This is a genomic window from Streptomyces sp. NPDC043854 (genome assembly GCF_056436005.1).
The window spans coordinates 57,216-113,924 of record NZ_JBWKDK010000018.1; the positions used below are offsets into that span (position 1 = coordinate 57,216).

Sequence of the window (56,709 nt, forward strand, 5' to 3'; positions counted from 1 at the left end):
TGAACCGCTGTGGATCGAGTCGCAATGCAGCCATACCCGGGCCCAGGGGGCCCGCGGTCTCACGAATGACCGGTCCAGACCCACATCAGAAAGGCAGGACACCTCATGTCCGTTCGATCCGTGCTTGCCGTTGCCGTTGCCGCTGCCGTCCTGATCGGCGGTTTCGCGTTCGCCGAACCGGCCGCCGCGGACCCCTCGGTCCAGCCGGTCGCCGCAAGCGTCTACACCGTGAGCATCGGCCGGGTCGGTGCTTCCCTGTCGGCACTGGTCGGCCTCCTCGGCGCGGTGGGCGGTGGCCTGGCCCTGGCCCGCCCCACCAGGCAGGGACACATCGTCACCTGGGCCCGGCGGAACGGAGCTGCCACGGCTCTCGCGGCGGGCCTGATCGCCATGGCCGTCGGCGGGACGGTCGCGGCCACCGCCGACGGCGGTCTCGGCACCGGCAACGGGCTCGGCGGCGCCTACTTCGCCATGCTCCTGGGCCTGAGCGCCGTCACCCTCGGCTGGCTGGCCCGCTCCCGCTCCCGCTCCCGCTCCCGCTCCCGCTCCCGCTCCCGCCGAACCCGCTGATCTCATCGCGCATCCTCGCTGGCCACCGTCGACTACCGTGGCTCCGCATGACCCACACCGAGATCGAGATCACCGCAGAGCTGGTCCGGGATCTGTTACACGACCAGCAACCCGACCTGGCCGGTCTCCCCTTGAAGCTCGGCGCGCGTGGCTGGGACAACCAGTTGTGGCGGCTCGGCGACGACCTCGCCGTCCGGCTGCCCTGGGCGACGCTGTCCGCGGACGCGCTCCTGCGCAAAGAGCACGAGTGGCTTCCCGCTCTCGCCCCGCATCTTCCCTTGCCGGTTCCCGTCCCGCAGCGCCTCAGCGAGCCCTCCGAGCGGTTTCCGCGGCCTTGGATCGTCACCACCTGGGTGCCGGGAACGCCCGCCGACCGCGCCCCCGCCACGCGCGCCGCGGAGGCAGCCGACACCTTGGCCGCCTTCCTGACCGCTCTTCACCGACCCGCCCCCGAAGGGGCGCCGACCGGCCGCGACCGTGGGGGTCCGCTGGCCGACCATGCCGAGCCGTTCGCCCGGGCGCTGGCCTCGGCCACCGAACTGGGGCTGCTCCCCGACCCGGACGCCGTCCGCGCCGTCTTCGAAGACGCCGTCGCCGCGCCCGACTGGACGGGGCCGGCGCTGTGGCTCCACGGCGACCTGCATCCGGCCAACGTCCTCACCGAGGACGGCACTTTCTGCGGCGTGATCGACTTCGGCGACCTCTGCGCGGGCGATCCGGCCTGCGACCTCGCCGCCGCGTGGATACTGCTGCCGGACGGCGCCGCCGACCGCTTCCACGCCGCCTACCAGCCCCTCCCGGACCCGGCGACCCTTCGCCGCGCCCGTGGCTGGGCGGTGTTGAAAGCCCTCGCCTGCATCCTCATCGGAGAGGCGGGCGTCCACGGCCGTCCGGGTGGCAAGCGCACCTGGGGCCCACCCGCCCGCGCCGCGCTGCGACGCCTCACCGCGACGATCCACCGCCCCAGCTCCCCGGCAATGCATCTGGACTGGCCCCAGGACCGGCTCCGCCGCGACACCGACAGGCACCGCCGCGTCACCTGACCGCCACGCCGACCCCGGCACGCGCACGGCGGGAGGCAGCGCCCAGCCGGGCCCAGCCGGGCCGAGCCGGGCGGTCTGGGCGGTCTGGGCATCGCCCTCTCAGGGATGGGAGCCTTGGCGATCCCCTTCCGGCGCAGCCGTGTCGGCGTGTGTGACGCGGAGCTTCGACTGGCCGTGCGGAAGCCGCTCCCAGTCGTCCATGAAGCGGGCCGTGAGGCCGTGCCGAGCGGCCAGCCGGGCCAGCGTCTCGGTCCGGTAGTAGAAGTCCTCGCCCAGCACGTGGTGCTCCCGCGCCTCGGTGCGGTCGTAGGTGAAGTCGAAGAAGCCTCCGGGCGCGAGAACCCGGCCGACGTGCTCGAGGCACTCGTCGATGACCTCCAGCGGCGAGTGCGAGAAGACGCTGTGCGCGTGCACGACCGTGAACGACGCGTCGGGCAGGAAGTCCAGTCTGAGATTGTCGACGGGTGCCAGGTAGGGAAGTTTGCGCTGGAGGCCGTAGCGGACGAGGGTCTTCTGGGCCTCGAAGAGGATGTCGGGTGAGATGTCGATGCCGTAGTAGTGGCCGGCGTCCAGATAGTCGATGAAACGCCACCCGGCCCGCAGGTTGCCGCAGCCGATCTCCAGCAGCCGGTCACCCGGCTGCAGCCCGTGTTCCTTCAGGTAGTCGAACTGCATCTGCCCGATGGCGAGCCAACGGCTGTGCGAAGGCCGGCCGCCGACCGCCGCCTCCGGGCTCCGGGCGGTGTCGGACGCCATCACGGCCCGGTAGTAGGCGACGTGATCGCGGTGGTGGAGGCGCAGCCAGCGGTCCCGGGCCGCCCGGCGCAGGTAGGGCAGCACCTGCCCGGGGTGCCGCAGTGCGTGGCCGACCTTGTGGCCGAGCCGTGCGCGGTTGGTCGACAGGCGGGATACGGTCCTGGGCTGCATGGCGGCCTCCGTGCCATCCGTGGCTCCCCCCGCGGGGATGCTAGCCGTCGCGCACCACGGCCGAGGCGATCGGCGCGGCTCGTCGCGCCGCGCGTACCAAGGATGGTCGACTGCGGCCGTGGCCCGGCCTCCTTGCGGATCCGGGCAGGACGGCTGGCTCGCGGCCGTCCCCGCCCGCACCCACGGGGGCGTCGAGGAAAAAAATCCCTGGCGGCGCTGCGCCCCTGCCCTATGCTTGCCGTTACCGATGCGGGGTGGTGCAGCTCGGTAGCTGGCTGGGCTCATAACCCAGCGGTTCACATCCGCCCCCCGCTACCACGCACCGGCCCCTCGACCCCTGGTCGAGGGGCCGGTCGCACATCCGGCCCGGGACGCTGAGCCAGGGAGCGGCGTTCTTCTCGTCAAGCCGGCCACCATCGCCGGGCCGGGCCCACGGGCCGCCCGGCGGCGCAGCGGGGCGTACGAGACGAGGGCGATCCGGTCGCCCACGGCGCTGGCCCGCAGGCAGCAGAGCGGAGAACCGCCCGCCGGCCCGGGGACCCCCGCACACCGACATCAGTCCAGGCAGAACTCGTTGCCCTCCGGGTCGGTCATGACGATGAAGCCGGCACTCATCGGGGGTGCGGGCTCGTGGCGGCGCACCCGTGTCGCCCCCCGTGCGACCAGCCGGTCGCACTCGGCCTCCAGGGCCGCCATCCGTTCCTCTCCCTCCAGCCCGGGAGCCACGCGGACGTCGAGGTGGACCCGGTTCTTGGCGACCTTGTCCTCCGGCACCTGCTGGAAGAAGAGCCGTGGGCCGTGCCCGTCCGGGTCCTCGACAGCCGCCTTCGTGTTGCGCTGTTCCTCCGGTACGCCGATCTGCGCGAGGAAGTCGTCCCACGCGGCCAGCGGGTCGGCGCCCTCGGGCAGGTCGACTCCAGGCGGGCCGGGGTGGACGTAGCCCAGCAGGTCGCGCCAGAAGGACGACAGCGCCCGCGGGTCGTGGGCGTCGAAGGTGATCTGTACGTGGCGGCTCATCGGGTTGTTCCGTTTCCGTTCGTGGCGATCGCCGCCTCGGACAGGGTGGATCGGTCCGGGGCGGTTTCCATGGCCCCACTCTGACCCCCATATAGGACGGAATCGGTCCGCCATTCCGGCCGTGAGGCACATGGATACGGCAGCCGGCGGTGAGCCGGTTCCCCACCCCCGGTCCGACCCAGGGCTACGACGGCCCCTCCGTGTCGGCCGGTACGCCGGGTGACCCGCGCAGCCCGTGGCCGAGTGCCGTCACGCCAGCAGGTTCACGGCGCGCTGGAACAGGCCGGGGAAGCGGGCCGCGGCCGGGGTGATCAGGGGCGCGAGCTGGGGCTGGTGGCGAGCCCACAGCAGGGACCGCGTCAGCAGCCGATAGCTGCGCGACAGCCGGCACCACGCCCGCTCGTAGTCCTGTGGCCGGCCCTCGCGCAGGCAGCGCACCAGTTCGGCGGCCGCCGTCAGGGCGAGGGTGATGCCCTCACCCGTCAGCGCGTCGACGTAGCCGGCGGCGTCACCCACGAACAGGACCCGCCCGGCGACGCGGCGGCGGGCCTGCTGGCGCAGCGGTCCCGCGCCGCGCACGGGTGTGCGGTCGGCTGCGGCGAGGCGGGACATCAGCAGCGGGAAACGGGACAGCTGGGCGTCGTAGGGGAGCTGATGGGAGGTAAGGACGGCGATCCCGACCTGACGGGGGCCCAGCGGAGTGACGTACGCCTCCGAGTCGGCCGACCAGTGCACCTCCACCAAGTCGGTCCACGGCTCGACGGCGTAGTGGCGCCGCAGTCCGTAACGCGGCGGCTGCCGCCCGGCGGCAGGCCGTACGCTCAGGCCGAGGGCGCGCCGGGTCGGTGAATGCAGTCCGTCCGCCGCGACGACGTAACGGGCGTCCATCCCGTCCGCCCTGACGTGGTCGTCGTACTGGCTCACCCGGCTGATGCGGCGCGGGACGACCGGGACACCGAGCCGGGCGGCCCGGGCGGTGAGCGCCTCGTGCAGCAGGGTGCGGCGTGCGCCGAGGCCGTGCCCGGCCCGGAACACCGCTTCGGCATGACGCTGACCGACGGCGTCCGCATAGCGGATTCCGCGCAGGGGCCGACCGGGGACCTCCGCGCCGAGGGCGCGCAGGGCGCGCACCGCGTCCGGCATCAAACCCTCCCCGCACGCCTTGTCCACGGGCGCGGGGCGCGGTTCGGCGACCACGACGTCGAAGCCGGACAACGCCGCGTGGATCGCGGTGGCCAAACCCGCCGGGCCGCCGCCGATGACGAGGACGTCGATCACGATGCCGCGCCCGCGACGGGGAGGGAGCGCATGGGCGCCAGCGCGTCGTCCTCGCACCGGATGCGCACGGTCAGCAGGAGGGCGTTCAGCAGGGAGAAGCCGAGGGCGGTCAGCCAGGCGGTGTGCACCAGGGGGAGGGCCATGCCTTCGACGACGACCGCCAGGTAGTTGGGGTGGCGCAGGTACCGGTAGGGACCGGAGGTGATCAGCGGAAGCCCGGGGACGATCAGCACCCGGGTGTGCCAGCGGCGTCCGAGCGTGCCGATACACCACCAGCGCAGCCCTTGGGCGGCCAGTACGAGGGCCAGTGCGGGCCAGCCGAGCAGAGGCAGGAAGGGCCGGTGGGCGGCCCATGGCTCGATGAGGCAGCCGAGCAGCAGCGCCGCATGGAGTGCGACCATCGCCGGGTAGTGTCCGGCCCCGTGTTCACGGCCGCCCCGGGCCCTGCTCCAGGCGCCGTTGCGTCGTGCCACGGCGAGTTCGGCGAACCGCTCGGCGACGACGAGCAGGATCAGCACGGTGTACAGCGTGTACGGCGTGTGCTGCGTGTACGGCATCATGGCGGCGCCCTCACCAGGCCAGCAGCACGAGTTCGGAGGCGAAGCCCGGCCCGAAGGCGACCATCAGGCCGTTCGCTCCCGGGGGTGGCGGCTCGGCGCGGGTGTCGCGCAGGATCTGCAGCACCGAGGCGGAGGAGAGGTTTCCCGCGGCGGCCAGGGCACGCCGGGAGGGGGCCAGCGCGGAGTCCGGCAGGCCGAGTTCTTCGGCGAGCGCGTCCAGGATCCTGGGGCCGCCGGGGTGGCAGATCCAGGCCGAGACGTCCCGCGGCTTGAGGTCGTGACCGGCGAGGAAGGACTCGATCTCCTCGGCCACGTGCAGTCGGACGAGTTCGGGGACCTCCCGGCCGAGGACCATGCGAAAGCCCCAGTCGCCCACGTCCCAGCCCAGCAGGTGCCCGGTGCCCGGGTACAGGCGGCTGCGCGTGCCCACGACCACCGGTCCGGACGAGCCGGCCCCCTGCGCCGCCGCAGGGCCGCTGTCCCCGGGGTCGCCGCCGACCGCCACGAGAGCGGCGGCCCCGTCCCCGAACAGGCTGCCCGCCACCAGGTTCGCCATCGAGGTGTCCGTCGGCTGCAGGGTGAGCGAGCACAGCTCGGTGGACAGCAGAAGCGCCGTACGGCCGGGCAGGCCGGCGAGGAAGTCGTGGACACGGGCCAGCCCGGCCGCTCCGGCGGAGCAGCCGAGCCCGAACAGCGGCACCCGCTTGACGTCGGGCCGCAACCCGACCTGCTCGGCCAGGCGCGCCTCCAAGGACGGCGCGGCGATCCCGGTCACGGTCGTCGAGACGACCAGGTCGATCTCCTCGGCCCGCATCCCTGCCTCGCACAGTGCCTGCTCGACCGCCTCGGCCCCCAGGGCGACTGCCAGTTCGACGAACAGGCGGTTGGTCTCGCCGAAGCCGCCCAGCTCCCGGTACCGGCCGAGGGGGAGGGCGAGATGACGCGTTTCCACCTGGGCCGCACCGTGCAGCCGGCGCAGGAGTGCCCTGTCGGCCCCCGACGGCAGACAGGAGGCGAGGACATCGGTGATCTCCTGCTGCATGTAGCGGTGCGGCGGGAACACCGTGCTCACCGCGAGGACACGTGTCATTGCTCCAACATAGGGACAGCGAGAGGTGGGTACCTTCAACCCGGCCCTCGCGGGCGAGTCGTCCGCCTAGCGTGGTGGGGTGCGCGCCACCACCGACGACGCAGCCTCCCCGATCACCGCGCCCACCGGGGGCGGGGGAGGCGCGACAGCCACTGTCCTGGGCCTTCTCAAGGCCTGCCACCCCGTGCCGGCCGCCGCGGTCACCCTCCTCGCAGCCCTGCTCGCCGCTGCCGTGGGGCTCGGCACCGTCACCGGGACGACGGCGGTGGCAGCCGTTGCCGCGGGCCAGCTGTCGATCGGCTGGTGCAACGACCGGATCGACCTGCGGCGCGACCGGGCGGCCGGACGCCGGGACAAACCGCTGGCCACGGGGGCGCTGCGGCCGGCAGCGGTGAGTGCGGCCGCGTGCGTGTCGCTCCTCGCCTGCGTCCCCCTGTCACTGGCCTGCGGCCCCGCGGCGGGCTCGGTCCACCTCGGCTGCGTCGGCGCCGCCTGGTCCTACAACCTGTGGCTCAAGCGCACGGCCGCCTCCTGGCTGCCCTACACGGTGGCCTTCGGACTGCTTCCGGCGTTCCTGACACTGGCCGTGCGGGGCGACTGGCCACCGGTGTGGCTGACCACCGCGGCGGCCCTCATGGGAACGGGCGCCCACTTCGCCAACGCCCTGCCCGACATCGACGACGACGTCGCGGTCGGCGTACGAGGACTTCCGCAGCGGCTGGGGCGGCGCACCGCCCTCGCCCTGTCCGCCGTCCTCGCCTTCGCCTCCTGCGCGGTGCTGACCGCCGGCCCGGCCGGCGGGGTCACTCCCGCCCACGTACTCCTGCTGGGCGTGACGCTGACGCTGTGTGGGCTCGCGGTGGCCGCTCCGCCCGCTGTCGCGTTCGGCCGGACACCCTTTCTGGTCATCATGGCGCTGTCGGGAGCCGACGCCGTACTGCTGGTCCTCGCCGGCCGTGCCCTCTCTACCGGCTGACGTGTCCACGGTCCACACGGAGGCCGCGCGGCAGCCATTCCCCTTGGCTGGTTTCCTGGCGCGAAACGGTTCATCCGGATGACTCGCGCGAGGTTTCGGTCGGGGCGTCAAGTCTGAGCAACTGCCCTGTTTTGTATGTATTTTGATAATAACTTATCTGTCACTGCTAGGCAATGTACTGGTAAAGTGCTGGTTGCGGCTGCGAACCAGACTGCGCCGCAGTGGTGTGGCGTGTGCCCCGAGGACGTGGCGTCGACGTATTCCCGTCGCGCCCAGCCACACCTTTTGACCGACCCGACCCGACCACACCGCGCCCCGGCGGAAGCCGCGCAGGCGCAGGAGGCAGGCCATTATGAAGTCACTGATCGAAAACGCGCGCTCCTTCTCGGCCACACACGCGGCCGACCCCCGGCACGCCGAACTGTTCCAGGCCCTGGAGGCCGGGCAGTCCCCGGAAGTGCTGTTCATCACCTGCTCGGATTCGCGCGTCGTACCGGCTCTGATCACCGGGGCGCGCCCGGGCGAGCTCTTCGAACTGCGTACCGCCGGCAACATCGTCCCGGCCTATCCCGTCGACGGGCGCCCGACCGGTGAGACGGCCACCATCGAGTACGCCGTCCGTGTGCTCGGCGTCCGCGACGTCATCGTCTGCGGGCACTCCCACTGCGGCGCGGTAGGCGCTGTGGTCCGCGGCGAGGACCTCTCCACCGTCCCCGCCGTCCGCGACTGGCTGGACGAGGCCGTGCCCCCGAACGCGCCCGTCCGCTCGCTGGCGGCGAACTCGTCCGACGTCGCGGAGGCGGTGCAGGCCCACGTCCTCGCGCAGTTGGAGACGCTGCGGGGCTACCCCTGCGTGCAGGAGGGCATCGAAGCGGGCGAGCTGGCGCTGCACGCCTGGTACTACGAGGTGCACACCGGCACGGTCAGAGTGCACCGGCGGGATGACGCTGGTCTTCCGGCGTTCCACGTCCTGTGAACCGGCGCAGCATGAATGCAAGGGAACAGTCACTGATGCTTCCGGTCTTCAAGAATCCCGCTGTTCTGCGCCACGACGCGCTCGCCTCGCTCGTGGTGTTCCTCGTTGCCCTGCCGCTGTGCGTCGGCGTGGCCGTGGCTTCGGGGGTGCCCGCCGAACTCGGCCTGATCACCGGCATCGTCGGCGGCCTGGTGGTGGGCTTCCTGCCCGGGAGTGCCCTGCAGGTCAGCGGCCCGGCCGCCGGCCTGACCGTACTCGTCTTCGAGGCCGTCCGGGAGTTCGGTCTCGGCATGCTCGGCGCCATCGTGCTGGCCAGCGGAGTGCTCCAGATCAGCCTCGGCCTGCTGCGGTTCGGCCGCTGGTTCCGGGCGATCTCCGTCGCGGTCGTGCAAGGCATGCTGGCCGGTATCGGACTCGTGCTCATCTTCGGACAGTTGTACACGATGGCCGGCGTCAAGCAGCCGAGCTCGGGTCTGGAGAAGATCTTCGGCATTCCGGGTCTGGTGGGTGACATCGCCACCAGTCGCACCGCGCTGGTCGCCTTCGCGGTCGGTCTGGGCACCATCGCCGTCCTCGTGGGGTGGAAGAAGCTGCCCGCCAAGGTGCAGCTGGTGCCCGCCCCGCTGGCCGCGGTGGCCCTCGCCACCGCTTTCACGGCGATCGGCGGCATGGACGTCGCGAGCGTGGAGGTGCGGGGGCTCGTCGAGGCCATCCAGCCGCCTGCCCTGGGTGATCTCACGTCCTTGGGCAGCGTCGCCGTGCTCGGTACGGTCCTGGGCTTCGCCCTGATCGCCTCGGCGGAATCGTTGTTCAGCGCGGCGGCGGTGGACCGGATGCACGACGGTCCGCGCACGCACTACGACAAGGAGCTCGTCGCCCAAGGCGTGGGCAACACCGTGTGCGGCGCACTCGGGGCCCTGCCGATGACCGCGGTCATCGTCCGCAGCTCCGCCAACGTCCAGGCGGGCGCCAGGACGAAGGCTTCCCGCATCCTGCACGGACTGTGGCTGCTGATGTTCACCGTGCTGCTGCCGGCGGCGATCGGCATCATCCCGCTCGCGGCCCTCGCCGGCGTACTGGTCCACGCGGGCTGCAAACTGATCCCCGTCAAGGAGCTCGTCCCCCTGTGGCGCGAACACCGGGGCGAGTTCGTCATCCTCGCGATCACGGCTGTCGCCATTCTGGCGACCAGCATGTTCGAAGGTGTGGTGCTGGGGCTGATGTTGGCGGTGGCGAAGTCGGCGTGGGAGACCTCCCACGTCCACGTCGAGGTCCGCGAACTCACGGGCGGCAGAATCGTGGCGGCCCTCTCCGGCAACGCCACCTTCCTCCGGCTGCCCCGCATCCTGCAGACCCTGGAGGCACTGCCGAAAGACCAGCCCATCGAGCTCGACCTGACGGACGTCCGGCACTTGGACCACGCCTGCCGGGCCGCCCTGGAGAACTGGGCCGCTCGGCACAACACCACCGGCATCGAGCCGGTGCGGATGACCGGACCCGCCCGAAGGGAGGGCGGCATCACCGCCCCGGCACGGGTGGCGGGGTGACTGCGGTCGGCGGTGCCGCCGACCGGTGAACGAAGGCCCGTATGAGGGGCGGCCCGCAGGCGAGCAGGCCGGGCCGCCCCCGCACGCCCCGCTGGCGTGCCTGGTTGTACGGCTTTGTGCATGTGCCATGGCCGGTCCGCGGGCCGCCTGGGGCATGGGCGCGCGGCAGGCCGTGAAGTGGCGGGAATGTCGACGTGCATGCCCGGGCGGCGGCCCGGCTGGCCGAGGCCGCGGACAAGCAGGCCAAGGCCGCCAAGGACGCGGCACGTCAGCCGAGATGCCGTGGCCGTCCGGCCGACCGGACGGATGTGTGGCACATGCCATTGTCTCGTCCCGTCCACGGGGGTCGCGCCGTGATGGGCAGTCAAGTGATCATGGAGTCGGGTCCGTGCGCTTGCTGATCAACCGCACGAGGGGGGGACCTCCACTCGGGTGTGCCCCCTGTGCCGTTCCCGGCCGGCCCGCCACGACTGACGAAGGACCGTTCCGCATGATTACGACACGCAGACTGCTCCGGGTGGCCGCCAGTCCCGTGCTGGCCGCCGCCCTCCTGGCATCCACCGCCCCGTCCGCCTCGGCGGCCGACCCGCAGCCGCTGTACGGCGAGTTGGCGAACAACGGCACGTTCGCCGCCGGCACCACCGGCTGGTGGTCCTCCGGTGCCTCCATGGCCTCCGCCGGCGGCGCGCTGGTCGCGACCGTCAACGGCGGGACGGGCAACCTGTGGGACGCCATGGTCGGCCAGGACGACATCCGGCTCCGCCCCGGGGCCACGTACACGCTGTCCTTCGACGCCAAGGCCTCCGCGCCGGCGAAGCTGCGCACGACGGCGCAGCTCGGTGACGCGCCCTACACCGCGGCGCTGGACCGGACCGTCGATCTGACAACGGTCTCCAAGCGCTTCACCTGGACGTTCACTTCGGGGATCGACACCACCACCGGAGCCGTCACCTTCCAGTTCGGCGGTCAGCCCGTGAAGACGGACGTCGTCATCGACAACGTCTCGCTGACCACGTCCACGGCCCGCGAGGGCTTCTACGTCGACCCGGCCAACAACGCCGCGACCTGGGTCAAGGACAACCCGGGCGACGCCCGCGCCGCGAAGATCAAGGCAGCCGTCGCGGACCACCAGACGGTGAAGTGGTTCGGGGACTGGGACGCCGACCGCAACCCCGCGACCGGAATACAGGCGGAGGTGTCCGACTACGTCGGCGCCGCCGCGGCACAGGGCCGCGTGCCGGTCCTGGTCGCCTACAACATCCCCGGCCGGGACTGCGGCGGCGCATCCTCCGGCGGCGCCGGCTCCCCGGACCTGTACAAGGCCTGGATCGACAAGTTCGCCCAGGGCGTCGCGGGCCGCCCGGCGATCGTCGTGCTGGAGCCGGACGCGGTGGCCCAGTCCTCCGACGACGCGTGCATGAAGGGCGCCGCCGAGCAGCGCTTCGACATGCTCAGGTACGCCACCCAGCGCCTGCAGCAGCAGGGCAAATTCGTACAGACGTACCTGGACGCCGGCAACGCCACCTGGACGCTCGGTCCGGACCTGAGTGGCACGCAGGGCATCGGCCTCAAGAAGATGGCGTACCTGCTCAGCCGCTCAGGTGTCGCCGCGGCCCGCGGCGTCTCGGTCAACGTGGCCAACTTCGACGACACCGCCATCGCCGACGACTACGCCAAGCGCCTGGCGGCCCAGCTCAAGACCGACTTCGGTGTGACCAGCCGCTGGGTGGTCGACACGGCCCGCAACGGCAACGGCGGCTACCTCGTCCCCGGCTCCCCGAGCAGCGGCCACGTCGGATTCTGCAACCCGCCCAAGCGCAAGCTCGGCGCTACTTCCCGGGCCGGCAGTGCCGGCGGCGCGGAGTACCACCTGTGGATCAAGAACCCGGGTGACTCGGACGGGAACTCCTCCCAGTGCCCGGCAGGCTCCCCGCCGGCCGGCACGTTCTCGCCGACGCTGGCCGAGGCACTGATCGACGGCCGCTGACCGGTCCGGCCGACCACCCGGCCGTATTGCCGCCCTCTCTCTGGTGGTCATGCCGGTGCTGTCCGCCGCACAGCGTCGCGCGGGGTGCGAGCTCGGCTCGGCCAGTGCGGTCGCCGACTCCAAGCAGACCTGCTCTGCACCTATGCGGGCGCTGAATGCCTGGACCGGGGCGCGCACCGAAGACCGCAGGTGGGGGGCAGGTGCGCTGCCCGGCAGCCGCCGGCCCGGTGAAGATCAGCGGCACCGGCCGCGGATAGGCTCGCCCGCATGGTTGTCGCTCGATCCGTTGCCCTCTTCGTCGTCGCCGCCCTGTTCGAGATCGGCGGTGCCTGGCTGGTCTGGCAGGGCATCCGGGAACACAAGGGGTGGATCTGGATCGGTGCCGGCGTCATCGCCCTCGGCCTCTACGGAGTCGTCGCCACCTGGCAGCACGACGAGAACTTCGGCCGCATCCTCGCCGCCTACGGCGGGATCTTCGTCGCAGGGTCCATCGCCTGGGGCATGGTCGCCGACGGCTACCGACCCGACCGCTGGGACGTCATCGGTGCCCTGGTCTGCCTCGCCGGGATGGCCGTGATCATGTACGCGCCCCGCAGCCACTGACCCACTCCCGGTGCGCCCGGCCGGAGGCCGGCCCGGCGTCAGCGCGCTGCACATCCCGCCGCAGGTCAGGCAGCAGAGCTCGTCGGGGCATGCAGCCATGCCCGCAGCGGGCCGTGCTTACCGGGGACGGTGATCTCGCGGAACTCCTCCGCCGGGATGGCTTGGTGCCCGTAACGCACGATCGCTGTGTAGATGGACTCTGATACACACAGCGCGTGGTCGTTCGTGCGTTCCTGCAATGCCGCGCGCAGCATGTCGGCGTCGAGCAGGCGGCAGGTGTTGTTGAGGTCGTTGCCCACCCAGCCGCCGGACTCGTCCACGGCCACGAACCCGGTGTCGAGGACCACGCACAGACGGATCTGAACCGAGTGCGAGGCCAGCCGGTTGATGGTGCGCATTTCGGCGGGAAGGCTGGTGAGCAGGGCGTGGAGCAGCCCGGCCACGGGGACGGTGGGGTCGATCAGCTCCATGACGCAGTCGCCGCGGTCGGCGCGTTGTCGCAAGCTCAAGTCGATCCCGGCGGCGTGCTGAACGTGGTCGATGATGCCGTGGAGCATCCGGCGCAGATACGCTTGCTCGACGTCGTCACGGTTGCTGAAGCGCTCGACGCCGGCAAGTAGCACAGTTCGGGACAAGGCCATCGCCTGGGGCGCCGTGCCAGCAGCGGGCGGCCGAGCGGGGCCGTGCTGTGAGGGCAGCCGGTCAGGTTCGGCCGGCTCCATGGCCTGCTCCGACGGCGGTCCGTTCTCCGCGGCCGGCGGGGCATCCGCTTGCGCGGCCTCATCCCAAAGACGGTGGAACCGCTTTACCTCGGCTGCCGTGTCCGCGTCAGGCGCCCGGTCGGCGAGTTCCACCACCAGCACATGCACAAGTCCCCACGCCGGCAGTCGTGGGTTGGTGAACGCGTCGTGGATCCGGCTCGAACTGGCCACTCCGGCACCCAGCGCACGGGCCAGCTCGCGCACCGACGGCCATCCCGCTCGCCGGTGAATCGAGTGAAGTTCATCGCTGAGCCGCTTGCGCGGTCCAGGAGCGAACGTGGGAGCCGTGAGCTTGGCCATGTGTCAATCCCCGCGGAGTGTCCAGAAGCGTCCAACTACGTCCGACGGGCAAGGTACCGCGTCCGAACTCGTCAGTCCTTGCCTTGAATTGTTTGGAGACGTCAGACCGCGTCAGCGCGGTCCCGGACGGGTTGAGCCTGGGTGGGACCGATTGAAATCGCACCGAGGAGAACAAGGTGATCGACACAGCGCTGACCGCAGTGGCCCAGGGCCTGCTGACCGAGCTCCCCTCCAGCCTGATCACGGCGGCGATCACGGCACTCACCATCTGGGGAGTTCGCAGACGGTCCGGACGAGACAGGTGACCCAGGGGGCACAACTCGCGCCGCGTACGACGGCGGCCCTGCCGCCGGGCCGCTCCTGCTCGCAGCGGCCGAGCGAGCCCCCACTGACCCCGAGACTGCCGAGCTGGTCACGGGGGGCTCACCGCACTCGACCTGGCAATCCGTCAGGCACGCGGTCCCGACAGGGCCCCGCAGGCCCTCGCCCACGTCCTCAGGCGACAAGAGGACAAGGCGCAGACCGATAGGCAGAGTGTCGCACCGGCCGTCGGACAGGAAGTGAACGCGGTCAGCCACCGGGGGCGGCGATCTCTGCGTCGTCAGGCTGCGTCACGCACTGCCGGAAACCTCCACCTCCTGAAGGAAGTCCGCAACCCGACGGTTGAAGACCTGCACGGGGAGGCCGTGCCTCGCCCCGGCCACCACCTCGGTCCGTACGTCCGGGATCAGTCGCCGCGCGCGGGCCTCCGCCCGGCGGGAGTCCATCACGCGGTCGGCACCGCCGAGCAGCACGAGGGTGGGCACCCCGATCGCGCCCAGCTCCTCATCGCTCATGGGCTGCGGCTGCGGCAGCCGGATACGGAAGCCGTTGATCGCCTCCAGGAACAGCCGTATTCCCGCCTCGGCCTCCTCCGGGGCCACGCCCGTTTCACCTATGAGGCGGGTGAACCAGCGGCGCCGGAAGCCCTCGGAGCCGCTCAAGACGCCGGCGATGGCACCCAGCAGGAAGCCCGGCTTGAGCGGGGCGAGGGCCCGGGGCGGTTCGTAGACGGCCACCGACGCCACCCGCTCCGGGACGCGCACCGCGTGCTGGAGCGCCACGTAGCCGCCGTACGAATGCCCGACCAGGTGCACGCGCTCCAGGCCCAGTCCAGCGAGGGCCGCCTCCAGCCAGGCGGCCGTGTCGTCGGCATCGCCAATCGGAAGGCTCTGCACGCTGTACCCGGGCTCGCCCACGCGGTCGACTGCCAGTACGCGTCGGCTTCCCCGGGCCAACGCCGCGACATGGGGCGCCCATGCGGCGGGGGTCGCGCTCTGCCCGTGCAGCAACACGACCGGAGTCCGCTCACCGGCACCATGGATGTGGACCCGTGTCGTTCCGAAGCGGGTCGCGACGTCCAACTCCTCGCGCGGCTCGGGCCAGTACGCCATCGCCCGGTCGTAGGCAGCCAGGACGCGCGTCCGCGCCGCGTCATCGATGAAAGAGCTGATGGGTGCGGTCATGGGTTGCCTCCTCTGGAGCGGCGGACCGTGTGGTCCTCGTCGTGATCTTCGCAGGGGACCATACGGGACAGGTCAGCGGGCCTCCGCCCATCGCAGCGGAACCGGCTGCTCACGGCAGGAGACGCAACCCGCTGTTGCGGGCCGGCATGGTGTACGACACCTCCGACCTGGCCGACAGCTGGCCACTGATGGACCTGGAGATCACCGAGGTCCCGCTCGAACTCGACGTAGATACGAGCCGCTAGTCAGAAGCTGCTTCGAACCGGGCCAGTGCAGTCCAGTCCAACGGTCGCACGATCTCCGCCAACCGGCTGAAGGGGTCCTCGCCGGGTTGTTGGAACCACACCACGGACAGCTCGCTGTGGCCGGGTTCGGTCACGCCGTCGGGGCGCCAGGGCGCGCTCAGCCTCGCATGCACCCTGGCCCGTGGCAGCCAGGTGTCCACCCGCGCGGCGGCATCAGCCCGGATGCCGTCCAGGTCGTGGATGTACATACCCTGCGGATTTGCGAGCTGCTTCTCCAACTGCATGATCCTGAGCCGACGATGCAGGTACGGCGTGCCCTCGATCATCCCTTCGAGGTCGTCCCACATGTGCAGCTGGCGCAACTCGGCGTGGATCTCGCCCACCTGAAACGTACGCAGCTCAAGATTCCCGGTCACAGCCCGCAGCCTAGCGACGGCGCCGACTGCCGGCGAACGCGATCCGCTTGCCCCTCCTCAGGCGGGGTTCTCCCGCAGCCAGGACGGCGTCCCACGCACTGCGTGGCAGGGAGGTCTTCCCCAACGACGACGCGCTCCAGCGGCTGGTCACCCCCGTGCTGTTCGAAATGCACGACGAATGGATCGCCTTCCCGCGCCGCTACCTGCCCGAGGGCAGCATGGACAAGCTCTACCCCGGAGAACATGGCTGGGACGAACTACCGCTCATCACATGACCGTTGGCGTGGTATGTGCTCGGCCGCACGTCGGCGCTTCCAGTACGCGATGGTCAGCACGGCGAGGAGCGGCCCCCACAGGACCAGCGGCGTGTAGCAGATGTGGAACCAGAGCTCCTCCCAGCCGCCGACCGAGCCTGGGAAGTCGTCGGGAAGGGCGTCGCCCCGGATCGTCGTACCCATGACCTGGGTGACGGGGGCGAGGACGGTCCACAAGAAGGTGAGGAGAACGGCCCCGATCGCGGCGGGAACGACCGCCGCCATCGTCGGGACCCGGCGGCCTCGCACGAACGGGAGCCAGCGCGGAAACACCTCGCCCCACCGAGCGATCAGGCCAAACGCGGTGAACGCGAGGGCCTCGGACAGGACCGACAGGAAGACGATGTACAGCCGCTCGCCGATCCCGATCCCCTGGTCGAAAGCGGCCGGGAGCCTCCACAGACTGGACGGCAGGACGGCCAACACCACGGCGCATGCGGTGAGTCGCAGACGCCGGGAGACACCGGCGACGGGCTCGTGGGCGGCCCGCCATGCACGGCGCAATCGTCCGGGGCAGGCTGCGTGTTCGCCGACGCGCGGGAGCGGCTGCATGTGCGGTCCTCTGTCTCGCTGGGCCCAACCGGCCCGTTCGTCCACAAAGATCGCGGCCAGGAGGGTCGCCGCACATCGAGCCGCGGGCTGACTCGGTTCCCCCGTAACGCCGAGGAGCCGTGCTACCGAAGGAGGACGGCAGAGCGGCGCCGAAACCGGGCCCTGGCAAGACATGACACCGACGGCCAGCGCGGCCGCGAGTACCGGTGGCCGCCTCCCGTCTTTGTGCGCGTCTTCGGACCACCCGGTAGCGTTGATTACGTGCGTTCCGCCCACACCGCCGCATCGCCCCGCGGCGGGGCAGCCGTCGATCGGCAGAGGAACGGGATCACATGGCAGAGCACAGCTTCCATATCGGGGCGCCGGCTGCAGGAGCCGCTCTGGCCTTCCTGGCAGCCCTCGGCCCGGCGCCGGCCGCCGCCGCACCACCGCACACCGATGCCACCGGGCCTGGCACCGGGCCCGGCACGGCCGCCGCGTCACGCTTCGTGCCGGGTCCCTGCCCCAGGACACCTGAACCGATCGAAGCGCTGGCCACCGCCCGGTGCGGTGTCCTGGAGGTTCCCGAGAACCGTGCCCGTCCCGGCGGCCGGGCCATCCGGTTGGCCGTGGCGGTCATCCCGTCCGCCTCGGCGGAGCCCGCCCAGGACCCGGTGGTGTTCATGTCGGGCGGCCCCGGGGGCGAGACGTTCGACGACATCCCGTTCCTGGTTTCCTCCGGCCTGAACCGGGAGCGCGAACTGATCGTCATGGCCCAGCGCGGCAATCTCTACGACGAGCCCAACCTTGCCTGCCCGGAGCTGGACCGCCTCTACGCCCGGTCCACGGGGCTCCCCTCCTACGCACCGCAGACGGAAAGGCTCACACTCGACGCGGTGAAGCAGTGCCGGGACCGCCTGACGGCCGACGGAACCGACCTGAGCGCCTACAACAGCACCGAGAACGCCGCCGACTTCGCCGACCTGCGCACGGCGCTGGGCGTCAAGCAGTGGAACGTCTACGGCCATTCCTACGGCAGCAACCTGGCCCTGACCTACCTACGCCTGCACCCCCAGGGGATCCGCGCGGTGGCGCTCGACTCGATCGCCCCCGCACAGTACGTCTCTCTGCCGTTCGCCTGGGCCACCGCCAAGGAGGGGCTCGACAACCTCTACCAGGCCTGCGCGGCCGAGCCCCGCTGCAAAAGCCGGTACCCGGACCTCGAGCGCACCCTGAACGAGCAGGTGCGCAGGCTGGAGGCCCGGCCCCTGACGCTGAACGTCCGGCCGCCGCAGGGCGGAGACCCGGTGAAGGTCGTCCTCGACGGCGGCGCACTGCTGAACCTGCTGGTCGCCAAGGCGATCCCGTTCAAAGACGTTCCGGCGGCGATCGACGAACTCGGCCGTGGACGTCCCGAGCGCTTCGCCCGGGCCCGCGCGGCCGGCTCGGTCCAGGTGGTCGGCCAGACCGCCCACGGTCTGACCCAGTCGGTGGTGTGCGGCGAATGGGTGCCGGATCACTCGCCGTCCGACGTGCTGAAGGCGGGCCGTGAAGCATTCCCCCAATGGCCGGAATCGGTCCAGGCCCAGACGCCTCAACTGGCCTTCCAGGACCAGATGTGCCGCATCTGGAACGTCCCGGACCGCACCGACGTCCAGCGGAAGGCCACGGTCGGCCCGGTGCCGACGCTCTTCATCAACGGAACGTTCGACATGAAGACCAGTCCCAGCTGGGCGCAGAAGACGGCCCGGACGCTGTCCCACTCGACCACCGTGAAGGTGCCCGGGATCGGGCACTGGGTGGTCCCGCAGTCGCCCTGCGCCCAGAAGGTGCTGGCCTCCTTCCTCACCCGCCCGACCGCGCCCGACACCGGCTGCGTGGCGGGGCTCAGGTGGGAACCGTTCACGATCACCCCGAAGTGACCGGGAGGACCGATGGCACGGTCACACACACGACGGTTGCGCACCGGATCGGCCGCAGCGGCGACCGGGATTCTCCTCACCGGTGTGCTCGCGGCACCGGGGCGTGCACAGGAGGAGACGCCCACAGGAGCCACCGGCACGGTCGCCCGCACCGTGGGCGACGCCCGCTTCGAGCCGGGCCCCTGCCCGAGGACGGCGGACCCGGTCGCCGAACTCAAGGGTGCGCGCTGTGGCACGCTGACTGTGCCCGAGAACCGTGCCAAGCCGGACAGCCGGAAGATCACTCTTGGTGTCGCGATCGTGCCCGCTGCGGCCGCCAAGGCGAAGCCCGACCCGATCGTGTGGCTCGCCGGCGGACCCGGCGACGACGCGGTCGGGGAGGCGAAGATGGCGATCGACGGCGGACTGAACCGCGACCGCGACGTGATCTTCATGTCCCAGCGCGGAACGTACTCGGCCGATCCGGCGCTCACCTGCCGCAACATCGACGAGTTCAACGCACGCGTGACCGGCCTCGTCTATGACGCGCCGTCCACCGAGCGCCTGCACGTCGAGGCCACGAAGGCCTGCCGCGAGAAACTGGCGGCGAGCGGGGCCGACCTCGGCGCCTACAACGACATCGAGAGCGCCGCCGACCTCGCGGACCTGCGCACCACGCTGGGCCTCAAGCAGTGGAACGTGTTCGGCATCTCCTACGGCACCCAGGTGGCGCTCGTCTACATGCGCCTGCACCCCGACGGAATCCGGTCGGTCGGCATCGACGGCATCCTGCCGCCGTCCAAGGCAGGGTCGGCCCTGACCTGGAGTGCCGCCAAGCAGGGCTTCGACGGCCTGTTCAAGGCCTGCGCCGAGCAGCCCGCCTGCAACCGCCGCTACCCGAACCTGTCCGCCACCTTCGACCGGCTCGTCCGCGACCTCGAAGCCAAGCCGGTCACCACGACCGTCACGCTCCCCGACAGCCAGAAGCAGGTGAAGGTCGTCCTGGACGGCGGAGCCCTGGTGAACTGGATGACCTCCGCCACCCACGTGGCACCCCAGGTACCCCGCGCCCTCGACGAGTTGGCCCACGGCAAACCCCAGCGGATCGCCCAGCAGTGGGCCGGCGGCAAGTACAGCCCCCAGGCCGTCGGCCGGGTGTCCCACGGGCTCGTGTACGGCGTCTTCTGCAGCGAGTGGACGCCGTACGAGACCCAGGCCGAAGCGCTCCGCGGAGGCCGGGAAACCTTCCCGTCGTTCCCCCACTCGGTACAGGCCCAGGCTCCGCAGCTCACCTTCCTCCGTCCGGACTGCGACGTCTGGAACGTCCCCGCGGCGCCGCGCTCGATCCGGGACGTCACGCGGAGCGACATCCCCACCCTTGCCATCTCGGGCGGCTTCGACGCCCAGACCGGAGCGGCCAACGGCCCGTACGTGGCCCGCACCCTGCCTCGGGCCACCGTCGTCACGGTCCCCTACGAACCCCACGTGGTCTTCGCCACGTCGAAGTGCGCCCAATCCATCACCGTCTCCTTCTTCAACACCCCCACGGCCCCGGACACCGAGTGCCTCAAGGACCTCAAGCCCCCGGAATTCGAGGTCGCCCCGTGACCCAACCTCGCTCCAGGTGAAGAAAGAAGGTGCAGTCCGTGAACCGAACGGCGTCGCTGTGCACCGCGGGGGGCGCCATGGTCCTGGTTGTACTGGCCGGTATGACCCCCCGGGCATACGCGACCGGCGACGACCGCGAGAAGCGCAGTGCAGGGGTTCTCCAGGAACTGGTGCCTTCCCCCGATGCCCCCGGATGTGCCGCAGCAGTCGGCAGACGCGGCAACGTAGTCTGGGAGGCGGGGAGAGGAAAAGCCGATATGGCGACCGGGCGAGAGATCACACCGACGACGGTCTTCGACATGGCATCCAACTCCAAACAATTCACGGCAGACGCCATCCTCCTGCTCGCCGGCCGCCACCGTCTCGCCCTCAACGACCCCCTGTCCACGTTCCTCGACAATGCACCCGGCTGGACTCGAAGCGTCACGCTGGCCGACCTGATGCATCACACGAGCGGCATTCCCGACTACCAGGACCTGCTAGAGGCCAAAGGCGTCAAACTGACGGATCCAGCCGGTCAGCAGGAGGCGATCACTGCCCTCCTCGCCTCACAGCCGGAAGATCCACCAGGCCGGCGTTTCTCCTACTCCAATTCCAACTACATCCTCCTCGCCCATGTCGTCGAAAAGGTCACCGGCACATCATTCCCGACGTTCATCCAACAGGAATTCTTCACCCCGCTGCACCTGCGCATGACTTTGTCCCCGGCGACCGAACTCCCGGGCAAGGCAAAGTCGTACGAAGAGAAGGGCGGTTCCTTCACCCCCAACTCATCCCCCTGGAAACAGTACGGAGACGGGTCCGTCCAAACCACCCCTGGCGAACTCGTCCGGTGGGCCGATAATTACCGCACCGGGCGCATCGGTGGAACACAACTGCTCGCCGGAGTCACGGAGGGAGCGGTAAACACGGGCGGCGCCCTGAGCGCACGCGGCGTCAAAGAAGGGCGATACGGGGCCGGAATCGTCCTTCTCCCCGACCAGAGCCTGGTGCACCGCGGCGACTGGGAGGGGTTCCACAGCACCTTCAAGGTCAGCCCGGACCGCAACACTGCAGTCGCCGTCGTGTGCAACGTGGAGCCCCCCGATAGCCTGCCTGCGGCAAATCAACTGCTGGACATCTGGACCAAATGACGGCGGGGCAGCCCTGCGGCTCCCGGAGCTCCATCACTTCCGGGCAGGGTGTCCGCCTGCGGGCGGTCGACACCGGGTGGCGCGATCAGTCCGGGTGCGCCGGCGCGGCATGCCGATGCGGTGTGCGGCATGGTTCCTCCTCGTCTGCACGGATCACGCGCTGCGCCTGCCCGGTATCGACAGCGGTGCACACGACCGCTCCCGGTCCCCGGCCCCGGCGCCGCCCGGGGATTGAAGTGTCGTGTGCGGGGCAGGCGCCGCGTAGCCGACAGGCAGTCGGAGCCCGGGGAAGGAGAGATCGATCCCGTGAGCATGGTGAGGGAATCCATCGACATCATGCGGTACGGCTGACTGCTCGAAGCCCCCGGGGGTGCCCGTCCACACACGAGAGACCGGAAGGACGGCGTATTCATGCCGGTGCGAATCGGGTACACGATGATGACCGAGCAGGCCGGACCGCGTGAGCTGGTGGCCCATGTGGTGGGAGCGGAGAACGCGGGATTCGACTTCTCGGTGATCTCGGACCACTCCTTCCCGTGGCTGCAATCGCAGGGGCACGCACCGTACGCGTGGAGCGTTCTGGGGGCGGCCGCGCAGGCCACCTCCCGGATACCGCTCATGACGTACGTGACCTGCCCGACGTTCCGGTACCACCCCGCGGTCGTCGCCCAGAAGGCGGCGACAATGCAGCTGCTGTCCCAGGGCAGGTTCCGCCTGGGGCTGGGCACCGGTGAGAACCTCAACGAGCACGTCGTCGGCGCCGGCTGGCCCGCCGCCCACGTACGCCTGGAGATGCTCGAGGAAGCCGTCGACATCATCCGGCGGATGTTCACCGGCGGGTACGTGAGCCACCACGGCGCCCACTACGACGTCGAGAACGCCAAGCTATGGGACTTCCCCGACGAGCCGACCCCGATCGGCATCGCCGTCTCCGGACCCCGCTCCTGTGAGCTCGCCGGCCGACACGGCGACCTTGTGATCGCCACGGAACCGAAGCGGGAGCTGCTGGAGCAATTCGACGCCCACGGCGGAGCGGGAAAGCCGAGCGTCGCCCAAGTACCCGTCAGCTACGACACCGACCGCGAGGCAGCGGTGGCCCGGGCCCACGACCAGTTCCGCTGGGCCCTGGGAGGCTGGAAGGTCAACGCCGAACTCCGCGGGCCCGCGGGCTTCGAGCAGGCCTCGCAGCACACCCGGCCCGAAGATGTCGCCGAGGCCATTGCGTGCGGCGACGACGTGGACCCGTTCGTCGAAGCCGTACGCCCGTACGCGGAGGCGGGGTTCACCGAGGTCGCCCTCGTCCAGATCGGCGGCGACCGGCAGGAACCCTTCCTGGAATGGGCCAAGGCCAAACTCCTGCCCGCGCTCCGAAACCTGTGAGGAGGCCGCCGCCATGAACCGGAACCGCGCTGCTCTCTTCGACATCGACGGCACCCTCACGGACACCAACCACCTCCACGTCACCTCTTGGTGGGAGGCACTCCGTCAGGCCGGGCACCGGGTACCGATGCACCACATCCACCGGGCGATCGGCCTGCCGGGCGAGGACCTTCTCGGCCACCTCCTCGGAGAGGACCGCGAACACAGCGACGACGAGTTGCTGAGCGCCGCCCACGACACCCTGTACGCCACCTACTTCGACCGTCTCCCCGCCTTGGACTCGGCGGCCGACCTCCTGCGAGAGCTGTCGCAGGAGGGATGGAAGGTCCTGCTGGTCACCTCCGCGAAGGCCCGCGAACTGAACGCCCTGCGCAGGGCCATCGACGCCGACGATGCCATCACCGACACCGCGACCTCCGACGACGTGGAGCGGGGCAAGCCCGCGCCCGACCCTCTGCATCACGCCCTCGAAAGGGCGCAGGTCCCGCCCGAGCGCGCGGTCTTCGTCGGCGACACCGTGTGGGACATGAAGGCTGCCGTCCGCGCCGGTGTTGTCGCTGTCGGACTGCTGAGCGGTGGGATTCCGCGCGGCGACCTGGAGGACGCGGGAGCCGTCGCCGTCTACCGGGACCCCGCCGATCTGCTGGCCGGGCTGGGCGACAGCCCGTTCTCCAAGGTGCCGAACGCGTGAAACCGGCAGTGGAAGGGCGTGCGGCGGCTCGCCCATCGCCGGCCGAGTCCGGGCGCCCGTGCCCCCGGCTCGCTGCAGGCGTGCCCTCTGACTCCCCGGACGACTGGTCGGCCGGTGCTTTCCACGCAGTCGCGCTCGAGGCGCGGCACGGCCTCGCGGAATCGCTGCGGATCCGGGAGGGTCCGGGCTTCCCGGTCGGACCACCGGCATCCGAACCCGACGTAGGCGCTCCGCGGGCGGCGTGCTCGGCGGGACGTGGGGCTGAACGGGCGGGAATGGCGGGCGCGGCCGGTGTGGTTCGCGCGCGCCGGCACGGACAGCGGTTGTGATCGACCCATGTCCGGGACCGGCAAGCCCGCCTCCAGCAAGCCCGCCCACGGCACGCCGACGACCAAGGGGACGTCCGGCCACAAGGGGACGTCCACCTACAAGGGGACGTCCACGAGGGCCATCCTTCACCACTACGACCACCTGGGTGACTTCTACCGCCTCTTCCTGGGCGAGGACCTCGTCTACTCCCATGCCATGTGGCAGGAGGGAGACACCCTCGAAACCGCCCAGCGGCGCAAGCTCGACCACCACATCGCCGCAGCCCGGGCCGAGGGCGCCGAGCGGGTGCTGGACGTGGGCTGCGGATACGGGAGCCTGCTGCACCGCATGGTCGAGTGCCACGGCGTCCAGCGCGCCGTCGGTCTGACCCTGAGCCCCGCCGAGGCCGCCCGGGTACGGGAGCAGGGGTGGCCGGGGTGCGAGGTACGGGTGGAGAACTGGTTCGACCACCGTCCGGACGGACCCTACGACGCGGTCATCGTGATCGAGGCCGTGGAGCACTTCGCCGGGGGAACGCTGTGGCGGTCGCGCCGGGTCGCCCGCTACCGGGAGTTCTTCCGGCGCTGCCACCACTGGCTGCGCCCGGCTGGGCGGCTGTCGGTGCAGTCCAATGCCTGGAGCCGGTACGGCTGGCTCGCCTCCGTGTTGCTCAGCCCGGAGCGGCTGGCGGAGGACGGGGTACCAGTCCGGCGCCGGCCGACGGGCCGGGGCGCCGCTGCCGCCGTACGCAACCTCCGGTCCGGGCTGCACGCCTCCCGGACCGTGTTCCCCGAATGCTTCGTCCCCACCCGGTCCGAGCTCGCCGACGCCTCGGCAGGCCTGTTCCGGATCGTCTCCGAACGCCGGGACCCGCAGGACGGCATCCGGACCCTCGGCGCGTGGATCGAGCGGGCCGAGGAGAACCGGGAGGACGGCGCCCGACTGATCGGCCGCCGGGCCGTGGACGACATCCTGCGCGAGCTGCGGACGTCCTTGCGCTTCGTCCAGGAAGATCGCGCCACGACCCTCCGACTGGTCTTCGAGAAGCTCTGAGCCCTGGTCTGCGACATGCGCCGAACCGCCGGAACCGAGCGCGGAGGATCAGGCCAAGGCGCCGCCCGGCCGCGTAGCCGGGGTCCTGACGGTCTCAGCGGTCGGCCCATCGTGCGGCCAGTTCGGTTCGGCTGGCGTACCCCAGCTTGGCGAGGATGTTGCGGACATGGCTTTCCACCGTGCGTTCGGAAATGACCAGGTCCTCGGCGATCTGACGGTTCGTGCGGGCCCGCGCAACGAACGCGGCTACCTCGCGTTCGCGTGGCGTGAGCGGGCCGTCGCCGGCCCGCAGGGCGGCGATCTCGCCGATCAGCCGTCCGGCAGCGGCGGCCGGGCCGGGCTGGTCGAGCTGGTCGGCGATCGCCCGTGCCTCTTCGGCGAGGGCGGCCGCTTCGGCCAGTGCGCCCCGGTCGCGCCGCACGGCGGAGAGGTCCAGGCAGGTCAGCGCCACGTACGGCCGGGCGCCGAGGGAGCGGTTGCGGACCAGTGCTTCGCGCAGCAGTTCCTCGGCTTGCTCCGGGCGGCCGGCGACCAGGGCGAGCCGGCCGAGGTCGCGGCTGACCGAGCCCGAGAAGTACGCCGTGGGCGTGCCCAGCGCTCCCGGGTACGGACGGAACAGCGCGAGCTGGCCGAACGCCAGCCGCGCGGCCTCGGCATCACCGGCCAGGCCGATCAGGTCGACCAGATTCAGCAGCACGGCAGGCCACGGCGGGTTGGTCATCGGAACCGGCAGCACGGGACGCAGCTGGGAGTAGGCCTCCCGTGCCTCGTCCAGGCGCCCGGTGAGGAACAGCGCCCGCGCCCGCACCGACAGGATCAGCGGCTGCCTCGGCGCGTGGTCGAGGTCGTGCCACATCTCTTCGCGCAGTTCGGTGGCGTCGCCGCGCAGCAGGGCCAGCTGCTGGCGCAGCACGTGGTCCATGCCGATCGCGGTCGGGTCTCCGCTGGCCAGGGCAAGCTCGGCGGCGTCCTCGTTGCATCGGCGGGCCTCGGCGAACCGCCCTTCCTGCGCGGCCCGGGAGGCGGTGACGCGCAGCAGGTGCCAGCGGACCAGCGGCAGCGGAGAACGGTCCGCGATCGCTTCGATGCCCCGGATCGCGTCGTCCACCAGGGCCGGCCGGCCCAGCAGGTACCCCGCCTGGACGCGCCACTGCTGGCCCAGCACCCCGGCAAGCGGGTCGTCGAGCCGCTCTGCGCGGGACACGGTCAGCTCACCCAGACGCAGGCGCTCGGCGGTGTCGTCGGGATGGGCCAAGGACATCTGCACGGCCCGGGCCGCGTCGAGTTCGGCCCGCGGGCAACCGGTGGCCTGGGCCAGACCGAGGGCGGAGCGGGCGTACTCGGCCGCTGCCTCGGGGGAGTCGAGGTCGGCCGAAACGGTGGCGAGCTGGGCGAGCAACCGGGCCCGTACCGCGTCCGGCAGGTCCTCGGCGGCCAGGGCCGCCCGGCACAGTCGCGCGATGGCCTGTGAGGCCTGGGGGAAGGTGACCCCCTGCAGGACCAGGGCGGCCTCGGCGACCAGGGCCGGCCGATGGGTGGCGACCGCCGCGTCGGCCGCTTCGGCGCAGTGGCGCAGGCCGGCGTCGTAGCGTCCGGCGAGGTACTCGGCGCGGGCCAGTTCGATGAGCGCCGGGGCGCGCTGCGGGTCCACCGGGTCGAGTACGGCGGCGGCGTCCGCCAGGTGCCGGGCGGCGTCGGCGTAGGCGTGCCGTTTGCGGGCGAGGTCCGCGGCGGTCCGGGACCAGCGCGCGGCGGCGGCGCGGTCGCCGGGCTCCCGGCCGGCCCGCCGCCAGTGCGCCGCGATCCGGGCCGCCTCGACGGGATCCACGATGGCCTGCTCCAAGGCCTGCGCGGCGGCCCGGTGCAGGGCACGGGCGGTGGCGGGGTCGGTCCGGCCGAGCACCTCCTCGCGGACCAGATCGTGGGTGAAGCGATAGGTACGTCCGGCACCGGACTTGTCGGCCGCGGTGCGGGTGGTCTCCGCGACAGTGAGCACACCGGCGTGCCAGGCCGCCGCCAGCGCCTCGGCGACCACGGTGTCACCCGCCGTCGGCAGGACGGCGGCCAGGTGGGCGGCGTCCAGCTGTTCACCGAGAACGGCCGCCGCCCGTACCACGTTCCGCTGCTCGGTGGTGAGCCCGGTCAGCAGCCCGCTGACGATGGTGCCGATGTCGCCCGCGTGTGTGCGCAGTGCCGTGACGAGCAGGGGCAGCCCGCCCGTACGCCGGTACGACTCCGCCGCGTCCGGCTCGCCGACGCGGACGCCGACGCACTGCGCGACCTCCTCCCGGGTGAAGGGCGCCAGCCGCAGCGTGGCAGCCCCGTAGCGGTCCAGGTCCGCGAGCGCTCCGGCGGCTTCCTCGGGCACCGGCTCCCGGAAGGTACCGAGCACGAACACCCCGGATTCGGCGGCCTCGCCGGTCACCTGCCGCAGCAGGTCGAGGCTGGCGGTGTCGGCCCAGTGCAGATCCTCCAGCAAGACGACCAGCCCGCCTTCGGCGGCCGCCACGGCCAGCGCCTCGCTCATCGCGGCCAGCTCCAGGAACCGGGCGGCGGCCGCGTCGGCCGGCTCCGTCGCGGTGGCACGCTGCGAGGGCACCCCGGGGGTGACTCCCGCGCGGCGCAGCGCGCGTTGCCAGGGCCACAGCGGTGGCGCCACGGCGTCCCTGGGGCAGTGGCCCCGTGCGACGGTGAGACGCGGGGAGTCCGCGTGGCGGCGCAGCGCCTCGGCCGCGAGGGTGCTCTTGCCGATGCCCGCCGGGCCCGCGAGCAGCACCACGGATCCGGTGCCGTGCGCCGCGGCCTCCAACCGCTGCCCGAGGAAGGTGAGTTCGGCCAGGCGCCCGACGAATTCGCTTCGCATCCCGGCAGTATCCATCCCGCAGGCGAGCGCCGGGTTTCCCGCGGCGAATGCGTACCACGGTTCAGTGGCAGTACTGATGCCTCCGAGTACCTGCGCGGGCCACCGTTGTCGGCATGCGCCTCACCGCTCGGGAGGGGCTCCCCGCCACGGAGAAGGAGACCATGATGGCGAAGTACACCCTGCGGCGAACGGCCCGCGCCGCGGCAGTTCTCGGTGCCGCACTGGCCAGCGCCGTCTTCGGATTCACGGCCCCCGCCCAGGCGGCCGAGGTACCCGACAACGTCTACTTCCAGATCAAGCCCGAACACACCCGGGGCCGCACGTGCCTCGATGTCGCGCACATGAGCACGGCCCACGCCGCGGACGTCGTCCAGGGCGACTGCTGGGGTGGCTGGAACCAGCAGTGGAAGATCGAGCCGACCGGCGGCGGCTACTTCCAGATCAAGGCGCGGCACAGCGACAAGTGCCTCGACGTCGCGTACTTCAGCTACTCCCACGGCGCGGACGTGGTCCAAGGCAACTGCGTGGGCGGCGCCAACCAGCAGTGGCGCTTCGTCACCGAGCGGAACGGCTACCAGCAGTGGCTGCCAAGGCCCCAGGTCAACGAGTTCACCCAGATCCGTGCCAAGCACAGCAACAAGTGCCTCGACGTCGCGCACAACAGCATCGCCCACGGTGCGAACGTGGTCCAGGGCACCTGCTGGAACGGCCCCAACCAGAACTGGCGCTTCGTACCCGTGGGTGCGTGGTAGCCGACCGCAGCTCACGGCCGCCGCAGCCCTTTGGCTTCCCCGGTCGGTCCGGGCGGGGCCCGGCGTACCCAGCCGCCATGTCGTACGACAGGGCCGTCTGTTGCGTCCGGGCCCGTGCGCCCGCTCTCAGCGCCAGATCGTCTGGACGGAATCGAACTGCACCCAGGTGATCGGGTTCCCGCCGTTGCCGCCGTAGATGGTCAGGGATCCGGCGGTGTTGACCTCGAAACGGCAGGCGTTGATGCCCTGGCTGTTGTTGCGCGGGGCGGTGGCGCGGACCAGGGCGGTGGGGCGCAGTCCGGTCGGCAGGGTGGCGATCTTCGTGTCGCCGACCAGGTTGCAGGTCACCGAGCCGCGCGCCTGGAGGAATACCGTACCGGCGATGGTGATCAGCCGGACCTGTGGAGTCGCCCCCGTCTGGGCGGCGACACCGGGTTCGAGGACGAGATCGGTCCACGGCTGTGCCTCGACCCCGCCGGCGGCGACGGCGGGGGTGGCGGCCAGCAGGTTCGTGGCGGCCAGGGTGGCGGGCAGGGCGAGCGCGGCACCGAGGACTCGGCGGCGGTTGTGGGACATGGGCGGTTGGTCTCCTTGGCCTTGCGGAAGGTCGGCGAGGGGGGAAGGGGGACGGACGAAGAAGCAGGGGGCGGGAGGGAACGGGACGTCGTTCAGCGCCAGACGGCGCTGAAGTTGTCCAACTGGGCCCACGTGACGGGGTTCGTGGAGCGTCCGCCGTACAGCCAGAGCTCGCGGACGGAGTTCGCCTCCGCCCGTGCGGTGCACACCCCGCCGCTGTTGTTGCGCGGCACACTGCCCTGGGTCGCCATGCTCGGCGCCAGGGCGTCGGGCAGCGTACCGATCCGGACGTCCGTGTCGAAGGTCCCCTTCACCCCGCCACTGAGTTGCAGCACCGTCGTGCCCGCGATGCTGATCAGCCGCCCTTGCGGTGCGCGGACGTCGGCGGTCACCCCGCTCGCCAGCGGAATCGGCTGCCAGTCGGCCAGCACCTTCACCCCGTCGACCTCCGGTGCCCCGGACAGCGACAGGATGGTGCAGGTCCGCGGGCCGGGTTCCTCGCCGGCGAAGCCGAAATGCACATGCGGTACCCCGTTCCGCACCGACACGGCCATGCCCTCGGGTTCGCGCAGTTCCAGGCCCGGAGCGGCGGTGGTGAACTGCTGGTCCAGGACGGCGCCGGTGGCCCAGTCCACGGCCGTCAGCCACGTGTTGCCGGGCGGCTCGAGCGTGGCCGAGTATCCGTTGCCGGCCAGCATGTACAGCACGCCGCCGAGGGAGGCGTACCCCTGGAAGGTTCCGTTCGCGTTCGGCTGGGTGATGCGGGCCAGCGGCGTCGTCCAGTCGCCCGACCTGGCCTTGTCCAGGTCGTGGGACTCGAACGTCATGCTGCCGCTCTTGAAGCGGACGATCACCCGGTTCGTCGTGGGGTCGATGGTGCAGGTGACGTTGGTGGCACCGGTCACGGGCTGGTAGGGCTCGGCGAGCTGCGAGGAGCCGGAGTCGATGGTGGTTCCGTTGCGGAACTCGAAGTGGGTGACGGCCGTGCCGTAGCCCTCCTTCTCCTCTTCCGGCACGCTGGTGCCCATGGGGATGGACGCCGTCTCGGTCCACAACCGCGAGACGCCGTTGTGGTGTTCGACGCCCATGGACACGCCGTGACCGAAGCCCCGCAGGTACATGTGCCCCGTGATGGCGCCCGCCTGGTCGAGGCGGGTCACGGCCAGGTCGCCGGCGTACGCCCGTTGCGCGCCGGTCCTGGGACCCGACTCTCCCGGGAGGATGAGCCCGCCCTCGACGACCTGGAGGACGAAGATGTCGCCGGTGACCGGGTCGATGCCGAAGGACTGCATCACCGTGTCGTTCTGCAGTTTCCGCCGGTGGAGCAGTTTGCCCACCGGACCCGATATGTCGATCTGCCCCTCGACGCTGATGCTCAACTACGCCTCCTGCCCGGTCCGTCCGCTCGTCCGTCGGTCAGCCGGCATGTCGCCGTCCTGACCAGGGCCAGTCTTGCAGCCGGGCGAACGGACGGAGGTCTCCGGTTGATCACTTCTTGGTGACTGTCACCTGCACACGCCGCTCTCGATCCGGGCCGAGGCCGTCAGCGGGGCAGGGTGCCACTGGTCCTCGTACTGCTCATGGGGGGGCACAAGACCGACCTCACGGCCCGCCGCCTCACCGGCGAGAACACCATCTCCTGACCCGACCCCCAACGACACCGCGACCATCGCTGCCCTGCGCCGCGGGCTCCGCCCACGGCTCGCCGGACGATCCACGAAGGCCCCGCTGATATCCTGCGATCTTCGACGGTCGCCCGGACGGAGTCCCAGGGGGGTTGCCATGTCCCACTCCCAGCAGCAGCTCATGACAGCACTCGACGCCCTGGACCGCGCGTTCGCCCGCGAAGAGCCCTTCCCGGTCCAGGGGTGCACGTATTGCTACGGCGAGCAGGATCTCGCTGAGCTCTCCGGACCGCTGCACCTGATATCCGACGGCATGCTCTCCTCCGTCGCCATGGAGGTGCCCAGCCACTGGGACGACTTCCCCCGCCTCCTTCGCCGTCTGACGCCACGCATCATCCGCCCCGTCGTCACCGGCCGGCTCCACGTCGACGAGAATCTCATCGCCTCCCGCTTGCTGGAGGCGGGCTGGACGACGTGGGACGAGCCCTTGGCCGACGCGCTTCGTGACGTCTGGTCCGTCTGGTGGCGAACCACCCTGCACACCCACCCCAGCCCCGTCCCCATCAGGAAGACCCTCAGCCTCATCACCGTCGCCACCAATACCTTGCGCCCCTGGCTGGAGGTGTGGACCGCCACCCGCACCCCGGCCGCCGACGCCCACCTGGCAGACCTCATCGACGACGTGATGGTCGAGTTCGAGATCACCAACTTGCGCATGGGCTTCTACGACGAGTACCACGCCACCGCTGAGCTGCTGGGCTGGCTCCTCACCGACGCACGGGACCGCGTCGACGACGCGCGCCTGGACGATCCGGACCTCCTTGCACACCACTGGACAGCCGGCCGGCACCCTTCCCCGGGCACGCCCTGACGAAGGCGGCCCGGCTGCCACGTCCAGCGGAAACCCGCCGCCGCGTGCTCCTCCAAGGCCGGCAGGAAGCGGTGCACGATCCGTCCGGAGCCAGCCGCGCCGAGGACTCGCTGAGCACCGTCCCCCCAGCCGTGCGGTGGCGCGGGTCGTGGCGGTGGTGATCTGTGCGAGGTCGGCAGCGGGGTGTCGAGCCGGCCACGGCGGCCAGGTAGCCGACGCCCCAGACCAGGGTGCACCGCTGCGCCAACGGGCAGCTGAAGCCCTTGCGTAACGTGCGAACACGGGGGCGGACCAATCGGGGAAGACACAGGAGTAGGGGAATTATGGTCGCGTTCCACGCATCCGCGCTGGACGGAGTCGCCCGCAATCCGGCGCTGCCGACACCGCTGCTGCTGCGCTTGCTGGCCTTCGACGGAGGCGGTGACGGTCCGCCCCGTCACGCCCTCCAGCGAGCCGGACTCCCCGAGCCGGCCGTCGCGGTGATCCTGGCCCACCCGAACCCGGGCGCCCGGATCGACTTCGCCATGAGCACCAGGGCCGAGCCTGCACAGCGGGCCCGGCTCGCGGACGACCCCTCGCCCAAGGTGCGGGCTGCTCTCGCGTACGGACCCGAGTGGCGCGACCCGCGTACGACGGTCGCACCGCTGCCGGACGCCGTGTGCGCCCGCTTGCTCGACGACCCTGACCCTTCCGTACGGGCGGCCCTGCTGGACTCGCCCCACCTGGTGCCGTCGTTCGTGGCCTCGCTGGCTACGCACCACGATCCGGCGGCGCGCCGGGGCGCGGTGCGTGCATGGGAGCTCCTGGCGCCGGGCGAGCGGTCGGCGCTGCTGGCCGACCCTGACCCCGAGGTGCGGCGGGCCGCCGCGCTGTGGGAGTGCCGACGGGACGCCCGCGTTACCGCCGAACTCCTCCACGATCCGAAGTCCGCCGCCGAGGCGCTGCGCCGCGGGCTCCTCGTCCGCGCCGACGCCGAACGGTGCGTCGCCGAGCGGACGCACTTGGCTGCCCTCGCCGAGAACCCGTCGCTGCCCACCGACCTCGTGGAGCGGCTCGCCGTCGATCCCGACGAGGCCGTACGGATCGCAGTCTCCCTCAGGCCTGAACTGGGCGAGACGCGACGCATGGCGATCGACTTCACGGTGGGGGCCTTCACCAGCGGGGACGTGAAGTGGGTACGGGACGGGCTCGCCGACCCCGACGTGCTGCGCCGGGCCGCGGCCTCCGCCCACCCGCTGCTCCGGCGCACCGCCGCCCGGAGCCCCCACCTGTCGCCCGACCTTCTGCGTCTGCTCGCACGCACTGAGGACCCCCTGGTGGAGGACCTCTTGAGCATGCACCACCCCGATACCCCCGAGGAGGTCCTGATGCGTGTGTACGCACGGCTCGGTGGGACGTTCTCCGCCTGGATGGCGGAGACGCACCCCCGCTTTCCCCGCGAGGGTCTCGCCGCGCGCTACGCGGACCACCCGGACGGGAACTACCGCCGGCTCGCCGTCCGGGACCCGGCCGCCACGCCCGCGCTGATCGAACGGCTCAGTCATGACCCCGCGGTCTGGACGCGTCAGGCGGCGGCCTGCGACCCGCGCCTGCCGCTCCACCGGCTCCGCGAGGCCCTTGACGTCCCTGAACTGGCCTCCAGCGCGGGTGCCAACCCCGCGCTCCCCGAGGACGAGATGGCCGCCATCCTGAACCGGGCCGGCGTTCCCGCCTGACCGCCGTGCAGCACCGCCTCGCTCTGCATCGTTCCTCTACGGCTCGTCCGGCCGGTCATATGACTGGCCGGCGGCGCTCGTTTCGCCGACGTGGGCGTGACCGGTAGTCGGTCCCCCACGGCTCAAGCCGGAGACAGAGCATGCCGTCCGTCTCATTGCTCACGCTCGTCTTCGACTCGCTCGCACCCCAAAGCGAAAGCCATGATCGACCGGACTGGCTTGATCTTTGACGTCCGACGTCGAATGGCGCGTCGAACCGCCGGGCAGCATCGCCGATCTGGAGGCCGCCGCCCCGGAACCCCCGAAGGCGTGACGCTCCTGCGGGAATTCCCCCGTGGGCGCATCGAAACCAGCGGGGGTCTCCAGACGGCGGTCGACGGTAATTGAGGTGCCCTGAAGCCTGAGGGCGGGTTAGGGTCGCGGGCATGTTCTCCTTCCATCAGATCTACGGCTGACACGGTCGGGCAGCGCAGCACCCGCCTCCTCTCCCGCCTGCCCATGTGCGCGCCTACATCCGAAACTCTTGGAGAGGCCGCCGCACGGGCTTGCCGTGTCCCTTTCGCCGTAGACCTGAAGTGAGTGATCATCCATGTCCCGTCGCCGTGCCCACATCGCGATGGTCGGCATCCCCGCCATCAGCCATGTCCTGCCCAGCCTTGAGATCATCCGTGAGCTGGTGGCCCGCGGCCACCGTGTGACCTACGCCAACGACCCGGCGGTGGCTGATCTGATCACGGCCACCGGCGCCGAACTGGTTACCTGCGCCTCCGTGCTGCCGGTCGCCGACAACAACTGGCCCGACGGCCCCATCGCCGCGATGGACCTCTTCCTCGACAACGCCATCCAAGCGCTGCCCCAGTTGCGCGCCGCCTACCACCACGACCCGGCGGACCTGTACCTGTACGACATCGGTGCCTACGCCGCGCGCGCCCTCGCCGAATCGCAGGGCCGGCCCCTCATGCAGCTGTCCCCGACGTTCGTGGCCTGGGACGGCTACGACCAGGACATCGCGGCCCACCTGTGGCAACTGCCGGGTGCCGACGCCTACCGGGCGAAGTTCGCACGGTGGCTCACCGGCTGCGGGGTGTCCACCACCGACGTGGACGCCTTCTCCGGCCCGCCGTCGCGGGCCCTGGCCCTGATCACCCGGGCGATGCAGCCGCACGCCGACCGGGTCGACACCGACACGGTGACCTTCGTCGGCCCCTGCTTCGAGGCAGCAGCGGGCGCGGACGGCTGGACCCGTCCGGCGTATGCGAAGAATGTGCTGCTGATCTCCCTGGGCTCGGCGTACACCCGTCAACCGGAGTTCTACCGCCAGTGCCTGGCGGCCTACGGCAATCTGCCCGGCTGGCACGTCGTACTCCAGATCGGCAAGTACACCGACCCGCAGGATCTCGGCGACATCCCGCCCAACGTCGAGGTGCACTCCTGGGTCCCGCAGCGGGCGATCCTGGACCAGGCGGACGCCTTCGTCACCCACGCCGGTATGGGCGGCTGCGGCGAAGGCCTGCTGGCAGGCGTCCCGATGATTGCCGTGCCGCAGGCCGCCGAACAGTTCATGAACGCCGACCGGCTTGTGGAACTGGGCGTGGCCCGTCGCATCGACACCGCGGAAGCCACCGCCGAGACCCTGCGGGCTGCCCTGAACGACCTGGTCACCGACGCGGAGGTCGCCCGCCGCTCGGCACTGCTGCGCGCCGGCGCACGGGCCGAGGGCGGCGCCCCACGCGCGGCCGACCTCATCGAGAACATGCTGGCCTGACCCTCGCCTGCCACAGCCGGGATTGGGGAAGTGGCACTTCGCTGTTCGTCATCCCCTCCCGTTCTCACCTGTCTCATCCTCGGCGGCGCGTACGCGGCTGGGTGCACCGGGGGCCGATACGCCCCCGGTGCTCATGGACGGCGCCGATGACGGACAATGCCGGGATGGTCCGACCCGGAGTCCGTGTCGCTGCCTACGTGATCCGGCATTGCGGCGCCGTCCCCGAGCTGCTGGCGTTCGATCACATCGGTACGCCGGAGCCCGGCACCCAGGTCCCGGCGGGAGGAGTCAGATCATGCGAAGGGCTGGAAGAAGCGGTTCGAAGGTGACTCCCGGCCGCACCGTGCCGAATGCCGCGTCCAGGGCGCTTCGGAGCTGCTCCACCGCTGCTGCTCTGCACCATGCCGTGGGGTTGGTGACCGCCGCAGTGACGGCGGACGGGCCTGGCACCGCCCGGGGCCTGCCATGCGAGCACGACCCAGAGTTCGGCGTCGCGCAGGCGCGCTTCGGCCACAGCCCGGTGCAGCGCCGTCAGGCTGCCCGGACTGCCGCTCACTCCGGTGACCACCCGCTGATGTCCCAGAGGCGACCAGGGCCACGCCGCCGGCCGCTCAAAAGCGGGGCGGGAGGTGGAAGAGTTCGACGCCGATGGCGGCCAGGTCCGAGCGACGCCCTTCGAAGGCTCGCGCCACGTGTCCGGAGGCGTTGTCCAGGACCACCGTGGACGGACGGACGCGCGTGAAGCCCGCGGCCGGCGCCGCCGGCGCGGCGGCACCGCCCGGCAGGCCGGCGAGCCGTGCGCATACGAACTCCAGGAGCATGGCCGCGTCGATCTTGCCGCAGGTCTTCTCCCACACAAGGTCGGCGTGCCGTCCCACCGACAGGGCACCGAGCACGTTCACGCTCCGGCACGCCTGCCCGCCACGCAGGCCGTCCTGTACTCCTCCATCACGACGGCACAAAAACCCAGCCGGTCCTGACCACGAAGACCCGGCTCACGCCCGCGGCCGCTACCCTCCGTGCCCGTGGGAGTCCCCGGCGGACCGCGGTACGCCCTCGACCGGCAGCTCCAGGCTGAGCCGGTAGCCGCCGTCGGCCGTCGGCCCCGAGGTGACGTTTCCGCCGAGGAGGGCGGCGCGCTGGCTCAGGCCGACCAGTCCGTAGTGGGCGCCGGGCAGCGGCAGCGCGGGCCGGCTGGGCGCGGTGTTGGTGACCGTCACGCGGATCCGGCCGCTCTCGTGGCGCAGGTCGACCTTCGCGGTGGCGCCGGGGGCGTGTTTGCGCGCGTTGGTCAGCGCTTCCTGGATGGTGCGGTAGACGGCCCGCTGCACGGTCGGCGGGAGTCCGTCGGGGAGCTGCGAGCTCAGCTCGGTCTCGATGCCGCTGCTGTCGACCAGCTGCTCGATGTCGGCGAGCGAGGGCTGCGGGGTGAGTTCCGTGGGCCGTCCCCCGGACGCCCGCAACACGCTGACCATGTGGCGCAGCTCGTCCAGGGTCTGGACGCTCAGCCGCCGGATCGTGGCCGCCGCCTCCTTGACCTGCCCGTCACGCGTGCCGACCTGGAGTGCACCGGCCCGTACGGCGATCAGGCCGACCTGGTGGGATACCACGTCGTGCATCTCACGCGCAAGCTGCGCACGCTCCTTGGCCAGGACGGCCTGGGTGGTCAGCATCTGCTCGTGGTCGCGCGCCTCCGAGATTTCCGCCAGTCGCGCCGACAGGTCCCGCCGGGTCTGGACGAGCTGGCCCAGGAAGACCGGGGCGGCCGCCGTCGCCGCCGTGTACCCGAACGCGATCAGTGTCGTGGCCCTCGCCAGGTCGAGGGTCGGTGCGAGCAGCTCCGGCGTCGAAGCTATGTTACTGAACGTGAAGGCCAGGGCACAGACCGCCAGGAGGATGCGGTGGCGGCTGAGCGAGGCGAGGGTGTACAGCGCGACCAGGCAGGCGAAGACCGCGTCCGAGAACAGGACGGCGGGCAGGGTGAGCAAGAAGGTCAGGAACGGCAGGCGACGGCGCAGGAGCAGGGCGAAGGCCGCGGCGAGGCTGCAGGTCATGCGCAGCGGCTCCTCACCGTCCCAGTGGACCCAGACGTCCGCCAGCGCGACCGCCACCACGGCGGCGTCCAGCAACACGGCTGTACGGCGGCTGATCATTACGTCTCCGTCCCCAGGAGGCCGGCCCGCTGGGCGAGCAGGGCCGCCTGGACGCGGCCTCCCACCTCGAGTTTGGTGAGGATGGCGCTGACGTGGTCCTTCACCGTGCCGGTACCCAGGTGCATCCGTTTGGCGATGTCGGCGTTGGACAGTCCCTGGCCGATCAGGACGAGCACATCGCGCTCCCGGGCGGTCAGCCGTTCGAGCAGGTGCGCCTCGGGGGCCTGCGCCCCGGCGTTCAGGAAGCCGTCCACCACGGTCCGCGTGACCTTCGACGACAGCACGGTGCCGCCCTCGGCCAGGGAGCGCACCAGGAACGGAAGCTCCTCCGGGTCGGTGTCCTTGAGCAGGAAACCGGCCGCGCCGGAGCGCAGTGCCGTCTCCACGTACTCGTCCATGTCGAAGGTCGTCAGCATGGCCACCACCGGCGGGGCGGGCAGCCGGCGCAGCTCGGCCAGGACGGTGAGCCCATCCACATCCGGCATCCGGATGTCCAGGAGCACCAGGTCGGGCGCCGTCTCGCGCACCGCCTGCAGTGCCTGCCCGCCGGAAACGGCCGCCACGACCTCGATCCCGTCCGCGGCGTCAAGGATGTGCTGGAAACCCATGCGGATCAACGCTTCGTCGTCTACCACCAGAACCCGGATCACGCGTGCTCCATTCGACATCTGGACCACGGTCTGATTCGTACCATGTCGAGGGGTTTCGCGCAGGTGCCCGGCGGCAGGACCCACCGCTCAGCAGGCTCCCACCAGCCGATCGGCGGGGGCATTCGGGACATGTGGCGGATGGTTGCGGCGGCAACGGTCGCCGAACCTGAGTGTGTACGCACATCCGGCGCTGGCGCGCCGGCGCCCCCGGGACCGACCCGGCACCGCTGGCTCTGCCGAGGAGCGACGGCGTACGGCCCATACGCCCCGACCACTCCCGCCACACCGGTCGACCGGCCGGTGCGGCGGTCACGCTCCGGCGCCACGCCGGCGCAGAAGGAGGGCAGCCACATGACGGTCCGCCTGACACTTGTGTGTGCGGCCTTGGGGAGCACCGCCGGCATCTTCGGCGAGCGGCCCCGAGGCGCGCGGGCGCCGTACGCGGCGACCGTGGCCGGTGCGTCCCCGCCACCCCACTCGTCCCCCCTCCGGGCTCCCTCGAGCCGCTGCGCGACCACCGCCGACGAGCTCGGACTGAAGGCCACACCCGAGCCGGCCCTGCGCGATTTCGACTACGGCGAGTGGGGCGGCTGCCGGATAGCCGAGATCGCCGCCATCAACCCCTACGGTTTCAGTGCATGGCTCACGGACCCCGACGCCACACCGCACGGCGGGGAATCCGTCCGGCAGCTCTGCCGCAGGACCGCCACCTGGCTGGACGACCTGCCGCAGGACGAGGAGGAGGCCCTGGCCATCACCGAACCGGGCGTCATCCGCGCCACGATCCTGCACGTCCTGTCCGTTCCGGCCACGGCCTTCTGGCACCTCAACGTGCCTCCCCTGTCCACCGTGACCGTCACCTCACACGCCGGCCGCTGGGACGTCCACCTCGACGGCATCACGCTCTGAACCGTCTGCAGGACCCGGGGCTGCGGTGCGTTCACGACTGGACGCTTCGGTCGAGACGGTTGCGGGCGGTGGGTCGGCCACGCGGCGATGCCCGTTGCCAAGGGCCGTCCAGGTCGCCTGCCCCGACCAGGTCTTGGTCCACAGTGCTCCACCTGCGCGTCAGCCTCGCCTTTTTGGTCACGGCCAGGAGAGCCCAGCCCGGCCCGTGAAGACGCGAGGTTGGCGTCCCGTGTCCTGGCGGCGGTAGCGAACGTCTTCCTGTGGCCGACGGCCCACTGTTTGACCGATCGGAACTGACGTACAAGTGAAGGCTGTGCGACATCCGGTCGGCCCGTGCTCGGGGAGGGCACAGCGGTCTGCCGAACCGTGCTCGTCTCGATCGATCGTTTCAGGGGGCATCATGCGCATACGTTTACGTGCCTGGACTCTGGTCGCCGCAGGCCTGCTCGCCGTGGGCGCCGGTCCGGCGTACGGAGCTGACACGTCGTCGGCCGAGTCGCCGGCGGGGTCCGTACAGTACACCGTGCAGGACCTCGGCACCCTGGGCGGTACCCGCAGCAAGGCGACCGCCATCGATGGCAACACGGTCGTCGGGAGCTCACTGACGAGCGGCGACGCCGCCGAACACGCCTTCGCGTACGACCTGCGCAGGCACGCCATGACCGATCTCGGCACGCTGGGGCACTCGAGCCGGGCGTCCGGCGTGGACGGGGATTGGGTCGTCGGGGAATCAGAGCTCTCCACCGACGGCCCGACTCATGGATTCGCCTACAACCTCCGGACCCGCCGGCTCGTCGACATCGGCACTCTCGGCGGCAGCAGCACCAACATCACCGGCCTCGACGGTGACACCGTGGTGGGGACGTCGTCGCTGTCCGGCGACGTGGTCACCCATGCGTTCGCGTACAGCCTGCGCACCCGGACCATGACCGATCTCGGCAGCCTCGCCGGCCCATCGGGCGACAGCACCGCGGCGGCCGTCAGCGGTGCGATCGTCGTGGGCAGCTCCTCCCTGCCGAACGCGCCTGCCACCACAATGCACGGGTTCGCGTACGACCTGCGCACCCGGACGATGACCGATCTCGGCACCCTCGGCGGAAGCTCCAGCACAGCCAACGACATCAGCGGTTCAACCGTGGTCGGCCAGTCGCGAACGGCCGGCAACGGCCTCACCGGATACGCCTACGACCTCCGCACCGGCATCCGCACGGACCTGGGGTCCCGCTTCCTGACCGCGCAGCTGATCAGCGGGAGCACCGTGGTCGGCGGGGACGGCTTGCTCTCCAGCTCGTTCGACCTCAAGACGCACACCAGGGCCATGATCGGCTCCGGGCGTGGTGTCACCAAGGTCAGGCAGATCGCCGGGAATCTCGCGGTCGGTGACAACTTCGCCCCCAATTCCTTCGCCTTCGTCGCCCGCGTCGACAACGGCGACTTCACCTACCTGGCCTCCCTCGGCGGCCTCAACTCCTCCGCGACGCAAATCAACTGCCACGGCGTCGTCGCAGGCAGCGCAGCACTCCCGTCCGCTGATCCGTTCACTGCCAACGGCCCGTTCCATGCCGCCGTCTGGGTGCCGCACACGGGGGCGTAGGGGAGCGAAGCCGCGGAGATGAAGGCGTGTACGAGACCGTCGCGGTGAACGAGATGCGCAGCCGGGTAAGGCAACTCGCTGCCCCCGCCCGACCACCACGATCGCGGCCCCAGATCACCAACCGCATGGGCAGCAAGGCTCGTTGCCGGGCATTGTAGAGGCCGATGACTTGGGCACGTACGTCATGCAGGCCTCGAGCCCGGGGCTCGCAGTGACGGGCGCAGGGTCAGCCCGCGACGCAGCGCGAACGCGGAGGCGGCGCTCGGTCAGGACCCGTTCGACGGTGATCCCGGCGCTGGCGAAGTAGGCGTGCGCGCGGGTCCAGAAGCCGGTGGCGGCCTTCTTCTTCCTCTCGTCGGTGAGGATCTCGCTGTAGGCGAGGCGGGAGCGCGGAAGCGGAGTCCGCGATCACCACCGCACCGAGCCGCAGGACACGGCAGCCGGGACCCCGGCCGAGGGCGACGCCAATAAGCTCTGACGCTCCGACCAGCCTGCCGGTAGGGGGCGCCGCGACCACGGGGCGCCCCCTACCGCAATGCATCACTGCGCCCGGACGGCTTCGGCTCGCACGGACATGGCGTGCGCCGCCCGCACGGCCGGATCACCGGCCTCCAGCAGCTCGGCCATGGTCCGGCCGTCGGGGACCTCGAACCTGACCGCCTCGGGCGTCGTCCCCATGCGTAGGACCCCGAGGCCCTCGTGGCACGCCGCCATCACGGCGTAGAAGTGCATCTCACGATCGTACGCGGCCTGCACGGCGGGCATACTCCGGGGGTCGTAGTGGAGGGACGACACGGGGACGGCGTTGTACCCCTTCGGGACCTTCCCGAACTTCCCCCTGAGGGTATCGATGTTCAACCCGTTCAGGCCGAAGGCGCAGTGCACCCACCCTTGTTCCTCCAAACGCGGCCAAATTCCGTACGTATCCCGCTCATTGGCGGAGGCCATCGCGCCGGCAACGGAGAACATGTGGCGCCGGACCATGGGGTGCGCGTAGATCCCCTCCAGGTACGACCCCAGGTGCTTGCGGTGGACGTCGAACAACGCGTACAACACGGTCACGGCGTAGGACAACCTGAAGTACGCCGTGACCGTACTGAATTCCCACCCGTTCTCCCGCGCCGTGAGCCGTCCGACGTCCTGGGCGAGCATCACCCAGTGGGTCGCCATGACATCCGCGTCCGTCTCGGCGAACCGTCTGAAGTACCGCTCGTCCTCGGGGGTGCGCACCACGTCGAGTTGCTTCATGACGCGGAGTTGCGGGCCGTGCCGACGGTAGACGTGCGCGGCTTCGTGGCCGATGACGAACATCAGGGCGAGGGACGTCATGGACGCGACGTCGTAAGCGGCCTCCGGCGTGCAGACGCCGGAATGCAGCACCTCCAGTTCCTTCCGCCAGTCCGTCCGCGCGTCCGGTGTGCCGAACAGCGGATGCAGTCCCCGAGGCAGTCGCCACAGGGACTCCCACTCCGCGTCCACATCGCCGAGGACCAGCATGACCTTGCCGCCCCGGAGATAGCCGCACAGGAGGTCGGCGAGGACGTAGAACCGGCAGACGAGCCCGAGGGGAATCGTGATCACGTGGTGGTTCGGGGCGATCTCCTTGGCCCGGCAGGTGAAGAACGGGGAATCGACCAGTTCCACCGTGGTGCGGACCCCGATGGCGCGGTCGAAGTCCGACAGCTGCGCCCGCATGATCATGTGTGAGAGCCGGCACGCTTCGACTGCGTCCTCGGACATGAAAGCGGGGAATCCGGCAGGCTGCACCGGCCCGCCCATGGCGTCGACGAACTCAGTCGCTTCCACTCTGGCCGTTCCCCCGCGTCCCGGTACCGCACAGCCGGTGGAGTCCCGCGTGCACGACCTTCACGGCCAGGACGGTGGCTGGCACGTCCAGCCCGATCTGTGCGTGCAGGACGGCATCGACGACGGCGGCGGCCAGGAGCCGGTTGCCCTCACCGGGGTCTTCCGCGGCCCGCATCACCGCGGGATTCCCGCAGACGGCTTCGCGTAGCCGTCCCTGTAGGGAGGCGAACCACCGGCGTGCGATGAAGAGGCGCTCCTCGTCGTCGTCCTCCCGGCTGCCGAAGTCCTCGCCGACCAGGTGCCGGGCGATCAACAGATCGATCTCGTGTTCGGGCAGTTCCATGAGCTCTGCCAGCCCGTTCCGCATGTTCCCCCCGGAGGTGCGAGTTTCCCCCAGTCTGCCGTTCGCCGGGTGCGGGCGCGGGCGATTCGGGGAAGCCGCCGCATTCCTCCGCCTGCGCCATACCGAAGTTCGCCGCTCGCCTCCCTTCTCACGGAGACTCAGGCCATGCCCGGCCACCTTCCGCACCTCGGGGGAACCTCACGCCGCCTGCTGGACTGGCTGCGTTCGCACGGCAGCGTCATGGCCGTCGGTGCCGAGGGGTACAGGTGTCCACAGCGCCGAACTGGCCAGCGACCTCATCGACGAGGGGTGGGAGGTGGACCCGGTGGACCTGGCCACCGTCCCCCCGTACATCACGAGCAAGACCCGGCGCTTCGGGACCTGGCACCTGGACGTGGAGCCGCCCGAGGACGAGGCGGTGGGGCGGCTGCGGATGGCCGCGTGACCCGACCTCACCCCGCCCGTGAGCTTGCCCAATCCTCGTGCACCGGCGGATGCCGCTTCATCCCGGACGGCGAAGCAATGACCGCTCCCGCACGCACGGGGCGCTCCGCGCCGCCTTCCTTCTGGGTTCCTGGGGGGCGGCTCTCGCCACAGACCGACGGTTGGGATCGGAGGGTGCCGGCGTGGGGCTGGAGGGAGCCGTCGAAGGCGGCGGATCCGATGGTGAAGGCGTCGGCTCCGGCTGATGCGAGCGCCTGTATCTGATCGGTGCTGGTGATGGAGCCGGCGACGACCAAGCGGCCCGTGGTGGCGGCGCGGGCGGCGCGGACCAGGTCGAGAGGGTCGGCATCGGTGGCGCGGTACGCGAGGAGGTCGACGCCGGCGCAGCCGGCGGCCTCCGCTCGTCGGCAGTCATCGGCGATGCGGTCCGGGCCGCCGGCGAGGCGGGTGGGGTGCCCCAGGGTGATCCGGGGAACGGCCGCTCCCCGCCCGGGTGAGGGCCGTGCCGGCGCACTCCCGCTGCCCCGTGGCCTTGTGGCCCGGATGCGTGGCGGGCCAGGAGGCTTCGGTCTGGTTGCCGCTTGCGTCATAGACGTAGCGCTCGGTCCATTCCGAGGCACACACGCCGGTGACGCGGCCCACCGCATCCAGCTCGAAGTGGCGGATGCCGGAAAACCGGTCGTCCATCGCCACGAGCTTGCCGCAGCGTCATCGCGATACGTGTAGGAGCGGTGCTGAGGCTGCGCTGCGCACTCGAAACCAGGTGGTCCGTAAGGCGGCCGTGTTCGTCGTATGTGGAGGGAAAGTAAGCCCCTCCCCGATACGACGGGCCGTCTCGCGGCCTGCGGGCGCTCCGACCGGAGTTCCGTGAAGCCCCAGTTCGCCCAGCCCTGGCCCCTGCAGAAACCCGTTCGGATCACCAAAGCGCCCATTCGGGTTACTTCCATACGTCTCCCGAGCGAGAGGCGCGCGGTTGGGGTAGGTCGTTTCACGCAAAGGACCTTGGGATCCATGAGGAGATCATTCTGTGTACGCAGTAATTCGGCGTTACGAAGGGGTGACTGACCCTGCCGAGGCGGGACGCCTGGTGGACGAGGGATTCGTGCCCCTCCTCCGCCAGGTCCCCGGTTTCGTGGCTTACTACTGGATTGACGCCGGGGATGGAGTGATGGTCTCTACCAGCGTCTTTGAAGACCAGGCTGGGGCCCAAGAGTCGATCAAGAGGGCGTCGGACTTCGTACGGGAAAACCTCGCGTCACTGCTCCCCAATCGCCCTCAGGTCACGGCCGGCCAGGTTGTGGCTGCTGGGTAGCACCCCAACGCGACCGACCGTACTGGGAATGCTGGTTGGAGCGGGAGACGGCTGCCGTGTGCGGGTGGAGGGCCTGCGGGAGGAAGCTGCGCGGCCGGCTGAAGTGCTGGAGGCCGCGGAGGTCGAGCACGAAGGGCCCGGATCATCTCACGCGCCTCGCGCCTCGCTCAGACGAAGTATTCCTCGGGGCCGCATCCTGCGCGGACGGTGTCGAGGGTGAAGCAGTGGCAGCCGCCTGCGAGCAGGCGCCGGTGGGGGTGGCGGACCGGGATGACCGTGAACCCGTGAGTCTCCAGGGTCTTCACCAGGCGGGGTGCCTGGGAGTTGACGATCACGGTGGACTCGTCAAGGGAGAGGACGTTCGTGTCGATGTAGAGGCTGGTGAGCGTCAGGTCTTCGGGGCCGTAGTCGGGGAACTCGCCGGCGTCGGTTCGGGGGCGTAGATCGTGTCCCAGCGCCTGAGCGGCTCCGGAAGGTGGTCGAGAACGTGGGGGCCGCGCAGGAGGAGCTTTGCCGGGACGCAGGCGCAGGGCCTGGGTATCGATGTGGTTGTTGGCCAGGCTGCGTATGACGTGGAGGCGGAACCGGTCGCCGAGGTGGCGGCGGAGCCAGCGCGCGCCCAGGGCGTGGTGCGCGGTGGAGACGTTCGCCAGCAGATCACGGCCCAGGCGCAGGCACTGCGCCCCGTCGAACGTCATCTCCACCCCCACGTCGTGCGTGTCGCCGCTCGCGACGTTGCCGTTGCCGTCGCCGTCGGCAGGCACGTGGTCGGGGGCCTTCGCGCTTGCCGGGGTCAGGTCGAAGGAGGTGTCGGCCATGATGGGGCGGGGCATCGACCTCCAGCGTGTTCCGTTCGAGGTAGTGGGCGAAAACCGGCTTCAGGCAGTCGTTCTCCCAATAGCAGGCCCGCACCTGGGGAGCGGTCTCCAGGATCTCGGCGCCCAGGATGATGGCCTGGTCGCGGATGTTGAGTGCGGGCGTAGTGGCGCTGCTGGAAGCGCCTTCCTGCTGGAACGACGGAGACCTTGGACAAGCCTCATCGTCTCAGCGCTCAGAAGGCATTCTCGCTCTCCCGCTCAAGATCCGACGTGGCAAGTGAAACTCGCAGGCTAAGGGCTTGCAGATCATTAACACGGTGTCTTGATCTTGCTCTCGGGGTCGTTGCTCTGGGCGAGAACCCGCGCGTGGAGGACCGTGAGGGCGGCTGGCGGAGTAGCGGCGGGTGGGATGGCGATGTCGTGTGCTTCGAGCAGTTTCCTGATCTTCAGCAGGGTGCGGTGCATGGCTGTGCGACTACTGCCGAAGAGCACGGCGAGGGGTTCCGCGGCCAGGGCGAGGTGCAGGTGGAGCACGGTGGCCAGGACCTGATCAGGGAAGGCGAGCCGGGGCGGACGGCCGCGCCGGTCGTCCCTGTCCGGGGCGAGAGCCTTTGTGAGGTCATTCAGTTGCTGCGGGGACATGCCGGTCAGTGCGGGGTCGGTCAGCAGTGCCTGGTTCCACTCCGGCTCTGGTGTGTGTGGGGCCCGGGCCGTCGGGACGGCCGGGGCCGGCTGGGGGTGCAGGACGTAGTTCCAGTCGCCGTGGAAGCCGTGGCGGGTCAGTGGCAGAGCCGCCATCTCCGCGTCACCGATCTGCACTCCGGTCGGGTAGGTGCTGGTGTCGAGTTCGGCATGCACCCGTAGTCCGGTGCGGGTGGTCGTTGCGGCGATGGACTGGACGATGACTTCGTGGCTGGTCAGCGGGCGGCCCCGCCAGTTCATGGTGATGTGGGAGAAGAGCCGGTGTTCGACCTTGTTCCATTTCGATGTGCCCGGCGGCAGGTGGCAGACGGTGATCGTCAGGCCCGTCTCAGCGGAGAGTCGGGCAAGTTCGAGTTTCCAGGCCCGGGTGCGGTAGCCGTTGGAGCCGCCCGCGTCGGCGGTGATCAGCAGCTCGCGCGCAGCTCGCGTGCGGCCGCGGCGCACCGCCAGCCGCCCTCACGGTGCGGTCGGCGGTGACGCCGCCCTCCCTTGATTCCCTGCAAGCCCTTTAGATGTCGGAGAACGAGAAGAGGACCCATAGGTAGCCGATTGCCAGCAGCGTGATCACGAGCAACCCTCCCGCGACGGCCGACTTCGACTTCTTGCTGCGACTGCGCCACTCGGCCGGCTTCCGGCGCTTCTGCTTGATCTGACTCATGGCTGCAGTCTGTTCATTCACGCATCAGGGCACATGAGTACGAGACCCAGGCGGACGTGAGTATCAGTACTCGGCATGGGCTCCGAATGCTCCCGTGACCTCCTGTGACACCCGCACTGACACCGACCTTGCTGCTGTGCTCGACGACTGGCTACAGGACGTCTCCGGAGCGTCGCGATCCCAGGGCGGCATCATTCGGGAGGAATATCCGTCTTGATGCCGGTTTGGGCATCTGGTGCGGAGGTGGGGCTCGCGGACCCGGCTGGAACGGGTCTTCACCGGTCGCTCTGCCCGCGCCCTGCGCAATCGCTTCACCGATGTCTGCGAGCCGGTCGCGCCGCTCGGCCACCCGGCCGTCCACCATCTCACCGGCTCCTTGCGCAAGGTGGCCACCGCCGCGAACGACACCGACCTGATCTACCTGTGGGCGGACACCGGGTACCGCCAAGCCCGCGACGAACCCCCACCACCCAGACCCTCGCCGCCTCACCACCCGGACGGAAATCTCATGGCGGGGTGCCGTCTTCAGGCTGAAGACCGCAGGCGCGGGTGGCCACAGCTTCGAGGGGGTCTACCCGTGGAGCCGCGGCCTCACGCCTCGGGCGGTGCCCCACTCTCCCGGCGCTGCCGCCGGCGGTAATTGCGCATGGATACCTGGGAGCCGCAGCCGGTACTGCAGTAAAGCCCTGCCCCGTTGCGAGTGCGGTCGAAGAAACCGAAATGGCACGGGGGGTTGCGGCATGCCTTGATACGTCCCCAGTCGCCGGTCTGCGCGAAGGTCGTCACCGCGGCCAGTACGGTCCCGAACACACGCGGCACCCCTGCCTGCGGTGATGCCAGCTCGACACCACCGGCTGTGACCACCGTCGCCAGCGGGTAGAGCGCACCTGCGCGCCGCAGGTGTTGCTCGGCGTGCCGGAGCGGCTCGCCCAGGCTCTCCTCATCGCCCGAGTGTGCGAGCAGCAGGGTCACCAGGGCGTCGCGCAGCTCGCGTGCGGCCGCGGCATCGGCATCGGTCGCCACGGTCTCGCCGCCGAACTCGTCGTGCTCCGCCAGCCACGCGGCGAACGAGTGCCCGTCCCTGAACAGCTCTCGCCGGCCGCCTCCGTCCGCGCGCGTGTTCACGAACGCGAGCACGGTCTCCACCGCCGGCATGACGGTGCGCGGGCTGGGTTTCGCAGATCCGGCTGCAGCACTGCTCATCACCCCATCCTACATCAGCAAGAAGAGGCACTAAGTCGTCTAACGGGCAACGCACAGCACGACCTCGCTTGACGCGTTATGAGCTAACAGCTTACGGTCGCAACATGAACGGAACTTCAAACGAGCAGACCAGCCCCCGCACATGGCTCATCACCGGCGCGACCTCCGGCATCGGCCGCGAACTGACCCTCCAGGCACTGGAGAACGGCGACGTCGTCTCGGCGATCGCCCGCGACACCGCTTCCCTGGACGAACTGACCCAAGCGCACGGCGACCGCCTGCTCCTCATCCCTGCGGACGTGCGTGACGAGCGGGCCGTCCGGGAAGCTGTGGAGCGCACGCTCTCGCGGTTCGGCCGTATCGACGTGGTGGCCAACAACGCCGGCTACGGACTCTTCGGAGCCGTCGAGGAAGCCTCCGACACACAGGTCCGCGCCGTGTTCGACACCAACGTCTTCGGAGTGCTCAACGTGCTCCGCGCGACGCTGCCGGTACTCCGCGCCCAGCGATCCGGACACATCCTCCAGGGCTCGTCGGTCTACGGGCAGTCCGCCCACCCCGGCGTGGGACTGCTGGCCGCGACCAAGTACGCGGTCGAGGGACTGTCGGACGCACTGGTGGCCGAGGTCGCACCGCTCGGCATCAAGGTCACGATCATCCAGCCCGGAATGACCGCCACCCCCTTCCTGTCCAACCTCGACGTCGCTGCCGGCCTCGACGACTACGACCAGACCGTCCGCGAGGTCCAGAAGGGCATCGGAGAACTGCCCGCATCCGCGTTCTCCTCCGCAGCCCGGATCGCCGAAGGCATCCGAACCGCAGTCGACAGCCCCAACCCCCCGCTGCGCCTGGCCCTCGGCACCTCCAGCGCCACCGGCATGCGCACCGCCCTGGAAGCCCGCACCGCAGACCTGGACAACTGGAATCGCGTGACCGACGCCGTCGACAGGTAGGGTGTAGCGCACCGCGTCACTCAGGCGCGCCAAGACGTCGTCGGTGTTGCGCTCCGGATGCTCCTTGAGGTCCGTGGCAACCTTCCGCTTGAGGGAGTCGGAGGACTTGAGGCGGTAGTCGAAACCGACGAGCTCGGCCTGGCTGAGGTCGGCGGCAGCCCGTACGTCGCGGCTGATCGACGGCTCCGCCGCGCGGGCACGGGCAAGGTACGCATCGACCTTGCGGTTGTCCGCGGCGTTCAGGCACAGCCCGTCGCGCTCCCAGCCATCCGGGTCGTCGCCGCACTGCCCCGGTCGTGGCCGTGGCCAGGGCGGCGGCCAGTACGGCGGCCGCCCGGCCCAGGTGGTGCGTGCTCATACAGCGGGAGTGTCCCTTCTTGGAGCCTGGCACCGCCTGCACCGGATGAACGGGGCGGGCAGTGATCGTCGCCGGGGACAACGGGAGGAAGGATGCAGAAGTACCGCGAAGCAGCCCCAGATATCGGGCAATGGCGTGATGGCACCGCCCGGCTGCGGAATCGTGCGGCGCAGCGGTGCTGTCAGCCAGCCGCCGAGCCGGTGACCGCCATGAGCGCGTGGTCGAGCTCGACAGGGCATCGGGCCAAGGGCCGGCACTACCGCTTGGCGCACCGCGCCACAATGAGCGGCGCCCGCAGTGGGGGAGGAGGGCGGATACGGGCCGTGCCACCCTTGCTGCCACTGGCAAGAAACCCGTGACGACTGTGCTCGCTGTCAAAACGCCTCGATTGGATGACAGCGGACAGCCCTGTCCCGTCTCAAACGATCTGGTCTGCAGGCAGGTCGTGACCTGCGACGACCAGATCGATGGAGACACCAGGGTGCCGAAATCGCAGATGCTCTGGTCCCGGAAGCCGGGAGACCGGGTGTTGTCTCAGGTGATCTGGTCCGTGTCAGCGTACGGAGCGGTCCAAACCGAGCTGCATCACGGCAACGCATGGGCCCAGGGCGGCGGTCAGGAAGGGCAGGTGCGTGCCTTCGGCGGACACTCCGGTGCGCCTGCGGGCTGCTCGGCCTGGCTCTGGCGGGCCTCGGGGTAGTGGCGGTTCATGAACTCAGCCGTGATCTCCATCTGCCGGAGCATGCCCTCAGTCTGCTCCCGCGTCGCACGCGTGCTGTGGCCGGCCAGCGCGCTGCTGCCGGTCTTGAGGTAGACCGGGGAGGCCACCCGGACGAACTCCGGCGCCTCATACGTACGGATGAACCCGCCGGAGGTCTTCGTGTTGTCCACGTGCACGTCCAGCGGGACCCGCACGGACTGCCGTAGTGCCGCGATGATCGGAAGCGTCAGATCGCGTACCGGATTGAGACTGTCGGCCCCGAGGCGCTCCAGCACCTGGGCCGCCGCGCCGTTCCCGAGCCCGCAGTGCGCGGAGATCTTCAGGTGGGTGTCCTGCGGGATCCTCCCTGCGGCCCGCAGCCGGGCCAGGACCGACAGCAGGCCCTCGTCGTGCAGGATGAAACCACGCACCCCCGCGTCGACCGCCCGCCGGACGTCCTCCAACGCGCGGACAAGCTGCTCCTGGCCGCGCAGCCGGTAGCCGATCCGCACGCCCTCCTGGGTCTGCACCGTCGCGCCGATGTCGTAGATGGCGCGCGGGCCCACCGACATGAGGATCTGCGCCCCGTACTCGCGGCCAAGGGCGACATAGTCGCGGACCTCGCCGAGTGTGTGCCGGCTTAGGCCGAAGGTCTCGGTGACCCGGTTGATGGTGAACCCGCGCTTCGCACTCGTGGACAGCAGGGTCTCGACGGCCTGCACGGTGTTGACCGTCGGGGCCTCGAACCGCCAGTGGCAGCCGTCCGCGAACGTCGCGCCCGACACCAGCGTGTTGGTGTCGGGATCACGGTCGGGCACACCCAGCTCGCGCAACCACTCCCGGCTCTCCTCGAAGAACATCCCCATGCCTCGTCGCTCTCCTAACGCCCCGTCATCTCTCGTGTCCGACATGCAGTATGTGGCCCAGGCGCCCACGCAGGAGGGGCTATTCGTCAGCCGGAGAAACCCTCGGGATCTGACCTCAAAGAGATTCGAACCCTGCCGGCGGTGCGGCGCTCCACCTCGTCCAACCGTTCCAGCAGGCGGGGCGGGAGCCCGTCGCGGCGGCCGCTGCGGCGGATCCGGATCCGCCTCTCGGGATCGCGTTCCAGCCGTTCACAGGTACGGTGCAGCATGCCCAGCAGGTAGGCGACCTCGGCTGTCTGGCGCTTCCAGTTCTCGGTGGAGACGCAGTACGCCGACAGGTAGCGCGCGACTTCCGCGGCCGACTTCCCGGTCTCCGTCACGATGCGTACCCCCCGCGCGGAACTCCGCGTCGTGCAAGCGCCTCTTCCCCGCCATGACCCTCAACTTCCCCTCTGGTCACGACTGCACGCTACGAGGGGAAGAATCAGACTGGTGAGCAGTGCTCCGACCCATGTCCGCTGGGCTTGAGGTCGGGGCCGTCCCGCAGGTTGGCTGCCGATTGGGCGAGTGGGGGATCCGTCGGCCTCAAGGGGCGGCCCGAAAGCTCGCGTGGCGCGCTTCCGGGATCCGCCCCCGTTCTCCTCAGTCGGTCGTGAACAACAGGACGGCGTTCTGGCCGCCGAAGCCGAACGAGCAGCTAAGGCCCGCGTTCCCGGCCACCGGGCACGGTCGGCCGGCGACGATGTCCAGCTTGTGATCGCCGTCCTGGTGCTCGAAGTTCGCCACCGGCGGCACCGTCCGACGGCGCAGGGCGAGCACCGTGTAGGCCGCCTGGATCGCCCCCGCCGCCCCGAGGGCATGGCCGATCACGCCCTTGGCGGCCGTTACGGGCGGCATGTGCTCTCCGAAGACCTGGGTGAGCGCTGCCGCCTCGGCCGCGTCATTCAGCGGTGTGGAGGTGCCGTGCGCGTTGATCAGGCCCACGTCGGCCGGAGCGCACGCCGCGTCCTCCAGTGCGACGCGGATGGCCCGGACCGCTCCGCGTCCGTCCGGGTGCGGGGCCACCGGGTGGTGCGCGTCAGCGCTGGCGCCGTAACCGCGCAGCACAGCCTGGACCGGCGCCCTGCGGGCGCGGGCGTGGGAGAGGCGTTCAAGGACGAGGACGGCGGCGCCTTCGCCGAGGACGAAGCCGTCGCGCGCCGCGTCGAACGGCCGGCTGGCCAGTCGCGGGTGTTCGCGCCGCCGGGACAGCGCCCGCATCCGGGTGAAGCAGGTGGCCGTCATACGGGAGCGCGCGGACTCGCTGCCGCCGGCCAGCACGATGTCACACGTCCCGGACCGCAGCAGGTCCCGGGCGACACCGATCGCGGTCGCGCCCGAGGCGCAGGCGCTGGACGTGGTGAAGTTGGATCCCTGGGCGCCCAGGTCGATCGCGACCTCGCCCGCGGCCATGCTGGGCACGCTGCGGGGCAGCGCGAGCGGCGAGACCCGCTCGGGCCGGCCCGAGCCGAGATGGCGGAACTCGGTGACGTACGTACCGAGGCTGTTGGAGCCGACGCCCAGCACGACCCCGACCCGCTCCGCCGGCCATGTGCCGGTGTCCAGCGCGGCGTCGGCGACGGCCCGTCGTGCGGCGGCCAGGGCGAACTGGATGAAGCGGTCCACGCGCCGACCGAGCGACCGGCCGAGTTCAGCCGCAGCGTCGAATCCCGTCACCTGGCAGGAGAAGTCGACGGGCAGCCCGGCGAGTTCCGGGTCTGGGGCGGCCAGTGAGCGGCCCTGGCACAGGGCCGCCCAGTTCGCCTCCGTCGTATGCCCCGCCGGAGTCACCAGGCCCAGCCCGGTGACCGCGATCTCAGGCGGCATGCTCGAACGCCCGGGCCGCGTCACCCAGGGTGGAGGCCGGAAACAGGTCCAACTCGCCCTCGGCGAGGACGATCCCGAACTCCTGCTCCGCCGCTACGACCAGTTCCATCAACGACAGCGAGTCCATCCCGAGGCTTTCGAACGTCGTCGCGGCCGTCAACTGCTCTGGCGCCACCTCGACATCGAGATGACCGGTCAGCAGGGCGACGAGCTGCTCGGGCAGTGTCTGTTCCGCATTCGGTTCCGTTGCTTGCGTCATGGTGCGTTCTCCTATTTCCGTCGAATGACGTGATCTTCGCAGGAGTAATGAGTTGGGCATGCCGCGCCCGGCTTGCGGGGCTGGCCCGAAGGTCGCGCGCCATGCCGTGCCGGAAGTCCGACCAGGTGGCGAACTACCTGGTCATCAAGGGGGCGTTGATGAATTCGTACGTAAGATCATTGTGGGGCGCGCGGCGCTTCCCATGCGCGCTCGCTCGTGGGGGTGGACCCGTCCTGGCAGCATTGCTGTACGCAATCTTGCTAACGCACCATCCTGGGGAGTCCAGCGAAGGAGTAACCGAGCGTGACGCGTACCGGAGCGGTGTTCACCACCCCGTGGCCCCTGCGGATCAACCCGCATCTGGATCAGGCACGCGAGAGCGCGCTCGCCTGGATGCGGAGATTCGGCTTGCTGGACGGGGAGCAGGCCACGGAGGACTTCGTCGACTGGCGACTGGCCGAAGTAGCCGCCTTCTTCTATCCGAACGCCAGTGCCGAGGACTGCTGTACGGCGGCACAGATGATGGGCTGGTACTTCCTGCCGTTCGACGACCAGTTGGACGGTGAGATCGGCCGTGATCCCAGCAGGGTGGCGGCTGTCTGCAACGCCCTGATCGGCATCGTGCACGGAGTGTCCGGGCCGCAGTCGCACGATACGCCGACGATGCGTGCCTTCGCCGATCTGTGGAGCCGTATGGTGCGGGGGATGTCCCTGCCACTGCGCACGCGCGTGGCGTTCAACTGGACGTTGTACTTCTCCTCCCAGGTGACGGAGGCGATCGACCGCACGACGGGATTCGCCCACCGCGACTTGGCGGACTACTTCGCGCTGCGGGCCGCTACCACGTGCGCCTTCGGTCAGAACGACTTGGGCGAGAAGTGGGGCGGCACCGAGGTGGCGCCGGAGCTGTGGCACCATCCCGTGCTGCAGCGCATGCGCCAACTTGGCGCCGACCTCGTCGCATTGCGCAACGACTCCATGTCGCTCACGCACGAGGACGTCACCGGCGGGCACAACGCGATCCACCTCATTCAGCGCAGCCGCGGCTGCACTCGGCAGGAGGCACTGGCCGACGCGTCCCGCCTCGCCCAGGAAAAGGTCGATGAACTCGTGGAGTTGGAGGAGAGGGCGTTGTCACGACTGGTGCGGGCAGCCGACCGGAGTCAGCGCACGGCACTGCGGGGATACGCAGACATCATCCATGACTGGATCTGCGGTGACTACGAATGGGAACGGATCACCACACGCCATGACGAGCACCGCGTGATGCCCGACTGGGCGTCCGGTCTGCTCGTGAGCGCGGGGAGCTGAGCGATGACGACGACAAGCCTCCCGACCTCCCTCGTTCCCGCCCCGCGCGCACCTGGCGCCCTGCCCGGTGTGGGCCACCTACGCCAGTTGCTCGTGGACCCCACCCGGTTTCTGACCAGCCTGCCGTCCCACGGCGACCTGGTGGAGATCCGGCTCGGCCCCCGCCCCACCCACGTCGTCTGCAGTCCCGAACTGGTCTACGAGCTCCTGGTGACTCGCCACCGCGACTTCGACAAGGGCGGGCCCTTCTTCGACAACATCTCCGTGTTCTTCGGAGACGGCCTGGCGACCTGCCCCAACGCCAAGCACACCCGGCTGCGCCGACTGACCCAGCCGGCCTTCCATCCGAGCAAGCTGCCGGGGTACGGCGAGCTGGCGGGCCGCGAGATCACGGCGATCACCCGGGAGTGGCGCGAGGGGCAGGTCCTGGACGTGCGCCGGCTGATGCAGGAACTCGCGATGCGGATCACCGTCTCGACGATGCTGGCGTCCTGGTTCGACGGCACCGGTGCGGACGCCGACACGGTCCTCCGCACGCTGAGTGACGTGGACGTACTGGTCAGCGGCGCGTTCCTGCGCATGGTGGCGCCCGGCATCACCCGCCTGCCGCTGCCGACCAACCGGCGCTACGCACAGGCACGGGAGTCCTTGTACAGGCACATCGACGCCACCGTCGCCGCCTACCGCCAGGCCGGTACCGACCGGGGCGACCTGCTGTCCATGTTCCTGGCCGAGGACGGTGACGGAAACGCGCTGTCGGACACGGAAGTACGCGAGCAGGTGATGACCATGTTCATCGCCGGCATCAGTACGACCGCCGCCATGCTCGCCTGGACCTTGTACTACCTCTCGTTGGACGACGACCTCGACGCGGCCGTCGCGGCCGAGGCCCAAAAGGTCTGCGGAGGCGGCCCGGCCCGGCACGAGCACCTTCCGCAGCTACCGACCCTGATGGCCGTGGTGACCGAGGCCTTCCGGATCAGGCCCTCCGCCTGGCTGTTCAGCAGGACCTCCATCAAGGACACGTCCTTGGGCCACTACCGCGTGCCGGACGGCGCCGACATCCTGATCAGCCCGTACATCATCCACCACCGGCCCGATCTCTTCCCCGAGCCCGACCGGTTCGACCCGGGGCGCTGGAGCGACAACGGACGCAGCTGGGCCAAGGCCGAGCGGGCGATGGCGCTGGTGCCCTTCGGGACCGGGTCCCGCAAGTGCATCGGACACGACTTCACCGTCATGAACGTCATGCTGTCCCTGGCGTCCATCCTGGCCGACTGGAAGCTCACCCCCGCCACGTCCCGCCCGGTCACCCTCGTCGGGCGCAGCATCATCGAACCCCGCCACCTCGACCTGCGCCTGCACCGCCGCCAGATGCCGTAGCAGGCGCTGCTCCGCCGTCCACCGCGCCTACCCCCGCAGCGCGCGGAGGACGGCTTGCTCGATCGCGTAGGCCAGGTCGTCGGCCTGCCGGGCGGTGAACCAGTCCGCGGCCATGACCAGGGTCATGTCGAGGCCCCCTGTGTTGTCCTGGCTCCCGGTGAGGAAGACCGAAGGCAGGGGGCCAGGGGGAAGGGCGCAGCCGTCGATGGGGTCGGATCGCAGGTCCGGGGGAAGCAGGAGCGGCGGGGTCTTCGTCATCATGTTGCTGACCAGAACACTGATCGGAGCGTGCGCCACTTCGTCCATCAGCTCGGATGTCGCGGCGATGGCCTTCTGCACCGTGTTGTCCAGGACCGCTTCGCGCAGTTGCTCCAGTACGCGGCGTCCGATGTCGACCGGATGGAGGTCGGGGCCCACCTCGACCACGGCCTGCGCGGCGGTGGCAGCCAGCACCATCTCGTGCGGGGACATGGGCGGCCTGAGCCGCCGCCGTAGATCCAGAGCGGACAAGCACGTCATGGGCACGCTTTCGTCCGGGTACGGCGTCTGCGAGTGGACCGCGCGCAATGCGATGCCGCAGGCCAGCGCGTGCAGACTCAGTCGTGCCGCCTTGGCCACCCGCGTCAGCTGATCGACCGACTCGGCGGACAGCCGCACCGGGCGCCTGTGGACGCCGCCGTGCGTTCCGGTGCCGTGACCGGCGGCGAGGGCGGGGACGCACGCGGGGACGAGGTCCCGCATCCTCGCCGAGCGCTCCTTGAGGAAGGCGTTCAGCTCCTCGGCGGAAAAACGGGCACGGAAGTGTTCCTCGACCGGGCGGGGCAACCCGGCGGTACGGGGCGGCAGCACCGCCGTACGGCCGGTGACACGTGCACTGTAGCTGCGCCACAGGGTGTGCAGCAGCGCCAGCGCACTGACTCCGTCGCTTACGGCATGGTGAACCGACAGGGCCAACCGGTAGCGCTCCTCCGCCTCCTCGGCCACGACCACGCGCAGCAGCGGCGTGTCCAGGGCATAGGGCTCCCCGGCCTGCTCGATACCGTCGGCCACACCGAGACACGGACCGGGCACCGACGGGTCCAGCCGCAGAACGTGACCCTGATCCACGGCCACGATCCGCGCCGACAGCACGGGGTGCAGATCGAGCAGGTCCCCGACCGCGGCCGCAAGAGCGTCGAGGTCGAGCCTGCCGTGCAGCCGCTGGCTGAAGTGGATCGGCGTACCGAACGAGGCGAAGGCCACCTCGCTGGCCGCGAGCGGGCGTTCCTCCACCGCGATGGCACGGGTCAAGGTGACCTCCTTGCAGGGGCTGCGGGCCGGCAACGCGGTCGCCGCCGAGGCAGGTGCCGCGCCATGATGGTCGTGCGCCGTCGGTGGTCACTGCAACGCGGGCTGCCCCGGTTCACTCCGTCGAGGTCTACGCACGTCAATGGTGCCGGGCGCGTTTCAGTCGAACGACTCAAAGGGCCAACCCGAACGGTGGGGCATCCCACCAAACAGAGTCGGTCCGGCACCGCATTGGTTAGACACGTT

Annotated in this window: 50 protein-coding genes and 6 pseudogenes; 27 read left to right on the forward strand and 29 right to left on the reverse strand. The window is 70.5% G+C overall.

Translation table 11 applies throughout. From position 1 onward, the window contains the following. Positions 1–105: 105 nt before the first annotated feature. Together AC068A_RS18325 and AC068A_RS18330 are read left to right on the forward strand one after the other, a co-directional pair. On the forward strand, positions 106–570 hold the full coding sequence (locus AC068A_RS18325) for a DUF6223 family protein (RefSeq protein ID WP_478586071.1): 465 nt from the start codon (positions 106–108) through the stop codon (positions 568–570). 47 nt (positions 571–617) lie between these two features. Next, positions 618–1,613 carry an aminoglycoside phosphotransferase family protein gene (locus AC068A_RS18330; RefSeq protein ID WP_478586073.1) on the forward strand — a complete coding sequence of 332 codons (996 nt, stop codon included), beginning with the start codon at positions 618–620 and terminating at the stop codon, positions 1,611–1,613. A 99-nt stretch (positions 1,614–1,712) separates the two neighbouring features. On the opposite strand, the gene AC068A_RS18335 is transcribed toward AC068A_RS18330, so the two are convergent. The 6 genes and pseudogenes from AC068A_RS18335 to AC068A_RS18360 all read right to left on the reverse strand — a co-directional run bounded on the left by AC068A_RS18335 (position 1,713) and on the right by AC068A_RS18360 (position 6,485). Further along, entirely contained in the window at positions 1,713–2,540 is an 828-nt protein-coding gene (locus AC068A_RS18335; protein ID WP_478586075.1) for a class I SAM-dependent methyltransferase, read from the reverse strand. Positions 2,541–2,975: 435 nt separating this feature from the next. Beyond that, positions 2,976–3,044, reverse strand: a pseudogene (locus AC068A_RS18340) (DUF1203 domain-containing protein); the annotation flags it as partial. A 51-nt stretch (positions 3,045–3,095) separates the two neighbouring features. Continuing rightward, positions 3,096–3,557, reverse strand: a complete 462-nt coding sequence (locus AC068A_RS18345) for a VOC family protein (RefSeq protein ID WP_478586076.1) — start codon at positions 3,555–3,557, stop codon at positions 3,096–3,098. 249 nt (positions 3,558–3,806) lie between these two features. After that, positions 3,807–4,835 (reverse strand): NAD(P)/FAD-dependent oxidoreductase, encoded by a 1,029-nt coding sequence (locus AC068A_RS18350; protein ID WP_478586077.1) that lies wholly within the window; start codon positions 4,833–4,835, stop codon positions 3,807–3,809. After that, positions 4,832–5,395, reverse strand: coding sequence for an isoprenylcysteine carboxyl methyltransferase family protein (locus AC068A_RS18355; protein ID WP_478586079.1), 564 nt, complete (start codon positions 5,393–5,395; stop codon positions 4,832–4,834). Before AC068A_RS18355 ends, AC068A_RS18350 begins: the two co-directional genes overlap by 4 nt. Positions 5,396–5,405: 10 nt before the next feature. Further along, positions 5,406–6,485 carry a type III polyketide synthase gene (locus AC068A_RS18360; protein WP_478586081.1) on the reverse strand — a complete coding sequence of 360 codons (1,080 nt, stop codon included), beginning with the start codon at positions 6,483–6,485 and terminating at the stop codon, positions 5,406–5,408. 79 nt (positions 6,486–6,564) lie between these two features. Between AC068A_RS18360 and AC068A_RS18365 the strand changes: the two genes are divergently transcribed. From AC068A_RS18365 to AC068A_RS18390, 6 genes and pseudogenes are all read left to right on the forward strand, one after another. Continuing rightward, positions 6,565–7,461: a UbiA family prenyltransferase gene (locus AC068A_RS18365; protein WP_478586082.1), complete on the forward strand. Its 897-nt coding sequence runs from the start codon at positions 6,565–6,567 to the stop codon at positions 7,459–7,461. A gap of 352 nt (positions 7,462–7,813) precedes the next feature. Next, complete coding sequence (locus AC068A_RS18370; protein WP_478586084.1) at positions 7,814–8,437, forward strand: carbonic anhydrase; 624 nt, start codon at positions 7,814–7,816, stop codon at positions 8,435–8,437. Positions 8,438–8,472: 35 nt separating this feature from the next. After that, the gene (locus AC068A_RS18375; protein ID WP_478586086.1) at positions 8,473–9,984 is read left to right on the forward strand and encodes a SulP family inorganic anion transporter; all 1,512 of its coding nucleotides are present in this window, start codon (positions 8,473–8,475) and stop codon (positions 9,982–9,984) included. Positions 9,985–10,474: 490 nt separating this feature from the next. Continuing rightward, positions 10,475–11,971 carry a glycoside hydrolase family 6 protein gene (locus AC068A_RS18380; protein ID WP_478586088.1) on the forward strand — a complete coding sequence of 499 codons (1,497 nt, stop codon included), beginning with the start codon at positions 10,475–10,477 and terminating at the stop codon, positions 11,969–11,971. A 25-nt stretch (positions 11,972–11,996) separates the two neighbouring features. Beyond that, positions 11,997–12,133: pseudogene (locus tag AC068A_RS18385) on the forward strand (cation transporter); the annotation flags it as partial. A 105-nt stretch (positions 12,134–12,238) separates the two neighbouring features. Next, positions 12,239–12,574, forward strand: coding sequence for a YnfA family protein (locus AC068A_RS18390; protein WP_478586089.1), 336 nt, complete (start codon positions 12,239–12,241; stop codon positions 12,572–12,574). A gap of 65 nt (positions 12,575–12,639) precedes the next feature. On the opposite strand, the gene AC068A_RS18395 is transcribed toward AC068A_RS18390, so the two are convergent. Further along, complete coding sequence (locus AC068A_RS18395) at positions 12,640–13,635, reverse strand: hypothetical protein (RefSeq protein WP_478586091.1); 996 nt, start codon at positions 13,633–13,635, stop codon at positions 12,640–12,642. Positions 13,636–13,811: 176 nt separating this feature from the next. On the opposite strand from AC068A_RS18395, the gene AC068A_RS18400 reads away from it, so the two are divergent. Next, a complete protein-coding gene (locus AC068A_RS18400) occupies positions 13,812–13,940 on the forward strand; it encodes a hypothetical protein (protein ID WP_478586093.1) in 129 nt (42 codons plus the stop codon). A gap of 306 nt (positions 13,941–14,246) precedes the next feature. Here AC068A_RS18400 and AC068A_RS18405 read toward each other — a convergent pair whose 3' ends face one another. Continuing rightward, positions 14,247–15,140 (reverse strand): alpha/beta fold hydrolase, encoded by an 894-nt coding sequence (locus AC068A_RS18405; protein ID WP_478586095.1) that lies wholly within the window; start codon positions 15,138–15,140, stop codon positions 14,247–14,249. Positions 15,141–15,381: 241 nt separating this feature from the next. After that, positions 15,382–15,801, reverse strand: a complete 420-nt coding sequence (locus AC068A_RS18410; protein WP_478586097.1) for a hypothetical protein — start codon at positions 15,799–15,801, stop codon at positions 15,382–15,384. A gap of 110 nt (positions 15,802–15,911) precedes the next feature. On the opposite strand from AC068A_RS18410, the pseudogene AC068A_RS18415 reads away from it, so the two are divergent. Then, a pseudogene (locus AC068A_RS18415) lies at positions 15,912–16,076 on the forward strand (IS256 family transposase); the annotation flags it as partial. Here AC068A_RS18415 and AC068A_RS18420 read toward each other — a convergent pair. Further along, positions 16,059–16,667, reverse strand: coding sequence for a hypothetical protein (locus AC068A_RS18420; protein ID WP_478586098.1), 609 nt, complete (start codon positions 16,665–16,667; stop codon positions 16,059–16,061). The pseudogene AC068A_RS18415 and the gene AC068A_RS18420 overlap by 18 nt on opposite strands. Before the next feature lie 332 nt (positions 16,668–16,999). On the opposite strand from AC068A_RS18420, the gene AC068A_RS18425 reads away from it, so the two are divergent. From AC068A_RS18425 to AC068A_RS18450, 6 genes are all read left to right on the forward strand, one after another. Then, a complete protein-coding gene (locus AC068A_RS18425) occupies positions 17,000–18,568 on the forward strand; it encodes an alpha/beta fold hydrolase (protein ID WP_478586100.1) in 1,569 nt (522 codons plus the stop codon). A 12-nt stretch (positions 18,569–18,580) separates the two neighbouring features. Continuing rightward, the gene (locus tag AC068A_RS18430) at positions 18,581–20,155 is read left to right on the forward strand and encodes an alpha/beta fold hydrolase (RefSeq protein WP_478586102.1); all 1,575 of its coding nucleotides are present in this window, start codon (positions 18,581–18,583) and stop codon (positions 20,153–20,155) included. 38 nt (positions 20,156–20,193) lie between these two features. Beyond that, positions 20,194–21,288: a serine hydrolase domain-containing protein gene (locus AC068A_RS18435; protein ID WP_478586104.1), complete on the forward strand. Its 1,095-nt coding sequence runs from the start codon at positions 20,194–20,196 to the stop codon at positions 21,286–21,288. Between the two features lie 411 nt (positions 21,289–21,699). After that, positions 21,700–22,668, forward strand: coding sequence for an LLM class F420-dependent oxidoreductase (locus tag AC068A_RS18440; protein WP_478586106.1), 969 nt, complete (start codon positions 21,700–21,702; stop codon positions 22,666–22,668). 13 nt (positions 22,669–22,681) lie between these two features. After that, positions 22,682–23,359, forward strand: a complete 678-nt coding sequence (locus AC068A_RS18445; RefSeq protein ID WP_478586108.1) for an HAD family hydrolase — start codon at positions 22,682–22,684, stop codon at positions 23,357–23,359. A 336-nt stretch (positions 23,360–23,695) separates the two neighbouring features. Continuing rightward, complete coding sequence (locus AC068A_RS18450; protein ID WP_478586110.1) at positions 23,696–24,721, forward strand: SAM-dependent methyltransferase; 1,026 nt, start codon at positions 23,696–23,698, stop codon at positions 24,719–24,721. A 94-nt stretch (positions 24,722–24,815) separates the two neighbouring features. Here the strand turns inward: AC068A_RS18450 and AC068A_RS18455 are convergent, their stop codons facing one another. Next, complete coding sequence (locus AC068A_RS18455; protein WP_478586112.1) at positions 24,816–27,584, reverse strand: ATP-binding protein; 2,769 nt, start codon at positions 27,582–27,584, stop codon at positions 24,816–24,818. 113 nt (positions 27,585–27,697) lie between these two features. On the opposite strand from AC068A_RS18455, the gene AC068A_RS18460 reads away from it, so the two are divergent. Next, positions 27,698–28,336, forward strand: coding sequence for an RICIN domain-containing protein (locus AC068A_RS18460; RefSeq protein ID WP_478586114.1), 639 nt, complete (start codon positions 27,698–27,700; stop codon positions 28,334–28,336). 126 nt (positions 28,337–28,462) lie between these two features. Here AC068A_RS18460 and AC068A_RS18465 read toward each other — a convergent pair whose 3' ends face one another. Continuing rightward, positions 28,463–28,912, reverse strand: a complete 450-nt coding sequence (locus AC068A_RS18465; RefSeq protein ID WP_478586115.1) for a hypothetical protein — start codon at positions 28,910–28,912, stop codon at positions 28,463–28,465. Positions 28,913–29,004: 92 nt separating this feature from the next. Continuing rightward, positions 29,005–30,291 (reverse strand): phage baseplate protein, encoded by a 1,287-nt coding sequence (locus tag AC068A_RS18470; protein ID WP_478586117.1) that lies wholly within the window; start codon positions 30,289–30,291, stop codon positions 29,005–29,007. A gap of 403 nt (positions 30,292–30,694) precedes the next feature. On the opposite strand from AC068A_RS18470, the gene AC068A_RS18475 reads away from it, so the two are divergent. From AC068A_RS18475 to AC068A_RS18485, 3 genes are all read left to right on the forward strand, one after another. Then, positions 30,695–31,408 carry a hypothetical protein gene (locus AC068A_RS18475; protein ID WP_478586119.1) on the forward strand — a complete coding sequence of 238 codons (714 nt, stop codon included), beginning with the start codon at positions 30,695–30,697 and terminating at the stop codon, positions 31,406–31,408. Positions 31,409–31,731: 323 nt separating this feature from the next. Beyond that, positions 31,732–33,123, forward strand: a complete 1,392-nt coding sequence (locus AC068A_RS18480) for a Mucin-2 (RefSeq protein WP_478586121.1) — start codon at positions 31,732–31,734, stop codon at positions 33,121–33,123. 589 nt (positions 33,124–33,712) lie between these two features. Beyond that, positions 33,713–34,888, forward strand: a complete 1,176-nt coding sequence (locus AC068A_RS18485) for a macrolide family glycosyltransferase (RefSeq protein ID WP_478586123.1) — start codon at positions 33,713–33,715, stop codon at positions 34,886–34,888. A gap of 611 nt (positions 34,889–35,499) precedes the next feature. Here the strand turns inward: AC068A_RS18485 and AC068A_RS18490 are convergent. The 3 genes from AC068A_RS18490 to AC068A_RS18500 form a co-directional block, all read right to left on the reverse strand. Next, positions 35,500–35,790: a hypothetical protein gene (locus AC068A_RS18490; RefSeq protein WP_478586125.1), complete on the reverse strand. Its 291-nt coding sequence runs from the start codon at positions 35,788–35,790 to the stop codon at positions 35,500–35,502. Positions 35,791–35,898: 108 nt separating this feature from the next. After that, positions 35,899–37,041 carry a sensor histidine kinase gene (locus tag AC068A_RS18495; RefSeq protein WP_478586127.1) on the reverse strand — a complete coding sequence of 381 codons (1,143 nt, stop codon included), beginning with the start codon at positions 37,039–37,041 and terminating at the stop codon, positions 35,899–35,901. Next, positions 37,041–37,691: a response regulator gene (locus tag AC068A_RS18500; protein WP_478586129.1), complete on the reverse strand. Its 651-nt coding sequence runs from the start codon at positions 37,689–37,691 to the stop codon at positions 37,041–37,043. Before AC068A_RS18500 ends, AC068A_RS18495 begins: the two co-directional genes overlap by 1 nt. Positions 37,692–38,042: 351 nt before the next feature. On the opposite strand from AC068A_RS18500, the gene AC068A_RS18505 reads away from it, so the two are divergent. Both AC068A_RS18505 and AC068A_RS18510 read left to right on the forward strand, forming a co-directional pair. Beyond that, positions 38,043–38,600 (forward strand): histidine phosphatase family protein, encoded by a 558-nt coding sequence (locus tag AC068A_RS18505; RefSeq protein WP_478586130.1) that lies wholly within the window; start codon positions 38,043–38,045, stop codon positions 38,598–38,600. A 400-nt stretch (positions 38,601–39,000) separates the two neighbouring features. After that, positions 39,001–40,194, forward strand: coding sequence for a hypothetical protein (locus AC068A_RS18510; protein ID WP_478586132.1), 1,194 nt, complete (start codon positions 39,001–39,003; stop codon positions 40,192–40,194). 261 nt (positions 40,195–40,455) lie between these two features. Here AC068A_RS18510 and AC068A_RS18515 read toward each other — a convergent pair. The 3 genes and pseudogenes from AC068A_RS18515 to AC068A_RS18525 all read right to left on the reverse strand — a co-directional run. Beyond that, positions 40,456–40,581: pseudogene (locus AC068A_RS18515) on the reverse strand (IS481 family transposase); the annotation flags it as partial. 153 nt (positions 40,582–40,734) lie between these two features. After that, positions 40,735–42,000 (reverse strand): hypothetical protein, encoded by a 1,266-nt coding sequence (locus AC068A_RS18520; RefSeq protein ID WP_478586134.1) that lies wholly within the window; start codon positions 41,998–42,000, stop codon positions 40,735–40,737. Continuing rightward, positions 41,987–42,343 (reverse strand): hypothetical protein, encoded by a 357-nt coding sequence (locus AC068A_RS18525; protein WP_478586136.1) that lies wholly within the window; start codon positions 42,341–42,343, stop codon positions 41,987–41,989. The genes AC068A_RS18520 and AC068A_RS18525 overlap by 14 nt, the downstream gene beginning before the upstream one ends. A gap of 250 nt (positions 42,344–42,593) precedes the next feature. Between AC068A_RS18525 and AC068A_RS18530 the strand changes: the two genes are divergently transcribed. Next, complete coding sequence (locus AC068A_RS18530) at positions 42,594–42,788, forward strand: hypothetical protein (RefSeq protein ID WP_478586138.1); 195 nt, start codon at positions 42,594–42,596, stop codon at positions 42,786–42,788. A 7-nt stretch (positions 42,789–42,795) separates the two neighbouring features. Here AC068A_RS18530 and AC068A_RS18535 read toward each other — a convergent pair whose 3' ends face one another. From AC068A_RS18535 to AC068A_RS18550, 4 genes and pseudogenes are all read right to left on the reverse strand, one after another. Then, positions 42,796–43,800, reverse strand: a complete 1,005-nt coding sequence (locus AC068A_RS18535) for a HisA/HisF-related TIM barrel protein (RefSeq protein WP_478586139.1) — start codon at positions 43,798–43,800, stop codon at positions 42,796–42,798. A gap of 466 nt (positions 43,801–44,266) precedes the next feature. Continuing rightward, positions 44,267–44,932: a hypothetical protein gene (locus tag AC068A_RS18540; protein ID WP_478586141.1), complete on the reverse strand. Its 666-nt coding sequence runs from the start codon at positions 44,930–44,932 to the stop codon at positions 44,267–44,269. A gap of 294 nt (positions 44,933–45,226) precedes the next feature. Continuing rightward, positions 45,227–46,039 (reverse strand): annotated as a pseudogene (locus AC068A_RS18545) (ISAzo13 family transposase); the annotation flags it as partial. An 88-nt stretch (positions 46,040–46,127) separates the two neighbouring features. Beyond that, complete coding sequence (locus AC068A_RS18550; protein ID WP_478586143.1) at positions 46,128–46,277, reverse strand: hypothetical protein; 150 nt, start codon at positions 46,275–46,277, stop codon at positions 46,128–46,130. A 235-nt stretch (positions 46,278–46,512) separates the two neighbouring features. Between AC068A_RS18550 and AC068A_RS18555 the strand changes: the two genes are divergently transcribed. Then, positions 46,513–46,917: a nitronate monooxygenase gene (locus tag AC068A_RS18555; RefSeq protein WP_478586144.1), complete on the forward strand. Its 405-nt coding sequence runs from the start codon at positions 46,513–46,515 to the stop codon at positions 46,915–46,917. On the opposite strand, the gene AC068A_RS18560 is transcribed toward AC068A_RS18555, so the two are convergent. Then, positions 46,869–47,480, reverse strand: coding sequence for a CGNR zinc finger domain-containing protein (locus AC068A_RS18560; protein WP_478586146.1), 612 nt, complete (start codon positions 47,478–47,480; stop codon positions 46,869–46,871). The genes AC068A_RS18555 and AC068A_RS18560 overlap by 49 nt on opposite strands. Positions 47,481–47,584: 104 nt before the next feature. Here AC068A_RS18560 and AC068A_RS18565 point away from each other — a divergent pair, with 104 nt between their 5' ends. After that, positions 47,585–48,433, forward strand: a complete 849-nt coding sequence (locus AC068A_RS18565; protein WP_478586148.1) for an SDR family NAD(P)-dependent oxidoreductase — start codon at positions 47,585–47,587, stop codon at positions 48,431–48,433. Between the two features lie 973 nt (positions 48,434–49,406). Here AC068A_RS18565 and AC068A_RS18570 read toward each other — a convergent pair. The 4 genes and pseudogenes from AC068A_RS18570 to AC068A_RS18585 all read right to left on the reverse strand — a co-directional run bounded on the left by AC068A_RS18570 (position 49,407) and on the right by AC068A_RS18585 (position 52,482). Then, on the reverse strand, positions 49,407–50,357 hold the full coding sequence (locus AC068A_RS18570) for a peptidase (protein WP_478586150.1): 951 nt from the start codon (positions 50,355–50,357) through the stop codon (positions 49,407–49,409). An 86-nt stretch (positions 50,358–50,443) separates the two neighbouring features. After that, positions 50,444–50,749: pseudogene (locus AC068A_RS18575) on the reverse strand (undecaprenyl diphosphate synthase family protein); the annotation flags it as partial. Positions 50,750–50,999: 250 nt separating this feature from the next. Next, positions 51,000–52,223: a beta-ketoacyl-[acyl-carrier-protein] synthase family protein gene (locus AC068A_RS18580; protein WP_478586152.1), complete on the reverse strand. Its 1,224-nt coding sequence runs from the start codon at positions 52,221–52,223 to the stop codon at positions 51,000–51,002. Further along, positions 52,213–52,482, reverse strand: a complete 270-nt coding sequence (locus AC068A_RS18585; protein WP_478586153.1) for an acyl carrier protein — start codon at positions 52,480–52,482, stop codon at positions 52,213–52,215. The genes AC068A_RS18580 and AC068A_RS18585 overlap by 11 nt, the downstream gene beginning before the upstream one ends. A gap of 303 nt (positions 52,483–52,785) precedes the next feature. On the opposite strand from AC068A_RS18585, the gene AC068A_RS18590 reads away from it, so the two are divergent. Beyond that, positions 52,786–53,793, forward strand: a complete 1,008-nt coding sequence (locus tag AC068A_RS18590) for a terpene synthase family protein (protein WP_478586155.1) — start codon at positions 52,786–52,788, stop codon at positions 53,791–53,793. Between the two features lie 3 nt (positions 53,794–53,796). Continuing rightward, positions 53,797–55,176, forward strand: coding sequence for a cytochrome P450 (locus AC068A_RS18595; protein WP_478586157.1), 1,380 nt, complete (start codon positions 53,797–53,799; stop codon positions 55,174–55,176). 27 nt (positions 55,177–55,203) lie between these two features. Here the strand turns inward: AC068A_RS18595 and AC068A_RS18600 are convergent, their stop codons facing one another. Beyond that, positions 55,204–56,466 (reverse strand): phthiocerol/phthiodiolone dimycocerosyl transferase family protein, encoded by a 1,263-nt coding sequence (locus tag AC068A_RS18600; RefSeq protein ID WP_478586158.1) that lies wholly within the window; start codon positions 56,464–56,466, stop codon positions 55,204–55,206. Positions 56,467–56,709 lie beyond the last annotated feature (243 nt).

Excerpts from the sequence above, each read along its gene's own strand:
- AC068A_RS18325 (WP_478586071.1), top strand. The coding sequence starts at position 106 with ATGTCCGTTCGATCCGTGCTTGCCGTTGCCGTTGCCGCTGCCGTCCTG.
- AC068A_RS18330 (WP_478586073.1), top strand. The coding sequence starts at position 618 with ATGACCCACACCGAGATCGAGATCACCGCAGAGCTGGTCCGGGATCTG.
- AC068A_RS18335 (WP_478586075.1), bottom strand. The coding sequence starts at position 2,540 with ATGCAGCCCAGGACCGTATCCCGCCTGTCGACCAACCGCGCACGGCTC.
- AC068A_RS18345 (WP_478586076.1), bottom strand. The coding sequence starts at position 3,557 with ATGAGCCGCCACGTACAGATCACCTTCGACGCCCACGACCCGCGGGCG.
- AC068A_RS18355 (WP_478586079.1), bottom strand. The coding sequence starts at position 5,395 with ATGATGCCGTACACGCAGCACACGCCGTACACGCTGTACACCGTGCTG.
- AC068A_RS18360 (WP_478586081.1), bottom strand. The coding sequence starts at position 6,485 with ATGACACGTGTCCTCGCGGTGAGCACGGTGTTCCCGCCGCACCGCTAC.
- AC068A_RS18370 (WP_478586084.1), top strand. The coding sequence starts at position 7,814 with ATGAAGTCACTGATCGAAAACGCGCGCTCCTTCTCGGCCACACACGCG.
- AC068A_RS18375 (WP_478586086.1), top strand. The coding sequence starts at position 8,473 with ATGCTTCCGGTCTTCAAGAATCCCGCTGTTCTGCGCCACGACGCGCTC.
- AC068A_RS18380 (WP_478586088.1), top strand. The coding sequence starts at position 10,475 with ATGATTACGACACGCAGACTGCTCCGGGTGGCCGCCAGTCCCGTGCTG.
- AC068A_RS18390 (WP_478586089.1), top strand. The coding sequence starts at position 12,239 with ATGGTTGTCGCTCGATCCGTTGCCCTCTTCGTCGTCGCCGCCCTGTTC.
- AC068A_RS18395 (WP_478586091.1), bottom strand. The coding sequence starts at position 13,635 with ATGGCCAAGCTCACGGCTCCCACGTTCGCTCCTGGACCGCGCAAGCGG.
- AC068A_RS18405 (WP_478586095.1), bottom strand. The coding sequence starts at position 15,140 with ATGACCGCACCCATCAGCTCTTTCATCGATGACGCGGCGCGGACGCGC.
- AC068A_RS18420 (WP_478586098.1), bottom strand. The coding sequence starts at position 16,667 with ATGCAGCCGCTCCCGCGCGTCGGCGAACACGCAGCCTGCCCCGGACGA.
- AC068A_RS18425 (WP_478586100.1), top strand. The coding sequence starts at position 17,000 with ATGGCAGAGCACAGCTTCCATATCGGGGCGCCGGCTGCAGGAGCCGCT.
- AC068A_RS18430 (WP_478586102.1), top strand. The coding sequence starts at position 18,581 with ATGGCACGGTCACACACACGACGGTTGCGCACCGGATCGGCCGCAGCG.
- AC068A_RS18440 (WP_478586106.1), top strand. The coding sequence starts at position 21,700 with ATGCCGGTGCGAATCGGGTACACGATGATGACCGAGCAGGCCGGACCG.
- AC068A_RS18445 (WP_478586108.1), top strand. The coding sequence starts at position 22,682 with ATGAACCGGAACCGCGCTGCTCTCTTCGACATCGACGGCACCCTCACG.
- AC068A_RS18450 (WP_478586110.1), top strand. The coding sequence starts at position 23,696 with ATGTCCGGGACCGGCAAGCCCGCCTCCAGCAAGCCCGCCCACGGCACG.
- AC068A_RS18455 (WP_478586112.1), bottom strand. The coding sequence starts at position 27,584 with ATGCGAAGCGAATTCGTCGGGCGCCTGGCCGAACTCACCTTCCTCGGG.
- AC068A_RS18460 (WP_478586114.1), top strand. The coding sequence starts at position 27,698 with ATGCGCCTCACCGCTCGGGAGGGGCTCCCCGCCACGGAGAAGGAGACC.
- AC068A_RS18465 (WP_478586115.1), bottom strand. The coding sequence starts at position 28,912 with ATGTCCCACAACCGCCGCCGAGTCCTCGGTGCCGCGCTCGCCCTGCCC.
- AC068A_RS18475 (WP_478586119.1), top strand. The coding sequence starts at position 30,695 with ATGTCCCACTCCCAGCAGCAGCTCATGACAGCACTCGACGCCCTGGAC.
- AC068A_RS18480 (WP_478586121.1), top strand. The coding sequence starts at position 31,732 with ATGGTCGCGTTCCACGCATCCGCGCTGGACGGAGTCGCCCGCAATCCG.
- AC068A_RS18485 (WP_478586123.1), top strand. The coding sequence starts at position 33,713 with ATGTCCCGTCGCCGTGCCCACATCGCGATGGTCGGCATCCCCGCCATC.
- AC068A_RS18495 (WP_478586127.1), bottom strand. The coding sequence starts at position 37,041 with ATGATCAGCCGCCGTACAGCCGTGTTGCTGGACGCCGCCGTGGTGGCG.
- AC068A_RS18505 (WP_478586130.1), top strand. The coding sequence starts at position 38,043 with ATGACGGTCCGCCTGACACTTGTGTGTGCGGCCTTGGGGAGCACCGCC.
- AC068A_RS18510 (WP_478586132.1), top strand. The coding sequence starts at position 39,001 with ATGCGCATACGTTTACGTGCCTGGACTCTGGTCGCCGCAGGCCTGCTC.
- AC068A_RS18525 (WP_478586136.1), bottom strand. The coding sequence starts at position 42,343 with ATGGAACTGCCCGAACACGAGATCGATCTGTTGATCGCCCGGCACCTG.
- AC068A_RS18535 (WP_478586139.1), bottom strand. The coding sequence starts at position 43,800 with ATGGATCCCAAGGTCCTTTGCGTGAAACGACCTACCCCAACCGCGCGC.
- AC068A_RS18540 (WP_478586141.1), bottom strand. The coding sequence starts at position 44,932 with ATGCCCCGCCCCATCATGGCCGACACCTCCTTCGACCTGACCCCGGCA.
- AC068A_RS18550 (WP_478586143.1), bottom strand. The coding sequence starts at position 46,277 with ATGAGTCAGATCAAGCAGAAGCGCCGGAAGCCGGCCGAGTGGCGCAGT.
- AC068A_RS18560 (WP_478586146.1), bottom strand. The coding sequence starts at position 47,480 with ATGAGCAGTGCTGCAGCCGGATCTGCGAAACCCAGCCCGCGCACCGTC.
- AC068A_RS18565 (WP_478586148.1), top strand. The coding sequence starts at position 47,585 with ATGAACGGAACTTCAAACGAGCAGACCAGCCCCCGCACATGGCTCATC.
- AC068A_RS18570 (WP_478586150.1), bottom strand. The coding sequence starts at position 50,357 with ATGGGGATGTTCTTCGAGGAGAGCCGGGAGTGGTTGCGCGAGCTGGGT.
- AC068A_RS18580 (WP_478586152.1), bottom strand. The coding sequence starts at position 52,223 with ATGCCGCCTGAGATCGCGGTCACCGGGCTGGGCCTGGTGACTCCGGCG.
- AC068A_RS18585 (WP_478586153.1), bottom strand. The coding sequence starts at position 52,482 with ATGACGCAAGCAACGGAACCGAATGCGGAACAGACACTGCCCGAGCAG.
- AC068A_RS18595 (WP_478586157.1), top strand. The coding sequence starts at position 53,797 with ATGACGACGACAAGCCTCCCGACCTCCCTCGTTCCCGCCCCGCGCGCA.